Origin of the sequence: Kitasatospora sp. NPDC094016 (genome assembly GCF_040304045.1) — a bacterium.
GTDB lineage: Bacteria > Actinomycetota > Actinomycetes > Streptomycetales > Streptomycetaceae > Kitasatospora.
Genome location: NZ_JBEOUK010000005.1, coordinates 167,796 through 224,785, shown reverse-complemented (window position 1 = coordinate 224,785; position 56,990 = coordinate 167,796). Strand labels below are relative to the sequence as shown.

47 protein-coding genes and 2 tRNA genes (2 of these 49 cut by a window edge) are annotated in these 56,990 nt (G+C 73.4%); 20 read left to right on the top strand and 29 right to left on the bottom strand.

Translation table 11 applies throughout. The features are described from left to right. The 3 genes from metG to rsmI form a co-directional block, all read right to left on the bottom strand. Positions 1-587: the beginning of a methionine--tRNA ligase gene (gene metG, locus ABT015_RS07635; protein WP_350877716.1), read on the bottom strand. Its footprint begins 1,033 nt before the window's first position; only the first 587 of its 1,620 coding nucleotides appear in the window; its start codon is at positions 585-587; its stop codon lies beyond the left edge, outside the window. Positions 588-775: 188 nt separating this feature from the next. Continuing rightward, positions 776-1,201 carry a hypothetical protein gene (locus tag ABT015_RS07630; RefSeq protein WP_350877715.1) on the bottom strand — a complete coding sequence of 142 codons (426 nt, stop codon included), beginning with the start codon at positions 1,199-1,201 and terminating at the stop codon, positions 776-778. A gap of 287 nt (positions 1,202-1,488) precedes the next feature. Further along, positions 1,489-2,364, bottom strand: a complete 876-nt coding sequence (rsmI, locus tag ABT015_RS07625; protein ID WP_350877714.1) for a 16S rRNA (cytidine(1402)-2'-O)-methyltransferase — start codon at positions 2,362-2,364, stop codon at positions 1,489-1,491. Between the two features lie 106 nt (positions 2,365-2,470). Here rsmI and ABT015_RS07620 point away from each other — a divergent pair, with 106 nt between their 5' ends. Together ABT015_RS07620 and ABT015_RS07615 are read left to right on the top strand one after the other, a co-directional pair. Then, positions 2,471-4,363, top strand: a complete 1,893-nt coding sequence (locus tag ABT015_RS07620) for a dolichyl-phosphate-mannose--protein mannosyltransferase (RefSeq protein WP_350877713.1) — start codon at positions 2,471-2,473, stop codon at positions 4,361-4,363. Between the two features lie 174 nt (positions 4,364-4,537). After that, on the top strand, positions 4,538-6,304 hold the full coding sequence (locus ABT015_RS07615) for a penicillin-binding transpeptidase domain-containing protein (protein ID WP_350877712.1): 1,767 nt from the start codon (positions 4,538-4,540) through the stop codon (positions 6,302-6,304). Between the two features lie 25 nt (positions 6,305-6,329). On the opposite strand, the gene ABT015_RS07610 is transcribed toward ABT015_RS07615, so the two are convergent. The 6 genes from ABT015_RS07610 to ABT015_RS07585 form a co-directional block, all read right to left on the bottom strand. Continuing rightward, complete coding sequence (locus ABT015_RS07610) at positions 6,330-7,739, bottom strand: glycosyltransferase 87 family protein (RefSeq protein ID WP_350877711.1); 1,410 nt, start codon at positions 7,737-7,739, stop codon at positions 6,330-6,332. A 124-nt stretch (positions 7,740-7,863) separates the two neighbouring features. Continuing rightward, positions 7,864-9,432 (bottom strand): amino acid permease, encoded by a 1,569-nt coding sequence (locus ABT015_RS07605; RefSeq protein ID WP_402451446.1) that lies wholly within the window; start codon positions 9,430-9,432, stop codon positions 7,864-7,866. Between the two features lie 210 nt (positions 9,433-9,642). After that, positions 9,643-11,163, bottom strand: coding sequence for a penicillin-binding transpeptidase domain-containing protein (locus ABT015_RS07600; RefSeq protein ID WP_350877709.1), 1,521 nt, complete (start codon positions 11,161-11,163; stop codon positions 9,643-9,645). Beyond that, positions 11,163-12,527 carry an FtsW/RodA/SpoVE family cell cycle protein gene (locus tag ABT015_RS07595; RefSeq protein ID WP_350877708.1) on the bottom strand — a complete coding sequence of 455 codons (1,365 nt, stop codon included), beginning with the start codon at positions 12,525-12,527 and terminating at the stop codon, positions 11,163-11,165. The genes ABT015_RS07600 and ABT015_RS07595 overlap by 1 nt, the downstream gene beginning before the upstream one ends. Positions 12,528-12,712: 185 nt before the next feature. Continuing rightward, on the bottom strand, positions 12,713-13,396 hold the full coding sequence (locus tag ABT015_RS07590) for an ABC transporter (protein WP_350877707.1): 684 nt from the start codon (positions 13,394-13,396) through the stop codon (positions 12,713-12,715). After that, entirely contained in the window at positions 13,393-14,238 is an 846-nt protein-coding gene (locus ABT015_RS07585; RefSeq protein WP_350877706.1) for an ABC transporter ATP-binding protein, read from the bottom strand. Before ABT015_RS07585 ends, ABT015_RS07590 begins: the two co-directional genes overlap by 4 nt. A 186-nt stretch (positions 14,239-14,424) precedes the next feature. Between ABT015_RS07585 and ABT015_RS07580 the strand changes: the two genes are divergently transcribed. Both ABT015_RS07580 and ABT015_RS07575 read left to right on the top strand, forming a co-directional pair. Continuing rightward, the gene (locus tag ABT015_RS07580; protein WP_371517392.1) at positions 14,425-15,744 is read left to right on the top strand and encodes a VWA domain-containing protein; all 1,320 of its coding nucleotides are present in this window, start codon (positions 14,425-14,427) and stop codon (positions 15,742-15,744) included. 2 nt (positions 15,745-15,746) lie between these two features. Further along, positions 15,747-16,646 (top strand): peptidase, encoded by a 900-nt coding sequence (locus ABT015_RS07575; RefSeq protein ID WP_350877705.1) that lies wholly within the window; start codon positions 15,747-15,749, stop codon positions 16,644-16,646. A gap of 249 nt (positions 16,647-16,895) precedes the next feature. On the opposite strand, the gene ABT015_RS07570 is transcribed toward ABT015_RS07575, so the two are convergent. The 8 genes from ABT015_RS07570 to ABT015_RS07535 form a co-directional block, all read right to left on the bottom strand. After that, positions 16,896-16,969, bottom strand: a tRNA-Ala gene (locus ABT015_RS07570). 82 nt (positions 16,970-17,051) lie between these two features. Continuing rightward, the gene (sepX, locus tag ABT015_RS07565; protein WP_350877703.1) at positions 17,052-18,176 is read right to left on the bottom strand and encodes a divisome protein SepX/GlpR; all 1,125 of its coding nucleotides are present in this window, start codon (positions 18,174-18,176) and stop codon (positions 17,052-17,054) included. A 149-nt stretch (positions 18,177-18,325) separates the two neighbouring features. Next, entirely contained in the window at positions 18,326-18,910 is a 585-nt protein-coding gene (locus ABT015_RS07560) for a GNAT family N-acetyltransferase (protein WP_380345730.1), read from the bottom strand. A 38-nt stretch (positions 18,911-18,948) separates the two neighbouring features. Continuing rightward, positions 18,949-19,452, bottom strand: a complete 504-nt coding sequence (locus tag ABT015_RS07555) for a MogA/MoaB family molybdenum cofactor biosynthesis protein (RefSeq protein ID WP_350877702.1) — start codon at positions 19,450-19,452, stop codon at positions 18,949-18,951. Between the two features lie 38 nt (positions 19,453-19,490). Then, complete coding sequence (moaC, locus tag ABT015_RS07550; protein ID WP_350877780.1) at positions 19,491-19,931, bottom strand: cyclic pyranopterin monophosphate synthase MoaC; 441 nt, start codon at positions 19,929-19,931, stop codon at positions 19,491-19,493. Between the two features lie 153 nt (positions 19,932-20,084). Beyond that, positions 20,085-21,425 carry a molybdotransferase-like divisome protein Glp gene (gene glp / locus ABT015_RS07545; RefSeq protein WP_350877701.1) on the bottom strand — a complete coding sequence of 447 codons (1,341 nt, stop codon included), beginning with the start codon at positions 21,423-21,425 and terminating at the stop codon, positions 20,085-20,087. 25 nt (positions 21,426-21,450) lie between these two features. Next, a complete protein-coding gene (gene galU, locus ABT015_RS07540; RefSeq protein WP_350877699.1) occupies positions 21,451-22,371 on the bottom strand; it encodes a UTP--glucose-1-phosphate uridylyltransferase GalU in 921 nt (306 codons plus the stop codon). A gap of 50 nt (positions 22,372-22,421) precedes the next feature. Beyond that, positions 22,422-23,333, bottom strand: coding sequence for a GGDEF domain-containing protein (locus ABT015_RS07535; RefSeq protein ID WP_350877698.1), 912 nt, complete (start codon positions 23,331-23,333; stop codon positions 22,422-22,424). Positions 23,334-23,450: 117 nt separating this feature from the next. Here ABT015_RS07535 and ABT015_RS07530 point away from each other — a divergent pair, with 117 nt between their 5' ends. After that, positions 23,451-24,026 (top strand): 5-formyltetrahydrofolate cyclo-ligase, encoded by a 576-nt coding sequence (locus ABT015_RS07530; RefSeq protein ID WP_350877697.1) that lies wholly within the window; start codon positions 23,451-23,453, stop codon positions 24,024-24,026. A gap of 63 nt (positions 24,027-24,089) precedes the next feature. On the opposite strand, the gene ABT015_RS07525 is transcribed toward ABT015_RS07530, so the two are convergent. Then, on the bottom strand, positions 24,090-26,801 hold the full coding sequence (locus ABT015_RS07525) for a penicillin acylase family protein (protein ID WP_350877696.1): 2,712 nt from the start codon (positions 26,799-26,801) through the stop codon (positions 24,090-24,092). Positions 26,802-27,112: 311 nt separating this feature from the next. Between ABT015_RS07525 and ABT015_RS07520 the strand changes: the two genes are divergently transcribed. From ABT015_RS07520 to mscL, 4 genes are all read left to right on the top strand, one after another. Further along, on the top strand, positions 27,113-28,597 hold the full coding sequence (locus tag ABT015_RS07520) for a potassium/proton antiporter (RefSeq protein WP_350877694.1): 1,485 nt from the start codon (positions 27,113-27,115) through the stop codon (positions 28,595-28,597). 318 nt (positions 28,598-28,915) lie between these two features. Beyond that, positions 28,916-30,301 (top strand): MFS transporter, encoded by a 1,386-nt coding sequence (locus tag ABT015_RS07515; RefSeq protein ID WP_350877693.1) that lies wholly within the window; start codon positions 28,916-28,918, stop codon positions 30,299-30,301. 193 nt (positions 30,302-30,494) lie between these two features. Then, on the top strand, positions 30,495-30,827 hold the full coding sequence (locus tag ABT015_RS07510; protein WP_350877692.1) for an FmdB family zinc ribbon protein: 333 nt from the start codon (positions 30,495-30,497) through the stop codon (positions 30,825-30,827). 617 nt (positions 30,828-31,444) lie between these two features. Continuing rightward, positions 31,445-31,864: a large conductance mechanosensitive channel protein MscL gene (gene mscL / locus ABT015_RS07505; RefSeq protein WP_350877691.1), complete on the top strand. Its 420-nt coding sequence runs from the start codon at positions 31,445-31,447 to the stop codon at positions 31,862-31,864. Positions 31,865-31,874: 10 nt separating this feature from the next. On the opposite strand, the gene ABT015_RS07500 is transcribed toward mscL, so the two are convergent. Both ABT015_RS07500 and ABT015_RS07495 read right to left on the bottom strand, forming a co-directional pair. Next, positions 31,875-32,138: a hypothetical protein gene (locus ABT015_RS07500; RefSeq protein ID WP_350877794.1), complete on the bottom strand. Its 264-nt coding sequence runs from the start codon at positions 32,136-32,138 to the stop codon at positions 31,875-31,877. 147 nt (positions 32,139-32,285) lie between these two features. After that, complete coding sequence (locus tag ABT015_RS07495; RefSeq protein WP_350877689.1) at positions 32,286-33,257, bottom strand: sigma-70 family RNA polymerase sigma factor; 972 nt, start codon at positions 33,255-33,257, stop codon at positions 32,286-32,288. A gap of 440 nt (positions 33,258-33,697) precedes the next feature. Here ABT015_RS07495 and ABT015_RS07490 point away from each other — a divergent pair, with 440 nt between their 5' ends. Further along, the gene (locus ABT015_RS07490; protein WP_350877687.1) at positions 33,698-34,510 is read left to right on the top strand and encodes a phosphatase PAP2 family protein; all 813 of its coding nucleotides are present in this window, start codon (positions 33,698-33,700) and stop codon (positions 34,508-34,510) included. A gap of 96 nt (positions 34,511-34,606) precedes the next feature. Further along, entirely contained in the window at positions 34,607-35,479 is an 873-nt protein-coding gene (locus ABT015_RS07485) for a carbon-nitrogen hydrolase family protein (protein WP_350877685.1), read from the top strand. 120 nt (positions 35,480-35,599) lie between these two features. On the opposite strand, the gene ABT015_RS07480 is transcribed toward ABT015_RS07485, so the two are convergent. The 3 genes from ABT015_RS07480 to ABT015_RS07470 form a co-directional block, all read right to left on the bottom strand. Further along, positions 35,600-35,675 (bottom strand) — tRNA-Arg (locus ABT015_RS07480). A 214-nt stretch (positions 35,676-35,889) separates the two neighbouring features. Continuing rightward, positions 35,890-37,182, bottom strand: coding sequence for a transglycosylase family protein (locus tag ABT015_RS07475; RefSeq protein WP_350877683.1), 1,293 nt, complete (start codon positions 37,180-37,182; stop codon positions 35,890-35,892). A gap of 148 nt (positions 37,183-37,330) precedes the next feature. Further along, the gene (locus ABT015_RS07470) at positions 37,331-38,776 is read right to left on the bottom strand and encodes a hypothetical protein (protein WP_350877681.1); all 1,446 of its coding nucleotides are present in this window, start codon (positions 38,774-38,776) and stop codon (positions 37,331-37,333) included. Between the two features lie 781 nt (positions 38,777-39,557). Between ABT015_RS07470 and ABT015_RS07465 the strand changes: the two genes are divergently transcribed. Next, the gene (locus tag ABT015_RS07465) at positions 39,558-41,090 is read left to right on the top strand and encodes a glycosyltransferase family 39 protein (RefSeq protein ID WP_350877679.1); all 1,533 of its coding nucleotides are present in this window, start codon (positions 39,558-39,560) and stop codon (positions 41,088-41,090) included. Between the two features lie 137 nt (positions 41,091-41,227). Here the strand turns inward: ABT015_RS07465 and ABT015_RS07460 are convergent, their stop codons facing one another. Further along, positions 41,228-43,438, bottom strand: coding sequence for a hypothetical protein (locus tag ABT015_RS07460; protein ID WP_350877677.1), 2,211 nt, complete (start codon positions 43,436-43,438; stop codon positions 41,228-41,230). 298 nt (positions 43,439-43,736) lie between these two features. On the opposite strand from ABT015_RS07460, the gene ABT015_RS07455 reads away from it, so the two are divergent. The 3 genes from ABT015_RS07455 to ABT015_RS07445 all read left to right on the top strand — a co-directional run bounded on the left by ABT015_RS07455 (position 43,737) and on the right by ABT015_RS07445 (position 46,169). Then, positions 43,737-44,474 (top strand): GOLPH3/VPS74 family protein, encoded by a 738-nt coding sequence (locus ABT015_RS07455; protein WP_350877675.1) that lies wholly within the window; start codon positions 43,737-43,739, stop codon positions 44,472-44,474. Between the two features lie 625 nt (positions 44,475-45,099). Next, positions 45,100-45,960 carry a helix-turn-helix domain-containing protein gene (locus ABT015_RS07450; protein WP_350877673.1) on the top strand — a complete coding sequence of 287 codons (861 nt, stop codon included), beginning with the start codon at positions 45,100-45,102 and terminating at the stop codon, positions 45,958-45,960. Continuing rightward, complete coding sequence (locus ABT015_RS07445; RefSeq protein WP_350877671.1) at positions 45,960-46,169, top strand: DUF397 domain-containing protein; 210 nt, start codon at positions 45,960-45,962, stop codon at positions 46,167-46,169. Before ABT015_RS07450 ends, ABT015_RS07445 begins: the two co-directional genes overlap by 1 nt. Before the next feature lie 169 nt (positions 46,170-46,338). Here ABT015_RS07445 and ABT015_RS07440 read toward each other — a convergent pair whose 3' ends face one another. Together ABT015_RS07440 and ABT015_RS07435 are read right to left on the bottom strand one after the other, a co-directional pair. Next, positions 46,339-47,454 (bottom strand): ADP-ribosylglycohydrolase family protein, encoded by a 1,116-nt coding sequence (locus ABT015_RS07440; RefSeq protein ID WP_350877669.1) that lies wholly within the window; start codon positions 47,452-47,454, stop codon positions 46,339-46,341. A 220-nt stretch (positions 47,455-47,674) separates the two neighbouring features. Further along, positions 47,675-50,269: a bifunctional FO biosynthesis protein CofGH gene (locus ABT015_RS07435; protein ID WP_350877778.1), complete on the bottom strand. Its 2,595-nt coding sequence runs from the start codon at positions 50,267-50,269 to the stop codon at positions 47,675-47,677. Between the two features lie 197 nt (positions 50,270-50,466). Between ABT015_RS07435 and ABT015_RS07430 the strand changes: the two genes are divergently transcribed. Genes ABT015_RS07430 through ABT015_RS07420 form a run of 3 tightly spaced genes read left to right on the top strand, consistent with a single transcriptional unit; the run spans position 50,467 to position 53,809 of the window. Beyond that, entirely contained in the window at positions 50,467-51,756 is a 1,290-nt protein-coding gene (locus tag ABT015_RS07430) for a LolA family protein (protein ID WP_350877667.1), read from the top strand. A gap of 3 nt (positions 51,757-51,759) precedes the next feature. After that, on the top strand, positions 51,760-52,902 hold the full coding sequence (locus ABT015_RS07425) for an ABC transporter ATP-binding protein (RefSeq protein ID WP_350877665.1): 1,143 nt from the start codon (positions 51,760-51,762) through the stop codon (positions 52,900-52,902). Next, the gene (locus ABT015_RS07420; protein ID WP_350877663.1) at positions 52,889-53,809 is read left to right on the top strand and encodes an ABC transporter permease; all 921 of its coding nucleotides are present in this window, start codon (positions 52,889-52,891) and stop codon (positions 53,807-53,809) included. Before ABT015_RS07425 ends, ABT015_RS07420 begins: the two co-directional genes overlap by 14 nt. A gap of 50 nt (positions 53,810-53,859) precedes the next feature. Here the strand turns inward: ABT015_RS07420 and rarD are convergent, their stop codons facing one another. Both rarD and ABT015_RS07410 read right to left on the bottom strand, forming a co-directional pair. Continuing rightward, on the bottom strand, positions 53,860-54,828 hold the full coding sequence (rarD, locus tag ABT015_RS07415; RefSeq protein ID WP_350877661.1) for an EamA family transporter RarD: 969 nt from the start codon (positions 54,826-54,828) through the stop codon (positions 53,860-53,862). Between the two features lie 136 nt (positions 54,829-54,964). Beyond that, a complete protein-coding gene (locus tag ABT015_RS07410) occupies positions 54,965-55,813 on the bottom strand; it encodes an SDR family oxidoreductase (RefSeq protein WP_350877659.1) in 849 nt (282 codons plus the stop codon). Between the two features lie 205 nt (positions 55,814-56,018). Here ABT015_RS07410 and ABT015_RS07405 point away from each other — a divergent pair, with 205 nt between their 5' ends. After that, positions 56,019-56,360, top strand: a complete 342-nt coding sequence (locus ABT015_RS07405) for a winged helix-turn-helix transcriptional regulator (protein ID WP_350877776.1) — start codon at positions 56,019-56,021, stop codon at positions 56,358-56,360. Positions 56,361-56,435: 75 nt separating this feature from the next. Continuing rightward, positions 56,436-56,705, top strand: coding sequence for a DUF6011 domain-containing protein (locus tag ABT015_RS07400; RefSeq protein WP_350877657.1), 270 nt, complete (start codon positions 56,436-56,438; stop codon positions 56,703-56,705). Positions 56,706-56,824: 119 nt separating this feature from the next. Here the strand turns inward: ABT015_RS07400 and ABT015_RS07395 are convergent, their stop codons facing one another. Further along, a protein-coding gene (locus ABT015_RS07395) for a hypothetical protein (RefSeq protein ID WP_350877655.1) crosses the window boundary here: on the bottom strand, positions 56,825-56,990 show its 3' portion. The gene runs 1,757 nt beyond the window's last position; only the last 166 of its 1,923 coding nucleotides appear in the window; its start codon lies off the right edge, out of view — the gene reads right to left on this strand; it ends in the stop codon at positions 56,825-56,827.

Sequence of the window (56,990 nt, the reverse complement as noted above, 5' to 3'; positions counted from 1 at the left end):
TTGGCGGCGTAGAACTCCAGCAGCTTCGGACCATAGGCGGAGAGGCGGAAGAAGTAGTTCTCCTCCTCCAGCCATTCGACCGGCCGCTTGTGCACGGCGCAGAGCTTCTCGTCCTCGGTGGCGCCGTCGAGCAGTTCGGCCGGGAGCTTGAACTCCTCGCAGCCGACGCAGTACGGGCCGGAGTAGCCGCCCTTGTAGATCTCGTCCTTGTCGTACAGGTCCTGGACGAACTCCTGCACGCGGTCGGTGTGGCGCTGCTGGGTGGTGCGGATGAAGTCGTCGTTGGCGATCTCCAGGTGCTCCCAGAGCGGCTTCCAGGCCTCTTCGACCAGCTTGTCGCACCACTCCTGCGGGCTGACGCCGTTCGCCTCGGCGGTCCGCATGATCTTCTGACCGTGCTCGTCGGTGCCGGTCAGGTACCACACCTTCTCGCCGCGCTGGCGGTGCCAGCGGGTGAGGACGTCGCCCGCCACGGTGGTGTACGCGTGGCCCAGGTGCGGGCGATCGTTGACGTAGTAGATCGGGGTGGAAACGTAGTACGCCGGGGCGGTCGCCCCGGTGGTGCTGTGGTCTGAAGTGGCCGCCATGGTCGGAAAGCTTAGTCGGGCCCGCCCGCAGCCCTCGACCGGATTGCCGCCTGCCGCCCTCGACCGGATTGCCGCCCGCCGCCCCCGACCGGATGGCCGCATGACCGGCGACGGCGGGGGCCGCCCGCCGCACTGCTCGCGGCGGGCGGCCCCCGGTGCGCCCCCGCGTGCGCTCCCGGTGCCGGCGGTCAGCCCAGCAGCCGCGACCAGAACCGGGCCCAGCGTCCGCGCGGCTTCACGGGGTCGGACACCGGGGGCGCCCCGGCCGGCTCGGCGTGCGCCGGGTAGCCGGGGGCGTGGTGCCAGGACTGGTCGGCGGTGGCGACCCGGCCCTCGCGCATGATCCGGACGGTGTGTCCGCCACACCCCGGGCAGGTCGGCTTGAGCAGCGGGGACGGTACCCGGACACCGTTGGCGTGGTATTCGAACACGACGTGCCCGTCCTTGCCGGCGTGGTGCTCGATGTCGTACGCCTGCTCCCATCCGTACCCGCATCGCAGGCAGGCGAAGGAGTAGGCCTCCCGCACGGTCTCGACGGGAGTGTGCGGCCGTCCGGCCAGGCCGGGGGCGCTCAGCGCGTTGCCACCGAGGGGGCTACCGATCATCTCGCTCATAGCCGTCTCCCAGCGCCCGCCGGGCGCTCGCCCGGCTGGGTCTTTCCATTCCAGGAAATGCCCTGACGGCCTCGGCCGATGCCCTGCTTGTGAAGAGTTGGACGCGGGTTGGGAACTCCTATACGAAAGGCCTGGATCGTTCCGGAAACCGCGACCGAACTTTCAGCTCCGTGGGCGTTTACCGGGGCCTTCCCTCAAAGGTACGACTCCCCCGGGGTCACGCAACCCCCGGAATTCACCCCTCTTTCACGGCCCCGTCCCCGCCCCCGCCGGACCCGCTTCCGGCGCTACTTCCCGGCCCCGCCCTTGGCCTCGTTCTTCGCCTCGTTCTTGGCCGCCACCACCGCGTCGAACACCTCCCGCTTCGGCAGCGCGAGCTCCGCCGCGACGGCCGCGATGGCCTCCTTGCGGCGCTCCCCGGCCTCCTCCCGGACGGCCACCAGCCGGGCCAGTTCGGCGGGGGTGAGCTCCTGCGGCGCGGCCGGCGGGGCGCCCGCGACGACGACGGTGATCTCGCCCCTGACGCCTTCGGCGGCCCAGGCCGCCAGGTCGCCGAGGGGCCCGCGCTTCACCTCCTCGTACGTCTTGGTGAGCTCGCGGCAGACGGCGGCGGGCCGCTCGGCGCCGAACGCCTCGGCCATCGCGGCGAGCGCCTCGGCGATCCGGTGCGGCGCCTCGAAGAAGACCATGGTGCGCGGCTCGGCCGCGATCGAGGCGAGCTGCCGGGCCCGGTCGCCGGTCTTGCGCGGCAGGAAGCCCTCGAAGGTGAAGCGGTCGACGGGCAGGCCGGACAGCGCGAGCGCGGTGAGCACGGCGGACGGCCCGGGCACCGCGGTGACCTTGACGTCGGCCTCGACGGCGGCGGCGACCAGCCGGTAGCCGGGGTCGGAGACGGACGGCATGCCGGCGTCGGTGACCAGCAGCACCCGGGCGCCGCCGAGCAGTGCCTCGACCAGTTCGGGGGTGCGGCCGACCTCGTTGCCCTCGAAGTAGGAGACCACCCGCCCGGCCGGGGTCACCCCGAGCGCCTGGGTGAGCCGGCGCAGCCGCCGGGTGTCCTCGGCCGCGATCACGTCCGCCGTGGCCAGTTCGGTGAGCAGCCGGGGCGGGGCGTCCGAGACGTCGCCGATGGGGGTGCCTGCGAGAACGAGTACTCCTGTCACGGGCCCCATCCTTGCAGCTACCGCGGCCCGGGGGCTTTTGGTGACGATTCGGGCAGCTTCCGAGGGAGCGGTCACACGTGCGAGAAGCGCCCCTACGATGTGGCGGATGAACGGCGACACGGCGGCGCGCACGCCCACTGGTACAGACCACACCGCGCAGGATGGCGGCGACGTGGCCGGCCTGGCGTCCTCCGCCGTCCCGGCCCCGCGGCCCGCCGACCAGGCCGGGAGCCCCGCGCGGCCCGACCGACCCGACCAGTTCGACCACCCGGACCACCCGGACCCGGACCAGCCCGACCGACCCGGCAGCGCCGCGCGCAGCTGGCGCGAGCGGCTGGCCGGGTTCGGCTACGCCGCCCGCCCGGTGGCCCCGCTGGCCGAGCGCCTGGTCCCGCCGATGCCGGACGGCCCCGGGGTGACCCCGGCGGTGGTGCCCCCGTCGCCGCTGCTGCTGCGGCTGGGCGTGTCCGTGCCGCCGGCCGTGTGGTCGTGGCTGTGCCGCTGGTCCGGCTGGCTGGGCCCGATCGCGGTGGCGGTGTTCGCCGGGATCCTGCGCTTCACCAACCTCGGCCAGCCGCACGCGATCATCTTCGACGAGACGTACTACGCCAAGGACGCCTACGCGCTCTGGCACGGCGGCTACGAGATCAACTGGCCGGACGGCGCCAACGAGCAGATCATGACGCCCGGCGCGGCCGTCCCGTACCGCGCGGCGGCCTCGTACGTGGTCCATCCGCCGGTGGGCAAGTGGATCATCGGCGCCGGCGAGATGCTGTTCGGCATGAACCCCTTCGGCTGGCGGTTCGCGGTGGCCCTGCTCGGCACGCTGTCGGTGCTGATGGTGGCCAGGATCGCCCGCCGGCTGTTCCGCTCGACCCTGCTGGGCTGCGTGGCCGGCCTGCTGCTCTCGGTGGACGGCCTGCACCTGGTGCTCAGCCGCGCCGCGCTGCTGGACCTGGTGGTGATGTTCTGGATCCTCGCCGCCTTCGGCTTCCTGCTGCTGGACCGCGACCGCACCCGGGCCCGGCTGGCCGACCGGCTCGGCGGGGTGCCGGACGCGGTGCTGGCGCAGCGGGCGAACCTGGGCTGGCGCCCGTACCGCATCGCGGCCGGCGTCTGCGTCGGCCTGACCTGCGCCACCAAGTGGAGCGGCCTGTACGTGGCGGCGGCCTTCGGCGTGATGACGGTGCTGTGGGACGTCGGCGCCCGCCGCCTGGCCGGGGCCCCGCGCCCGTACCTGGCGACGCTCGCCCGGGACGTGGTGCCGGCCTTCGTGTCGGTCGTGGTGGTGTCGCTGGTCGTCTACGTCACGTCCTGGTGGGGCTGGTTCGCCAGCAGCAACGTGCCGGGCAGGGGCGGCTGGGGCCGGGACTGGGCGGCGGGCCGCTCGACCGACTACCCGTGGATACCCGAGGGGCTGCGCGCCCTGTGGCACTACCACTCGACGGTCTACGACTTCCACACCCACCTGAGCGACCCGCACACCTACCAGTCGAACCCGTGGTCCTGGCTGGTGCTGGGCCGGCCGGTCTCGTTCTTCTACGAGTCCCCCAAGCAGGGCCAGAGCGGCTGCACGGCCGCCGAGTGCGCCCGCGAGGTGCTGGGCATCGGCACCCCGCTGCTGTGGTGGGCGGCCGTGGTGGCGCTGGTGTACTGCCTGTGGCGCTGGGTGGCGCGGCGGGACTGGCGGGCGGGCGCGGTGCTGTGCGGCCTGGCCGCCGGCTACCTGCCGTGGTTCGCCTACCAGCAGCGGACGATCTTCCTCTTCTACGCGGTGGTGTTCGTCCCGTTCCTGGTACTCGCGGTGACCATGCTGGTCGGTGCGCTGATCGGGCCTCCGGGGGCCTCCCGGGACCGCCGGATCATCGGTTCGGCGGCGGCCGGGCTGCTGGTGCTGCTGATCGTGTGGAACTTCCTCTTCTTCTTCCCGCTGTTCACCGGGCAGACGATTCCGATGGACGACTGGCGCCAGCGGATGTGGTTCAACAGCTGGATCTGATCGACACCGCTGTTCCCTGAATCGTCCGTATGCGGTGCACGACACGTACCAGATCCGTCACAACTCGCGGGCATTTCGTCGGCGCACCGATCGGCGCTGCCTAGGGTGGAGGGAACAGCGTGTCCGGCCCCGGCCGGTCGCGCCCGTCCGGCAGACCCTTGGGGGAACAGCACCATGCGCAGAGGCGCGAAGATCGGCATCATCACCGGCGTCTCCGTCGCCGTGCTCGCGGGCGGTGGCTACGGGGCGTACAGCCTGATGGGCGGCTCGGACTCCGGATCGTCCTCGGCGAAGAAGCCCCGCACGGTGGTCGCCGAGCCGCCCTCGGCCGAGCAGGCGACCAACGGTGCGAAGGACTTCCTGGCGGCCTGGGCGGCCGGCGACCTGGACAAGGCGGCCGCGCTGACGGACGACCCGGCCGCGGCCACCACCGCGCTGACGGCGTTCCGCGACCAGGTCAAGCCGAGCGCGCTGACCCTGGCCCCGGCCGGCCCGGCCACCCCGCAGGCCTTCGCGTCGGCCACCGGCACGCCCGCGCCGGCCAAGTCCTCCGCCGGAGCCTCGGCCGCGCCGTCGGCGGGCGCGACCCCCGGTGCCACCGACTCGCCGTCGGCCTCCGCCTCGGCCGGCCCCGCCGGTGTGCTGATGGGCTTCAAGGCGCGCGCCGAGTTCGCCGGCACCAACCGGGTCTGGGACTACAACGGCTTCCTGAACGTCGTGAAGATGAGCGACAACACCCCGGCCGTGCACTGGGCGCCGACGGTGATCCACCCTCACCTGTCCGGCAACGAGACGATCGCCACCCAGCAGGTCTTCGCCCCGCCGTCCACCGTGGTGGACCGCAACGGCAAGCCGCTGCAGGGCGCCTCGCTCACCCCGGCGCTGCTGTCCACCCTCCAGGACAACGCCCACAAGCTGCTGCCGCCGGACCCGAACAAGGACCAGGACGCGGGCAGCGCGGTGGTGATCAGCGACCCGGCCGGCAAGGGGGCCTCGGACAAGCTGTTCACCATCGTCGAGCCCAAGCCCGGCAAGCCGTTCAAGGTGACCATCGACAACACCATCCAGGCAGCGGCCGAGAAGGCGATGACGGACCTGGGCGGCAAGTCCGGGTCGATCGCCGCGATCGAGCCGAGCACCGGACAGGTGCTGGCCTTCGCCAACGCGCCGGCCAACGGTCAGAACCGGGCCTTCACCGGTCTGCTCGCGCCCGGCTCGACGATGAAGATCGTCACCTCGGCGGCGCTGCTGGAGGCCGGGGTCAACCCGGACACCGCGGTGGCCTGCCCGGAGAAGAGCAGCAACCCGGTCGCGATCCCGAACGACTTCCCGGGCGCCTTCCCCAACAACACGCTCCAGCAGGACTTCATGATGTCCTGCAACACGGCCTTCATCAACCAGGGCCTGACCAGCCTCAAGCCCGAGACGCTGTCCAGCACGGCCAAGGACGTGTTCGGCATCGGCCTGGAGTGGAAGACCGGCCTGCCGAACACCGACGGCAAGGTGCCGCCGACGCCGGGCAGCAAGGACGAGCAGGCCATGAACTACATCGGCCAGGGCAAGGTCCAGATGAACCCGCTGGCCATCGCCTCGATCACCGCGACCGTCCAGAGCGGCGCGTTCAAGCAGCCGATCCTGGTCGCCGGCCTGCCGCAGCAGGCGGCGGCCCGCCAGATCGCGCCGGACGTCGCGGGCAAGCTGCGCGCGATGATGAACGCCACCGCCACCGGCGGCACGGCCAAGGACGTGATGGCCGGGATCACCGACAACGCGGGCGCCAAGACCGGCTCCGCCGAGGTCGCCGGCGCGACCACCACCAACAGCTGGTTCACCGCCTACCGCGGCAACATCGCGGTCGCCGCCGAGGTGCAGGGCGGCGGCCACGGCGTGGACGCGGCCGGCCCGGCCGTCGCCTCGCTGCTCAAGGCCGGCGGCCGCTAGGTCCTCCCGTCCGTACGGAGCCCGCTCAGCCCCGCGGCAGGGCGGGCTCCGGTCTGCCCGGCAGCCGGTGCGGCGGGATCGGGCGCCGGCTGCTCCAGCGCCGGGCCGCCAGCCGCGGCCAGATCACCAGGACCACCGGCAGGGCGAGGTAGCCGAACCGCCCGGCCGGGGCGAGCATGAACGCGATCGCCAGCCCGGCGGCCAGCAGGTCGGCGGCCGCGATCGCGGACACCGGCGGCCGGGCGAGCAGCCAGATGGCCACCCCGATCCCGCCCATGGTCATCAGCGCCAGCGAGACGGAGTGCCCGGTCGGCCCGAAGCCGGCCAGCACCTTGCCGGGCAGCGGGCTGCCGGCCGGGGTGCGGATGGCGGTGAGCCCGAGCGGGAAGCGCACCACCTGCTCGCGCAGCGCGTCCGCCCGGGTCAGCACGGAGGGCAGGAGCACGGCCAGGCCGGTGCCGAGCGCGATCAGCGTGGTCCGGGCGGCGGGCCGGCGGCCGTACAGCCGCCACAGCAGCAGGGCGGCGACCGGCAGCGCCGGCCAGGCCGTCCACTTGAGGGTGCAGGCGAGGGCGAGCACCAGGCCGGCGCCGACGGTGCGGTCCCGCTCGGCGAGCGCCATGGCGAGGCAGCAGAGGCCGATCAGCGGCAGGTCCACCCCGCCGACGACGAGGGCCAGCGAGATCAGCGGCGAGGCGGTGAGCACGGCGAGCGGCAGCAGCGGCGCGCGCTCGCGGGTGGGCCGCAGCAGCCGCCAGCTGGCCAGCAGGCAGGCCACGAAGGCCAGCGCGAACCAGATCCGGGCGTCCCCGGCGACCTGGGCGAGGTCGGATCCGTCGCCCAGCAGTTGGCGCGGCATCCCGAACAGGGTCATGGCCGGCAGGTACGGGTTGTAGTCGGTGACGATCACCGGGTGCGGCAGGTACGGGCTGCCGGTGGTGAGCAGCAGGTGGGCCGAGCGTTCGACCACCATCACCTCGGACTGGTGGCGGCCCTGCACGGCGAGCAGGGCGAGCGGCGCGAGGACGGCCCCGGCGAGGGCGACCACGGCGGCGGCGCGGGCCGCGTAGCGGCGCGGCAGGGTGAGGCAGAGCAGCCCGGCCAGGACGTAGGCGGGGGCCGCGATGAAACCCCACGTCCGCTGGTTGGGCAGGTCCGAGACGAGCGGGAAGGCGGCCGCCCAGCCGGCCGCGATCAGGCAGCCGAGCAGTTGGACGGTGCGCATCGAGGCGAGTCGGGCGGGATTCAGCCGATCGGGCGTGGGCGGGAACGTGCTCTCGCCACGCTGGCGGGGGAACGGCCGACTGGAGAAGCCGAGGGGCGGTCGTCCTGATCCGGACGGCGCTCCGGCGGGGGTCGGCGGGGCCGGCGTTCTGCTGCGGCCGGTGAAGCGGCCGCGCGGGCGGGAGAAGCCGGGCGTGCGGGTGCTCACCATGGTGGAAGGTTATGGGTGGTGGCCGGGCGCTGTCGCCATGGCGTGGGGCACGTAACAGGAGGTGGCATGAGGGGGGCCGCCGGGTGTCGTGGTCGGTGGCCCCTCATGTCCGGATTCGTCCGGCTCAGCTGTTCCGGTGGCCGGTGGAGCTGTCCGCCGTGGCGGCCTGTGCCTGCTGCTCCAGCTTGGAGTGCTTGATGCTGTAGCCGAAGTAGACGAGCACGGCGACGGCGAGGGCGATCGCGCCGGCCCGGAAGGTGTCGGCGTGCAGGCCGGTGATCAGGTAGGCGCAGAAGGCGACGCTGAGCAGCGGGACGACCGGGTAGCCGGGGACCTTGAAGCCGCGCGGCAGGTCGGGCTGGGTGCGGCGCAGGATGATCACGCCGATCGAGACGACCGAGAAGGCGATCAGCGTCCCGAGGCTGGTGATGTCGGCCAGCTCCTTCAGCGGGACGAAGGCGGCCAGCGCGCCGACGCCGAGGCCCACCACGAGGGTGTTCCAGACCGGGGTGCCGGTGCGCGGGGAGAGTTCGGCGAAGCGCTTGGGCAGCATGCCGTCGCGGCCCATGGAGTACAGGATGCGGGTCTGGCCGTAGATCACCACGAGGGTGATGCTGAAGATCGAGATGATCGCGCCGATCGCGAAGACGATCGAGGGCCAGGTCTGGCCGGTGATGTCCTGGAGGATCTGGGCGAGGCCGGCCTCCTGGCCCTCGAACTTCTGCCACGGCTGGGCACCGATGCCGGCGAGGGCGACCAGGATGTAGAGCAGGGTCACCACGACCAGCGAGATGATGATCGCCAGTGGCAGGGTGCGGCGCGGGTTCTTGACCTCCTCACCGGCGGTGGACACGGCGTCCAGGCCGATGAAGGAGAAGAAGATGCTGGAGGCGGCGACCTGCACGCCGCCGATGCCGAGCGGCATGAACGGGGTCAGGTTGCCGGAGTGGAAGCCGGTGAGCGCGATGCCGACGAACAGCAGCAGGATCAGGATCTTGATCCCGACCATGGCCGCGTTGACCTTCACCGACTCGCTGACGCCGCGGGTGAGCAGCACGCAGACCATCGCGACCAGCAGCAGCGCCGGCAGGTTGAACCAGTGGGTGGCGTCCGGCGCGCCGGACAGCTGGTCCGGGATGGTGAAGCCGAAGGCCAGGTCGAAGAACTTGTTCAGGTACTCGGCCCAGCTCACCGCGATCGCGGAGGCGGAGACGCCGTACTCCATCAGCAGGCAGATGCCGACGCCGAACGCGACGCCCTCGCCGAGGGTGGCGTAGGCGTAGGAGTACGAGGATCCGGAGACCGGGATCGCGGAGGCCATCTCGGCGTAGCAGAGCGCGGTGAGTCCGGCGGTGACCGCGGCGAGCACGAAGGACAGGATGACGGCCGGCCCGGCCGAGGGCACCGCGCTGCTGAGCACGAAGAAGATGCCGGTGCCGATGGTGGCGCCGATGCCGATCGAGGACAGCTGCCAGAGGCCGATCGTGCGGCGCAGGTGGATGCCGGAGCGTCCGCCCTCCTCGGGCGCACCGGCCGGGAGGCCGTCCCGGCCCTCGCTCTCGGCGATGAGGGACGAGACGGGCTTGCGTCGCAGCAGACGCGCACCGAGAGAGTTGCTGGTCACAGCTGCGGTCCTTCTGGGCGGGGGAGGGTGTCCTGGCGGCCGGTCACTCGACGCGCCATGGGGTGTCATCGGGGACCAACCGAACAAAGATGGGACAGTACCCCGCGAAAGCACCAGTGTCGCAAACGAACAGTCCGGATCGGCGCATTGTACGAATTGGCGCATGAGTCTATACAAACCGGACACTTCGCAGACGGCGGATTTACCGTCCAGCAGCTAAAGCGGCAGCTCGGCGGCGGTCGGTCGGCTGACCGACTCGACGGCGGTCGATCGACCGGCTCAGCGGCCCAGCACCGCCCGCATCACCGAGCGGGCGATCGGCGCGGCCAGCCCACCGCCGGTGACGTCCGTGGCGTCACTGTCCGCGATCACCACGGCCACCGCCACCGGCGGCACCGCGTCCGAGCCCGCGGGCTTGGCCCAGGAAATGAACCAGGCGTACGGCGTCCCGCTGTTGTCCACCCCGTGCTGCGCGGTGCCGGTCTTCCCGCCGACCACCGCGCCGCCGATCCGGGCGTTGCCGCCGGTGCCGTTCTCGACCACGTCGGTCATCAGCTTCTGCACCTGCCCGGCCACCGCCGGGGTCATCGCCCGCCGGTACACGGCGGGTTTCATCAGCTGCACGGCGGTGCCGTCGCCCTTCGTCAGCTTGTCCACGAGCTGCGGACGCATCACCGTCCCGTCGTTGGCGATCCCGGCCGCGACCATCGCCATCACCAGCGGGGTCGCCGCGGTGTCGAACTGCCCGATCGAGGAGAGCGCCAGCTGCGACTGGTTCATCGTGGTGTCGAAGTTGGACCGGGCCGGGCGCACCGGCATGTCCAGCCTGGCGTCGTTGAAGCCGAAGTCCTCGGCCATCGCCACCATCGGGCCCAGCCCGGTCCGCACCCCGAGGTAGCCCAGCACGCTGTTGCAGCTGTAGACCATCGCGGTGTCCAGCGACTGGCCGGGCCGGTCGCACGCCGAGGTGTCGTTGACCAGCGGCGTGGTCGTCCCGGGCAGCACGTACGGGTACGGCGCGTCGGTCGGCGCGTCGGGGTCGGTGACCACCCCGGCCGCGAGCGCGGCCGCCGCCGTGACCACCTTGAAGGTCGAGCCCGGCGGGTAGGTCTGGCGCAGCGCCCGGTTGAGCATCGGCTGGTCGGTGTCGGCCTGCAGCCGGTTCCAGGCGGCCTGGTCGGCCGCGGCGGAGCCGGCGAAGCTGCCCGGGTCGTAGGACGGCGTGCTGGCCAGGGCGAGGATCCGGCCGGTGGCCGGCTCGATCGCGGCCACCGCGCCCTTCTGGCTGCCGAGCCCGCGCACCGCGGCCTCCTGGGCGGCCCGGTTCAGGGTGGTGTAGACGTCCCCGCCGGGGTTCTGCCTGCGGGCGACGGCGTCCCAGACCGCCCAGCCGGCCAGTCTGCTGTCCGTCCCGGACAGCAGGTCGTCCTCGACCCCCTCCAGCTGGGTGTTGCCGTACGCCTGCGAGGCGAAGCCGGTGACGGCCGCGTACGTCGGGCCGTCGGTGTAGGTGCGCTTGTAGTCGTACCGGCCGCCGGTGGGTTCGGAGCCGGTCACGGTGTCCGCGCCGACCCGGATGTTGCCGCGCGGCTGCGAGTACCGCTCGATGGTGAGCCGCTGGTTGGCGGCGTTGTGGTTGAGGTCCTTGGCCTGGAACACCTGTACCCGGGTGGCCTGGACGCACAGCGCCGCGACCAGCAGCAGGCAGAAGACGCCCGCGCGGCGCCCGGTGACGGAGATGCCGGGCAGGCCCTGCGGCCCGTTGCCCCGGGCGCGCGGACGGGAGCGGATGCGCGCCATCAGTCCTCCTCCGAAACGGACCCGGACACGGGCAGCACCGGGGCCGGGGCCGGCCGGCGCGCGATGTCGCTCATCCGCACCAGCAACGCCACGATGATCCAGTTGGTGACCACCGAGGAGCCGCCCTGCGCGACGAACGGCAGCGTCATCCCGGTCAGCGGGATGAGGTCGAGCACCCCGCCGGCCACCACGAACACCTGGAGGCCGACGATGGCGGCCAGCCCGATCGCCAGCAGCCGCCCGAACGGGTCGCGCAGCGCGATGCCCGTCCGGAACCCCCGGGAGATCAGCAGCGCGTACAGCAGGAACACCGCGACGAGCCCGGTCAGGCCGAGTTCCTCGCCGATGGTGGCGAGGATGAAGTCCGACTTGGCGGCGAAGCCGATCAGCACCGAGTGCCCGTTGCCGAGCCCGGTGCCCAGCTCCCCTCCCCAGGCGAAGGCGAACAGCGACTGGGCGATCTGGTTGGCGCCCTTGCCCGCCGCGATCGAGCCCAGCGGGTCCAGCCAGTCCGTCACCCGGCTGTGCACGTGCGGCGACAGCCAGCCCACCGTGACCGCCCCGACCGCCGCCAGGGCCAGCCCGATCGCGATCCACCCGGTGCGCGCGGTGGCCACGTACAGCATCACCACGAACAGGCCGAAGAACAGCAGCGAGGTGCCGAGGTCCGTCTCCAGCACCAGGACGCCGACGAAAGCCGCCCAGATCAGCAGCACCGGCCCGAGCACCCGGCCGCGCGGCAGCTGCCAGCGCCAGACCCGGCGGCCGGTGAGTGCCAGCGCGTCCCGGTGCACCGCCAGGTAGGCGGCGAAGAAGACGGCCAGCAGGATCTTGGCGAACTCGCCCGGCTGGAAGGACAGCGGCCCGATGACGATCCAGATCCGCGAGCCGTACACCGGCGGGAAGAAGATCGGCAGCACCAGCAGGACCAGCGCCACCAGCGCCCCGAGGTAGGCGTACCGCTGCAGCCGCCGGTGGTCGCGCACCAGCAGCACGACGGCGATGAACAGTGCCACCCCCAGGCTCGACCAGAGCAGCTGGGTGGAGGCCGCGCCGACGCCCGAGGTGGCGCGGTCGAGCCGGTAGATCACCACCAGGCCGATGCCGTTGAGCAGCACCGCGATCGGCAGCAGCAGCGGGTCCGCGTACCGGGCCCGCCGGCGGACCACGGCGTGCGCCAGCAGGGCGAGCACGCCGAGCGCGGCGCCGTACTCGGCCGCGTCGGCCGGCACCCTGCCGTCCAGGTTGACGCCGACCTCGACGTAGCCGAACACGGCGATCAGCACGGCGGCCAGGACCAGCAGCAGTTCGGTGGTGCGCCTGGTCGGCACCGGCCGGCTCGGCCGGGCTGCGGTTCTCGTCACGGCGGGGGGTGTCGCCACGGACCGTCCTGGGGGTCGCGGGAGCCGGAGCGCTGTTCCGGGGGATGCCAGTCGGGATGGACCGGCGGAACGAAGCCGGTTCACCCAGGTTCGTCACCCTAACGAGCACTATCCATATTTATCGGCTTTTTGCTGCGGTGTGTCCGCTCTTGGCGTGAATCCTCCGCTCACTCGGGCCGCCGTCCGGCCAGCGCCGCCGCCCCGGCCGCCGCCGCGGCCAGCAGGACGGCGGCGAGCGGCAGTTCCGCCCACGGCACGGCGACCCGGCCGGTGCGGGCCGCGGAGACCAGACCGCGGACCGCCGCGTTGGCCGGCGAGAGCGGCGCCACCAGCGCCAGCGCGGCCAGCACCAGTGCCACCGCGATGCCGTACTGCGGCCGCGCCAGCACCGGTCGGTTCGCCAGCGCCCCGGCCACCACCCCCAGCAGCACGCACACCACCGCGGCCGACGCCCCGGCCGCCAGCGCCGGTGCGACCGGCGGCTGCCGCTCCACCCCCGGGTTGGCCACCGTCCCGCTCAGCCACCACAGCGCCGCCACCTCGGCCGCCGCCAGCACCAGCCCGGCCGTCAGCGCCGCCAGCAGCGCGCCCAGGTGCACCCGCAGCGGCCCCGCCGCCGCGACCAGGCAGGCCCGCGAGGCCGGCGGCTCCGCCCCGAGCGCGCTGCGCACGTACCAGGCACTCACCGGCAGCAGCACGGCCGCGCCGTAGCCGAGGTCGCCCAGCAGCGGGTTGCCCGCCGACACGCCCACCACCAGCAGCAGCGCGTACGCCAGGAACGGCGGCAGCCAGGCGTGCGAGCGCACCAGCAGTTCCAGGTGGTACCGGGTCAGCGCCCCGACCTGCCTCACCGCCGCCCCTCCCGCTGCCGCACCGCCAGCACCCGGACGGCCGGGCGGCCGAGCAGCAGCCGGCGCAGCAGCGCCTCCGTGTGCGCGGCCGGCACCGTCAGCCGCACGGCCGTGCCGGCCAGCGGGGTGAGCCGCGGCGCCCCGGGCAGCCGGGGCGGCAGCGGGGTGCCGTCCGGGACGTCCACCTCGACCTCCATCGCCGGGCCGCCGTCCGGCACGGGCCCCGCCTCCTCGACGGGCCGCAGCGCGCCGTCCGCGCCGACCCGGTAGGCGGCGCTGGTCAGCCCGGCCAGCCGGGCCGGGTCGTGGTCGACGAACAGCACCGTCCCGCCGTCCGCCGCCCGCTCGGCGGCCGCCTCGTCCAGCACCGCCCTGGCGTCGGGGTCGAGCCCGGTCCAGGCCTCGTCCAGCAGCAGGACCGGGGCCTGCGCGAGCAGCGCCTGCGCGACCGCGACCTTCTGGCAGGTGCCCTTCGACAGCCGGCTCAGCGGCGTGCCCGCCCGGTCCGCGATGCCGAAGCGGTCCAGCCAGTCCCCGGCCCGCCGCCGCGCCCGCTCCGCCGACAGCCCGTGCACCCGGCCCACCCGCAGCAGGTAGGAGGCGGCGTCGAACGGCAGCGCGGGCGGGAAGCGTTCGGGCACGTAGGCGGCGCCGCCCGGGCGGGCCACCCGCCCGGCGGTCGGCCGCTCGATCCCGGCCGCCAGCCGGAGCAGCGTCGACTTGCCGCTCCCGTTCGCCCCGGCGATCCGCACCAACTCCCCGGGCCCGACGGCGAGATCGACCCCGCGCAGGACCCACCGCCCGCGCCGCCCGTACCGTTTTCCGACCCCCGTCAGCTCCACCGCGCCCCCATTCCCGCCCGGACTCGCACGAAACCCGCACGGAAGGCTATCCGGCCCGGGTAGGGCGGACGTAAGTCCGCGCAGGCCCGACGGCCTTTCCACGCGCCGGAGTTCACGCCGCGACGGGGTGGTGCACGATCCGGTCTCGTTTGGCCATCGCGAACTGATGATCCCTAGGATCACCGGGTGACTACCGGACGACGACCAAAGACCAGGCTCGGCAGCCTGCTGGGCGCCCTGGCGATAACGGGCGCCTCGCTGCTCATCGGCCTGCCCGCCCACGCCGACGAACCATCAGCCGGCGCCGCCGCGCCCAAGGAGGCCCCCAGGGTCGACCTCGTCCTGGACGTCAGCGGCTCCATGAACGAGCGGGACATCCAGGGCAAGAGCCGGATCTCGGTGGCCCAGCAGTCGCTGAACGACGTGATCGACGCGCTGCCCGCGGAGACCGAGTTCGGCATCCGCACCCTGGGCGCGAACTACCCCGGCAACGACAAGACCCAGGGCTGCCAGGACACCAAGCAGCTGTACCCGGTCGGCAAGACCAACAAGGTCGAGGCCAAGACGGCCGTCGCCACCCTGCGGCCCACCGGCTGGACCCCGATCGGCCTGGCCCTGCGCGGCGCGGCCCAGGACCTCGGCAAGGGCGAGACCACCCGCCGGGTGGTGCTGATCACCGACGGCGAGGACACCTGCACCCCGCCGGACCCCTGCGACGTCGCCCGTGAACTCGCCTCCCAGGGCATCCACCTGGTCGTCGACACCCTCGGCCTGGCCCACGACGACAAGACCCGCCAGCAGCTGCTCTGCATCGCCAACGCGACCGGTGGCACCTACACCGACGTCCGCACCCAGGAGCAGCTCACCGACAAGGTGAAGCAGCTGGTCGACCGCTCCAACGACACCTACGCGGTGACCCCGGTGAAGACCTCCGGCGCCGACAAGTGCGAGAGCGCCCCGGTGCTCGCCCCGGGCGTGTACAGCGACCGCGAGAAGTTCTCCGAGCACCGCGTCTACAAGGTCCCGGTCAAGTCCGGCCAGGAGCTGCGCGCCTCGGTCAGCGTCGGCCTGGACCGCGCGGTGGCCCGGGACTACGGCGTCCTGCTGCAGGCCACCAGCGCGACCGGCCAGGAGCTGGTCCGCGGCACCGACGCCGGCAGCAGCCGCACCGACGTGATCTCCACCGGCCTGCGCTGGTCCACCAGCGACTCCAAGGGCTACATCACCACCGGCCCGACCTCCTCGTCGAGCGCCAAGCCGGAGACCACCGTCTGCCTGGTCGTCAGCAACTCGCTGGCCCCGCAGGCCGGCGTCCAGGCCGACCCCGGCCTGCCGCTGGAGCTGACCGTCGACCTGGCCACCGCCTCGTCCGCCCCCGAGGGCGCGGCGATGGGCCTGGGCCGCGGCTGGATCCTGCTGCTCACCCTCACCCTCGCCGGACTGCTGTTCGGCCTGGTGTTCGGCTGGATCGCCCGCTGGCGGATCTCTGTCTGGCGGGAGAACTGACCATGCGACCGACCACGCGATCGACCACGCGCACGACCCTTCGCGGCGCCCTCGCCGCCCTCGCCCTGCTGCCCGCCCTCGCGCTGGCCGCCCCGGCCGCCTCCGCCGCCTCCCCCTCGCCCTCGGCGAGCGCGAGCGGCGCCCCGGCCCCGGCCACCAAGGCCGGCACCTCCTTCCTGACCGCGACCAACCTCTCCCCCGGCCAGGACGCCAACGTCGCCGCCTCCACCGGTGACTACCTGTACTGGGCGTTCGGCGCCTCCGAGGGCCAGACCCCGACGATCGGCCTGACCGTCAACCTGGCCCCCGCGACCGACCGGCACGGCCCGCAGACCTGGTCCGCCGAGGTCTTCGACGGGCTCCGCCGCCGCCAGTCCTGCACCGCCGGCACCCAGAACGCCACCGGCGACCAGAACACCGGCACGCTCACGCTGAGCTGCACCCTGCGCGAGGTCCGCTCCTGGGCCGAGCCGTGGTCCGGCGACCCGCTGCCCGGCACCTACTACGTGCGGCTCTCGGTCAGCGACGTCCCGCAGACCGACCTGGGCCTGGCCACCTCCGTCCAGCTGCACGTCAGCGCCAAGGGCAACGCGGACAACGCCCAGCCGGAGGGCGGCGAGCTCAAGGCCCCGCTGGTCCCGCCGGCCGGTGGCGGCGCCGCCACCGCCAAGGCGGCCGCCCCGGTGGCGGCCGAGGAGCACTGGTACACCGGCTGGTTCTCCGGCTGGAACAGCCGCTGGTACTGGACCATCGGCGGCGGCGCCCTGGCCGCCCTGGCGGGCGTCCTGGGCTACAACCTGACCCGGCACCCCCGCGGCTACCGCCCGCCCCGCTACGGCGCCGTCCCGCCGCAGTCCGGCGCCCCCCAGCCCGGCCCCTACGCCGGCTCCCAGCGCCCCTGACCCACCCCGCCCCACCCCGAGGGCCGGCCGGACTCCCCGGCCGGCCCTCGGCCGTTCCCGCTCCGGTTCCCGCTCCGGTTCCCGCCCTTGTCCCGCCCCCACTCTCACCCGCGACCGACCGTCAGTTCACGGCCCCGCCCCACCGTGACGGTCGTCACACGGCCAACTCCCGCATCCCCGCGCCGAATCGCCCCCCGGACAACGCAGAAGCCCCGCCCGGTCTGACGACCGGGCGGGGCCCTTGTTGGGTGGAGCTGAGGGGATTCGAACCCCTGACCCCCTCGATGCGAACGAGGTGCGCTACCGGACTGCGCCACAGCCCCAACGAGAAGAAACTCTAGCACCTTTCGGAGGGGGCCCGTGACCACCCCCGGGGATGCGGTGCTGGTCCGGGGGCCGGGGAGGTCACTCGTTGGCCGCGCGGGGGCGGGCCTCCGGGGCCGACGGCTCGGCGTACTGGTCGAACAGCGGGGTGTTGCGGGTGGACTCGGCGGGGCGGCCCGCGGTCCAGGTACCGGGAGCCGTCAGGTCGAGGCCCCGCGAGACCCGGGGGGCGACCGGCGCCGTGACGTACGTCGGCAGCGGGACGGGCACCGGCTCCCAGGAGTCCGGGCCGGCCGCGCCGCGCTCGCGCATGCCGTCGACCCACTCCTCGTGCTCGGTCGCCTCGGCCACCGCGGAGGCGGACGGCGCCGAGACGGCGGCCTCGCCGGGGTCGGCGGCCAGCCGCAGGTGCGGACGGCGTCCGGCCCGCCCCTCGGCCGCCGGGGCCTGGGCGCGAGCCGGGGCGTGGGCCCGGGCGTGGGCCTGGGTGTGGACCTGGGTGTGGGCCTGGGTGTCGACGGCCTCGGCGGGGACGCTCCGGGCCGCGGCGCGCTGCTGCTCGCGCTTACGCAGCCGCTCGGCCGCCTGGGCGGCCCGGGCACGGTCGAGCTTCACCTCGTAGCGCTGGCGCTCCAGCTTGCGCAGGTGGCCGATGTACAGGGTGAGGAGGATCGCCGGGACGGCCGGGACCCAGAGGAAGGCCAGTCCGGCCACCGCCGCGACCACGGCGCCGAGCGCGAAGCCCAGGAAGAGGGCGGTGACCATCCGGCGCCGGCGGGCCAGCAGCCGGGCCCGGCGCTGCGCCCCGCCGTGCGGCGCGGAGCCCGGACGCTCTTCCCGGGCACCCCGCTCGGGCGCGGCCTCGGACCCGGCCGTGGACACCGGCTCGGGCGGGGGCTCGACGGAGGCCGATGACTCGGGCTCCACGGCGGGCGGCGCGGAGTCCGCCGCGGGGTCGCCGGAGGCGGCCCCGTCCCGTCCGGGAGGGCCGTCGCTGCTGTGCTCGTCGTCACGCGGTTCGTCGCCCAGGGCCCGGGCTGCCCGCCGCTCCAGCCCCGAACGCCCGGCCAGCAGGCGGATGGCGGTGCTGAAGCGCTCCGTCGGGCGCGCCTCGTTGAGTTCGTCCTGCCTGCGGAGCCACATCGGCACCAGATAGGCGGCCCAGGCCCCTACGATGACGGCGTAGATAAGGCCGCTACTGCTCACGATCCACACCGTACGGGCGCCGGGAAGGCCTGGCAGCAATTTGGCTCGGCGTGTCGTGTGATCAAGCTGATTCTCCGACTATTTTGCCGGTATTTGTGCCAGTCCGACATCGCGGCGATGCCATATCGATATTTTTTTCGAACATATATTCAATTACTTGACTCGTGACCTGAACTGATCGACCGCCAGCGTTCCAGCATCCCCTCCGGCACCTCCTCGGCGGTCAGCGCGTACACCAGGTGGTCCTGCCAGGCGCCGTCGATGTGGAGATAGCGCGGGCGGATTCCCTCCGAGCGGAAGCCGAGCTTTTCCACCACGCGGCGGCTCGGGCCGTTCTCCGGGCGGATGCAGACCTCGATCCGGTGCAGGCCGAGGGTGCGGAAGCAGTGGTTGACGGAAAGCGCCACGGCGGTCGGCATGATGCCCCGGCCGGCCACCGCCTCGTCGATCCAGTACCCGACGTTCGCCGAGCACATCGAGCCCCAGGTGATGCCGCCGACGGTCAGCTGGCCGACCAGCTGGCCCTTGTAGAGCACCACGAAGGGCAGCATCCGCCCGGCCGAGCCCTCACCGCGCAGGAAGCGCACCATCTGCCGGAACGTCGGGCGCGGCCCGGCGGCCTGCCCGGCCGGACCGGGCGGGACGGTCGCCTCCCAGCGACGCAGCCAGTCCCGGTTGCGGAGGCTGACCTCCTGCCACTCGCGCTGGTCGCGGGCCCGGATCGGGCGCAGCACGACCTCCCCCTCGTGGAGTTCTACCGGCCAACCGGCGTTCAGTGCGTTCTCCCGGAAGCTGGTGCGTCCGGCCGGGGGTGGTCCCCGCCGCCGAGCTGGTCGACGGCGTGGGCGAGCAGCGGTTCGAGGACGGCCAGGCCGTCCTTGACGCCGCCGGTCGAGCCCGGCAGGTTGACGATCAGGGTACGTCCGGCGAGCCCGGCCAGCCCTCGGGAGAGCGCCGAGGTCGGCGCCTTCTCCCGGCCGTACGCGCGGATGGACTCGGCGATGCCGGGGACCTGCCGGTCGATCACCCGGGCGGTCATCTCCGGGGTGAGGTCCATCGGCGAGATGCCGGTGCCGCCGGTGGTGAGCACGACGTCGTAGCCGGCCGCGACGGCCTCGCGCAGGACGGCCTCCACCGGCTCGCCGTCCGGGACGACCCGGGGGCCGTCGGCGGTGAAGCCCATCGCGGTCAGGCCGGCCACCAGCAGCGGGCCGCCCCTGTCCTCGTAGACGCCGGCCGAGGCCCGGTTGGACACGGTGACCGCAAGGGCCCTCATCCGCCCGTGTCCCTCGGTGGTGGGCTCGTTCCGCCCGCTCACTCGCCCGCCTCCGGCGCGAACCAGTCGCCGCTCTTGCCGCCGGTCTTGCTGAGCACCCGGACGGACTCGATGGCGGCGCCCTTGTCCACGGCCTTGACCATGTCGATGACGGTGAGGCCGGCCACCGCGACGGCGGTCAGCGCCTCCATCTCGACGCCGGTGCGGTCGGCGGTCCTCACGGTGGCGGTGATCTCGACGGCGTCGTCCGCGACCGTGAGGTCCACCGTGACGCCGGAGACGGCGATGGGGTGGCAGAGCGGGACCAGGTCGGGGGTCTTCTTGGCGCCCATGATCCCGGCGATCCGGGCCACCGCGAGGGCGTCGCCCTTGGGCACGCCCTCGCCGCGCAGCAGCTCGACCACCTTCGGGGAGACCCGGACCCGGCCGGCCGCGACGGCGGTGCGCGCGGTGGTGGCCTTCTCGGAGACGTCGACCATCCGGGCCGCGCCCTGGTCGTCGACGTGGGTGAGGCGGTCGCCGGGGGCAGGTGTCGTCACGGGTGGCTCCAGGGGCGCGCAGGTGGAATACCGCGCTACCGTACAGCTCCCCCGCCCCACCCCGTGGGAGGGGCCTGGTCCGCGGGACATGTCCTAGGAACCGAGCAGGACCACGTCGACCTCGCTGCCGGCGGGCAGGGCGGTGACGGCCTCGGGGACGGTGATCAGGCAGTTCGCCCGGGCCAGGGCGCCGACCAGGTGCGACTCGGCGCCGCCCACCGGCTCGACGGTGCCGTCCGCCGCCGAGTAGCGGCCGCGCAGGAACTGCCGGCGGCCGGCCGGGGAGCGCAGCGCCGCCGGGCAGAGCGCGCGGACCACCGGGCGGTGGACGTCGGCGGCGCCGAGCATGGTGCGGATGACCGGGCGGACGAACAGCTCGAAGGAGATGTAGGCGCTGACCGGGTTGCCGGGCAGGGCGAGCAGCGGCACGCCGGCCGGGCCGCCGATCCGGCCGAAGCCCTGCGGCTTGCCGGGCTGCATCCGCAGCCTGCGGAAGTCGACGCCGCCGTAGGACTCGAAGACCTCCTTGACCACGTCGTACGCGCCGACGCTGACCCCGCCGCTGGTGACGATCAGGTCGGCCCGGCCGAGCTGGTCCTCCAGGACGGCGCGCAGCCGGTCGGCCCGGTCCGGGACGGCGCCGACCCGGTAGGCGATGGCGCCGGCGTCCTGGGCGGCCGCGGTGAGGGTGAAGCTGTTGGAGTCGGAGATCTGCCCGGGGCCGACCGGCTCGCCGGGCTGGACCAGCTCGCTGCCGGTGGACAGCACCACGACCCGGGGGCGCGGGCGGACCTTGACGGTGGCGCGGCCGATCGCGGCGAGCAGGCCGAGCTGGGTGGGGCCGAGCCGGGTGCCGGCCGCCAGGACCTCGGTGCCGGCCGCGACGTCGCTGCCGCGGCGGCGGATGTGGGCGCCCTCGGCGACCGGGCGCAGGACGCGGACCTCCTCGTCCTCGACGGGCGCGGTCATCGCGTCGGCGGGCACTCCGGTGCCGGTGCCACCGTCGGTCCATTCGACCGGGGCGACGGCCTGGGCGCCGGGCGGGACGGGGGCGCCGGTCATGATCCGGGCGGCCTGGCCGGGCCCGACCCGGGGCAGTTCGCCCGCGCCGGCCGCGATGTCGCCGACGACGGCGAGCACCGAGGGGTACGGGTCGGTGGCGCCGGCGGTGTCGGCGGTGCGCACGGCGTAGCCGTCCATCGAGCTGTTGTCGAAGGGCGGCAGGTCGCCGTCGGCGAGGACGTCCTCGTCGAGCCGGCAGCCCTGGGCGTCGAGCAGTTGCAGCTCGATGGCGGGCAGCGGGCCGACCGCGGCCAGGACGTCGGAGAGGTGTTCGTCCACCGTCCAGAGGCGGGGGGCCGCCGGTGCCGGGTCCGTGGTTCCGTCGCAGCAGGCTGCGGCGGATCCGGTGGTGTGTCGGGTGGACCCGGTCATCGGCGGCTCGCTCTCTGTCGTCGTGTCAGTCCTGCAGCTCGGAGGCGACGAACTCGCGCAGCCAGGAGCGGAACTCCGGGCCGAGGTCCTCGCGCTCGGAGGCCAGTCGGACGATAGCGCGCAGGTAGTCCGCGCGGTCGCCGGTGTCGTAGCGGCGGCCCTTGAAGAGCACACCGTGGACCTGGCCGCCGGCCTCCGGCTCGCGGGTGGTCAGCTCGCGCAGGGCGTCGGTGAGCTGGATCTCGCCGCCGCGGCCGGGCGGGGTCTCCCGCAGCACGTCGAAGACCAGCGGGTCGAGGACGTAGCGGCCGATGACGGCGTAGTTCGAGGGGGCCTCGTTCGTCTCGGGCTTCTCGACCAGGTCGGTCACCTGGAAGACGTCCTCGCCGAAGCCGTTCGCCTTGACGGCGGCGCAGCCGTAGAGGTGGATCTGGGAGGGGTCGACCTCCATGAGGGCGACGACCGAGCCGCCGAGCTCCTGCTGGACCTCGATCATGCGGGCGAGCAGCGGGTCGCGCGGGTCGATCAGGTCATCGCCGAGGAGGACGGCGAAGGGCTGGCCGGCCACGTGCTGCTCGGCGACCGAGACGGCGTGGCCGAGGCCCTTCGGGTCGCCCTGGCGGACGTAGTGCATGTTGGCCAGCTCGACGGATTCGCGGACCCGGCGCAGGCGGTCCTGGTCGCCCTTGCGGGCGAGCAGCTCCTCCAGCTCGTAGGCGCGGTCGAAGTGGTCCTCCAGGGCCCGCTTGTTACGGCCGGTGACCATCAGTATGTCGGACAGCCCCGCGGAGGAGGCCTCCTCGACGACGTACTGGATAGCCGGCTTGTCGACGACGGGCAGCATCTCCTTCGGAGTGGCCTTGGTTGCCGGGAGGAAGCGGGTGCCCAGTCCGGCCGCGGGTACCACGGCCTTGGTTACCGGGATTCGGGAGTTGGTCGTCGTCATGCGTTTACCTTACTCAGGCACGTTTTCGCCCGGCCGAGCGCGGTCGACGGCTAGGACAGCACGTCGCGGGGCCCGGCCACGGCGGCAGGCGTATGGGAATCGGCCGGCTGGGCGAGGGGGTCCCCGCCGGCACAGGGCGACAGACTACCCGGCTTTTCCGAACGGTCACGCTCGGCAGTCGCGTTGGGCCGGGCACCGGCGGCGGGCGGGGCGGGCGGCCGCGCCGCCGACCGGTCGCCGGGGCCCGGGCGGACCCGCCAGCAGTCGCCGCCGGCCGCCCGGGCCTCGGCGAGCGCGCGGTCGGCGGCGCGCAGCAGCACGGCGGCGTGGGTGCCGTCCTCGGGCAGCACGGCGACGCCGACGGCGGCGGTGAGGCCGTTGCCGTGGGCCGGGCGGGACTCGCGCGGGCCGGAGGACCAGTCGAGCAGCAGGTGTCGGCGGACCGACCAGACCAGGCGCTCGGCGACCTGCGCGGCGCCCTCGGCGCCGGTGTCCGGCAGCACCACCAGGAACTCCTCTCCGCTGTAGCGGCCGAGGGTGTCGGCACGGCGGATCTCCATCGCCAGCCGCTGGGCGAGGTCGCGCAGCACCGCGCCGGCGCGGCCGCGGCCGTGCTCGGCGACGACCGCGTCGAAGCCGCTGATCTCCAGCAGCAGCACGGCCAGCGGGCGCGGTCCTTCGGGCTGGTCGGTCCGCTCGGCGCGGCGGGCGCGCTCGATCTCGCGGTCCAGGGTGAGCTGCAGGTGGCGGTAGTTCCACACGCCGGTGAGCGGGTCGCAGGAGGCGGTGCGCTCCAGGTCGGCGCAGTGGGTCTCCAGTTCGGCGATCCGCTCGCGCAGCCGGCGCTGCCGGGCAGCGGCTTCGGCGCCGCACCGGCGCAACCGCAGCCCGAGCACGGTGGCGCCGGCCAGCGCGGGGGCGCCGAGTACGGCCAGGGCCTGGACCAGCAGCGGGGTGGACAATCGCGGCGGCCTTTCGCGTGTCAGGCTCTGCGCGTCGACGGCGCCGGTCGGCGGGACCGGTCGGCGGCACGGCTGGACGGCTGGACGGCTGGACGGCACAGAGTTGCGGAGGATCCGATGCACAACGAGAAGAGCGATCTGAGGACACGGCTGTTGACCCGGCGCCGCGCGCTCTCCGCCGAGGGCCGCGCGCAGGCCGCGCACGCGCTGGCCGGGCACGCCGGGGAGCTGGCGGCGCCGGGCGCCACCGTGGCCGCGTACGTGTCGGTGGGCGCCGAGCCCGGGACCAGGCCGCTGCTGGACGCGCTGCGGGCGCGCGGGGTGCGGGTGCTGCTGCCGGTGCTGCTGCCCGACAACGATCTGGACTGGGCCGCCTACCAGGGCCCGCAGGAGCTGGCCCCGGCCGGACGCGGGCTGCTGGAGCCGGTCGGCCCGCGGCTCGGCCCGGAGGCGGTCACGGAGGCCTCCGTGGTGCTGCTGCCGGGCCTGGCGGTGGACCGGCGGGGGCTGCGGCTGGGCCGCGGCGGCGGCAGCTACGACCGGGTGCTGGCCCGGCTGGGGCGGGCGGGCGCGCGGCCGGTGCTGGCGGTGCTGCTCTACGAGCACGAGCTGCTGGACGAGGTGCCGGCCGAGCCGCACGACCGCCCGGTGGACCTGGCGGTCACGCCCGCCGGGCTGCGAAGGCTGGGGTGAGACGGCGGCGGCCCCGCTCCGGGGAGGGAGCGGGGCCGCCGGGGTCGTGCGGGTCGTGCGGGGTCAGCCGTTGGTGAGCACCAGCTTGTGCTTGGTGGCCTTCTCGACCGCGTCCGGCGTGTAGGCCCAGGTCAGCAGCTTGCCCTTGAGCCAGAGGTCGGTCTGGTCGTTGTAGTTGTCGTGGAAGGCGTGGCCGGAGGCGCCGCCGACGTTGATCCACCGCGAGGAGTCGAGGTCGCTCAGGTCGATCACCATGCGCATCGACGGAATCCAGTCCACCTGGTAGCCGGCCGCCGCGTTCCAGCCGGCCGCGTCGACGGCCGCGGAGCCGCCGGAGAGCCGGTACGGGCCGCGGTTGAGCAGCCGGTGGACCACGCCGGAGGCGATCGAGGAGTCGTCGGTGCCGAGGGTCTGCTCGCGCAGGGTCAGCTTGTGCAGGCGGCCCCAGCTCCAGGTGGAGATGTCCTTGCTGAGCAGCGAGGTGAGGTCCTGCCGGGCGTCCTTCATCGCCTCCTTGAGCAGGTTGTCCAGGCCCTTCTGCTCCTTGTGCTGGGAGTCGATGTACGTCCACCAGGAGCTGTCCGGCTTGTCCAGCTGCTGCCGGACCACCTCGGTCCAGCGGTCGCCGCCGTCCGGCTGGGCCTTGCCCGGGTCGCGGGTGCCGCACTCGGTGACGATCTTGCTGGAGCTGTCCGGCCTGGTCGGGTCGTCCTGCTGGCGGACCAGCAGGCAGTTGCCCTTGGCCCGCAGGTCGGCCGGGAACTTCTGGCCGAAGGCCAGGCTGAGCAGCTGGCGCCAGACGCCGTTGTAGTAGGCGGCGGCGGCCGAGTCGGCGTCCTGGTGGTAGTTCCAGTCCTTCAGCAGGTCCTGGGCCTCGCGCACGTACGGGTCGTCGATCTGCTGCTTGAGCAGCAGCGGGACGAGCGTCTTGGCCATGATGCTGGTGTTGTCCAGCTGCATGGTCTGCATGTCGTCCGGCGAGATCTTGCCGTTGTTCTTGAGCAGGCCCTCGATCTGGTCGGTGATCTCCTTGGCCCGGGTGCCGTACTCCCAGTCCTTGGTGAGCGTGTACTTGTAGCTCGGGTCCACCACGGCCTGGTTGGCGGTGACGATGTAGCCCGCGGACGGGTCCAGGCTGTACGGCAGGGCGGTGAAGGGGATCGAGCCCTTCCACTGGTACGTGGAGTCCCAGCCCGGGGCCGGGTAGCTGCCGTCGCCCTTGCCGCGGACCGGGATGTCGCCGGGGGCCTGGTAGCCGATGTGCTTGGCGTCGGCGTAGACCAGGTTCTGCGCGGGGACGGCGAAGTCCTTGGCGGCGGCCCGGAACTCGTCCCAGTTACGGGCCCGGTCCAGCTCGAACACCGCGTCCATGGTCTTGCCGGGGTTCAGCGCCGTCCACTGCAGGGCGACGCCGTAGCCACCGGTGCCGCGGTCGGGGGCGGCGCTGCCGTTGGGGGCGTACTTGCCGACGTTCTGCTGCTCGGTGCTCTGGTCGGAGATGAGCGGGGCGCCGGTCTGGGTGGTGCGGACGGTGATCGTGCGGTCGTCGCCGCCGGCGACCTTGATGGTCTCCTTGCGGAGGTCGAACTTCACGTCCTTGCCGTCGACCTGGTAGGTGTCCGGGCCGGTGACCTTCTCCAGGTAGAGGTCGGTCACGTCGGCGCCGAGGTTGGTGAAGCCCCAGGCGACGTCCTTGTTGTGGCCGATGATCACGCCGGGCATGCCGGCGAAGCTGAAGCCGGAGACGTCGTACTGGCAGGCCGGCGAGCTGGTGCGGCAGTGCAGGCCCATCTGGTACCAGACCGAGGGCAGGCCGGGGCCGAGGTGCGGGTCGTTGGCCAGCAGCGGCTTGCCGGTGGTGGTGTGGGTGCCGGCCACGACCCAGGAGTTGGAGCCGATGCCCTGGCCGGGGCGGCCGAGCAGCTGCGGCATGCCGTCGATCCGGTCGGTGAGGCCCTGGAGCAGCGCCTTGGTGGTGGCCGCGCCCTGGGTGGTGGCGGTGCCGCCGCCGGACGGGGGCGAGCCGTCGGCGGGGCGGTAGTTGTCGCCGGCCACCGTGCCGGTCTTCACGATCGTGCCGTTGCGGGTGTACGGGTAGTCGGGGTACAGCTCGGCGATCTTGTCCGGGCCGAAGTCCTGGGCCAGCAGCGAGCGGTCGATCTCCTCCTGGAGGTTCCCGGAGAGGTTCCAGGCCATCGCCTTGAGCCAGGCCACCGAGTCGACCGGGCTCCACTGCTCGGGCTGGTAGTCGCCGTTGACGGCGCCGAGCAGGGCGTACTCCAGCGAGGCCTTCTCGCCGCCGGGGTGCTCGGCGAGCCAGGCGTTCACGCCGTCCGCGTAGGCCTGGAGGTTCTTCTTGGTGTCGGCCGACAGCTTGGTGTCGAACTCCTTCTGCGCCACCTGCCGCCAGCCCATGGTCCGGATGAAGGCGTCGGTGTCGACCTGGCCGTCGCCGAACATCTCGGACAGCCGGCCGGCGGTGATGTGCCGCCGGACGTCCATCTCCCAGAAGCGGTCCTGCGCCTGGACGTAGCCCTGGGCGCGGAAGAGGTCCTCGTTGGTGTCGGCGTAGAGCTGCGGGATGCCGTTGGCGTCCCGCTTGACGTCGACCGGCGCGCTCATGCCCGCCACCTTGACGGTGCCGTCGACCTCCGGGAAGGACGCGCGGACCGCGGTGACCCCGCGGTAGCCGCCGTAGCCGACGCCGGCCACCAGCAGCACGACCAGCACGATCACGATCAGACGGGCGCGCCGGAACTTCTTCGAGCGGGGCATCTGGGTCCTTGCGGTCCTGACTTCGGGGCGGGCGGGCGTGTCCAGGGCCGGGGGCCGTGACAGGGCACCACATTAGGCCGAGTCGGCCGAGCGGCGTGCACGGGGGACGCTCACCGTGGGATCGGAGGAGGTCAACGAGGAGGCCTGGAAGCGGCGGTTGGGGGCCCGGGGAGGAAAAGAAACTAAAGATATGGCAAAATGTTAGACTGAGTAACGATCCGCAACAGGAGCATTGACGCCTTCTTAACGGGTCGCACCCTCCAGCACCACCAGACACCCCGCCCGCCCCTGCCTGCACGAGGTGCCACTGCGTGAACATCGACCACCTGAACCAGCTCCTCCTCGAGTTCTCCGTGATCCTGCTGGTCGCGGTGGTCGCCGTGCGGATATCCACCCGCTCAGGGCTACCGAGCCTGCTGATCTACCTCGGGATCGGCGTCGCCCTGGGCCAGAACGGCATCGGAGTCTCCTTCAACAACGCCGAGCTGACCCAGGTGCTCGGCTACGCGGCGCTCGTGGTGATCCTCGCCGAGGGCGGCCTCAAGACCAGCTGGCGCGAGGTCAGACCCGTGATGCCGGCCGCCACCGTGCTCGCCACCGTCGGCGTCGGGGTCAGCGTGTTCGTCACCGCGGCCGGCGCGCACTGGCTGGTCGGCCTGGACTGGCGGACCTCGATGCTGCTCGGCGCGATCGTCTCCTCCACCGACGCCGCCGCCGTCTTCTCCGTCCTGCGCATGGTCCCGCTGCCGCACCGGCTCACCGGCCTGCTGGAGGCCGAGTCCGGCTTCAACGACGCGCCCGTGGTCATCCTGGTCGTCGCCTTCGCCACCACCGGCGAGCTGGACTCCTGGTACGTCCTGGTCGGCACGATCATCGCCGAGCTGGCGATCGGCGCGGCGGTCGGCTTCGCGGTCGGCAAGCTCGGCGCGTACGGGATCAAGCACGTCGCGCTGCCCTCCTCCGGCCTGTACCCGATCGCCGTGATGGCGCTGACCGTGCTCGCCTACGCGGGCGGCGCGCTGCTGCACGGCTCCGGCTTCCTCGCCGTCTACATCTGCGCGGTGATCCTCGGCAACGCCAAGCTGCCGCACGGCCCGGCCGTCCGGGGCTTCGCCGACGGCCTGGCCTGGATCGGGCAGATCGGCATGTTCGTGCTGCTCGGCCTGCTCTGCACGCCCGAGACCATGGGCTCCGCCGTGGTCCCCGCGCTGGTGATCGGCGGCGTGCTGGTCTTCCTGGCCCGGCCGCTGTCCGTGGTGCTGACGCTGACCCCGTTCAAGGTGCCGGGCCGGGAGCAGGCGCTGCTCAGCTGGGCCGGACTGCGCGGGGCGGTGCCCATCGTGCTGGCGACCATCCCGCTGGTGTCGGGCGCGCCGAAGGCCCAGGACGTCTTCAACATCGTCTTCATCCTGGTCGTCGTCTTCACCCTGCTCCAGGGACCGACCCTGCCCTGGGTGGCCAAGCAGCTGCGGATCGGCGAGGGCTCGATGGGCCAGGACCTCGACATCGAGTCCGCCCCGCTGGAGAAGCTGCACGGGCACCTGCTGTCGGTCACGCTCTCCCCCGGCTCCCGGATGTCCGGTGTGGAGGTCAGCGAGCTGCGGCTGCCCAAGGGGGCCGCCGTCACCCTGGTGGTGCGGGAGGGCAGCTCCTTCGTGCCGGACAAGGCGACGGTGCTGCGCGGCGGGGACGAGCTGCTGGTGGTCACCACCGACGAGGTCGGCGAGGCGGCCGAGCGGCGGCTGCGGGCCGTGGACAAGGGCGGCAAGCTCGCGGGGTGGCTGAACGGGCGGTGAGCCCGACGGGTGGGCGGCGGGTGGACCGGAAGGCCTCACCCGCTGTTCACCTTCGATGGGCAGGACAATGGTGGACGTGCCTTGTAGTCTGGGGATTCGCGCGACATCTACGCGCGTATATGTATGATGGTCAGATCACACCCAGCATCTGCCTGAAGCAGAGTTGGCGCGACCGTTCGGCGGCCGCGGTCCGGACCTCGGCCACCACGCCGGTCCGGCCCGGTATCTACCCCGGTCGACGCGCGAGAGGACGACTCTCGGCGCCGTCGGGGCCACCCCATGCCCTGCCGCGCTACCAGGCAGCAGGAAGGACCGACCGTGACGGCCCGCCGAACGGTCGACGACCCCGCGGACACCGCGACCCCGCGTGACACCACCAACGCCACCCCTGCCGACGGCACCGCCGATGCCGCCCCCGCCCCCGCGCGGGTCGGGTACGGCGCGCTGCTGCGCACGCCCGGCGCCTGGACGTTCCTGGCACCGGCGTTCCTCGCGCGGCTGCCGTACGCGATGCTCAGCATGGGCATCCTGCTGCTCGTCAAGGACACCCACGGCTCGTACGGCACCGCGAGCACCGTCGCGGCCGTCGCCGCCGTCGCCCAGGCCCTGATCGGCCCGCAGACCGGCCGGCTCGCCGACCGCTACGGCCAGACCGCCGTCCTCGTCCCGACCGTCGTGGTGCACGCCGCCTCGGTCGGCGCGCTGATCGCGCTGGCGCTCGGCCACGCACCGGCCTGGAGCCTGTTCCTGGCCGCCGTCCCGGCCGGCGCGAGCGTTCCGCAGATCGGCGCCATGGTCCGGGCCCGCTGGATCGCCGAGTTCACCGCGGACGGCGCGTCCGCCTCGTCCGCGGCCAAGGTGGGCACCGCGTTCGCCTTCGAGTCCGTGACGGACGAGTTCACCTTCGTGATCGGCCCGATCCTGGCCACCGCCGTCGCCACCACGGTCAGCCCGTCGGCCGGACTGATCGCCGAGGCCACGCTGACCCTCGTCGGCGGCCTGGCCTTCGCCGCCCAGCGGCGCACCGCGCCCGCCCGGGCGCTGCCCCAGCCCGGCGTGCGGCGCGCCTCCGCGCTCGCCTCGCCCGGGGTCCGGCTGCTGGCCGGGGCCTTCCTCGGGGTGGGCGCCGTGTTCGGCGGCATGCAGGTCTCGGTGAACGCCTTCGCCGACTCGGTCGGGCAGCACGGCGCCGCCGGCACCGTCTACGGGATCTTCGCCGGCGGCTCGATGGTGGCCGGCGTGCTGTACGGCGTGATCGCCTGGCGGCGGTCCGTGCAGCAGCGGATGATCATGAGCTACGCCCTGCTGGTGCTGGGCTGCTCGACGCTGTGGGCGATGCCCAACCTGATCGCGCTCGCCGCCGCCGGACTGGTCTGCGGCCTGGCCATCGCGCCGACCCTGATCAGCGGCTACACCCTGGTCGAGACGCTCGTCGCGGACGGCGCCAAGACCGAGGCGTTCACCTGGCTGACCGGCGCCATCGGCCTCGGCCTGGCGGTCGGCCAGATGATCGCCGGGCAGCTGATCGACGGCCACGGGCCGTCCAGCGGGTTCCTGGTGCCGGTGGCCGGCGCCGGCCTGGGCCTGATCGCGCTGGTGTCGCTGCGGCACCTGCTGACCGCACCGGGCGGGCCGGGCCAGGTGGTCGCGGCCGCACCGGAGCGCGGCGCCACGACGCGGCTGGTGGGCGCGACCAAGGGCTGAGCGGGCACGCGGCGGCGCACCGCGCGGAGCCGTGGGCGGCGCGCGAAGGAGGCGGCGCGGAGCCGTGGTGGAGGAGCGGGCGCGGCTCGGCCACGGCTCATCTCACATCGGAGTCGCTGGACTGATTCAGCGGAATGCCGCATCATTGACCATCGTTAGCACTCATCAGGCGAGAGTGCCAGGAGGAAGACAAGTGCCCACGTACCAGTACCAGTGCACCGAGTGCGGCAACGGCCTGGAGGCGGTGCAGAAGTTCACCGACGAGGCGCTGACCACGTGCCCCGACTGCCAGGGACGGCTCCGCAAGGTCTTCTCGGCCGTGGGCGTCGTGTTCAAGGGCTCGGGCTTCTACCGCACCGACAGCCGCTCGTCCTCCAGCAGCACGGTGGGCGCAGGCTCCTCCGGCAGCTCCTCGGCGTCGTCGTCCGGCTCGACCCCGGCGTCGTCCTCGACGTCGTCGACGTCCTCGTCCTCCGGTTCTTCGAGCTCTTCCAGCTCCTCCAGCCCGGCTCCGGCCGCGAGCTGACCTCGGCGCCGGACGCCCAGCGCATCGACAAGGCCCGCCATCCCGCGTTCTTCGCGGGGCGGCGGGCCTTCGTCGTCCCGGTTCGCTCTCACCGCTCGTCGCCCCGGTTCGTCATCCCGGTTCGTCATCCCGGTTCGTCATCCCGGGCGGGCCGGACACACTCGTGCGGGTGTACGAATTCATCCACAGGGCCCGAGTTGTCCACAGGCTGCGGATAAGGGCTTTCCGGGGCGGCGCGCGGCGCACATCGTGGGGGTCGCCGGAGAACGACCGGCCCGCACAGGAGCGGCCCCTCCACGACCTCGGTGGTGACCATGACGACCATGAGCCTCTGCGTACCGCTGCCCGCACCCGCCGTACCGCCCCGGCGGGAGGTGCCGCGCTTCCCGCCGATCCGGCGCGGGGCCAGCGGGTGGCACCGCTGGCGGCACGTCGTACGGCGCCGGGCCGGGGTGCCCGCGCTGGTGCTGCTCGCGGTGGCCGCGGCGCTCGCGGTCGGGCCCGCGCGGGCCGGGCTGCCGTCGCCGCCGGGCGGCCCGGTGGGCCGGACGGGTTGTCAATCCGGACCAGCGGAAGATCACCCGTAACCGGGCAACGACTTCGTCGTTCACGGCGGCATGAAAGGCTTCAAGGAATTCCTGCTGCGTGGAAACGTCGTCGAACTCGCCGTCGCCGTCGTCATCGGCGCGGCCTTCACCAACATCGTCAACGCCTTCGTCAAGGGCGTCATCAATCCGATCGTCGGCGTCTTCGGAACGAAGGACCTGGCGTCCTACAGCTCCTGCCTCAAGGGCCCCTGCGAGCTGAACGCCGCCGGCGAGGTCACGTCCGGGATCCTCATCCTGTGGGGATCGGTGCTCAGCGCCCTGCTGCAGTTCCTGATCACGGCGGCCGTCGTCTACTTCGTCCTGATCGTGCCCATGAACAGGCTGGCCGCCAGGCGGAAGAGCACCGCCGAGACGATGGCGGAGGCCGAGGCCAAGGAGGTCCAACTGCTCACTGAGATCCGCGACGCGCTGGTCACCCCGCAGCGCTGAGCACCGCTCCTCAGTCCCCGTGGTGCGGCGGGCGCTGGCTCAGGTACCAGTCCAGCCCCCGCCCACCGCTCTCCCCCGCCCCGGGGCGCTCACCCCAGCCGGTGTCGGTGTCGTCCGGGGACTGCTGGTCCAGCGGGTCCCGGAAGACCAGCCGGGCCTTCGGCACCGCCGGCCGCTCCCCCCGCCCCTGCGGCTCACCCTGTCCCTGTCCCTGCCCCTGCCCCTGCCCCTGCTCCGGCTCCCGCGCCGGCCCCTGCTCGCTCACCCTGCTCACTTCCGCTTCTCCGCTTCCCGTCGACTGCCGTCCGATCGCCCTGTCCCTCCAGCCTAAGAGCCCCGTGGCACACCCCGGGCCCTGGTGCGGAGTGCTCCGCACCAGGGCCCGGGGCGGGATGGAGCCGCAGGCAGTTGGCTCGGGTTCTCAGGCGGCCTCGAAGCCCGCGTGGTCGGCGATCTTCTTCAGCTCGGCCAGCGCGTGCTTCTCGATCTGGCGGATCCGCTCGCGGGTGAGGCCGTGCTGCTTGCCCACCTCGGTGAGGGTGCGCTCGCGGCCGTCCTCCATCCCGTAGCGGGAGCGGATGATCGAGGCCGTGCGGTCGTCCAGCCGCCCGATCAGGCCGTCCAGCTCCTCGCGGCGGAGCATGACCATCACGGCGTCCTCGGGGGACGTCGCCCCGGTGTCCTCGACCAGGTCGCCGAACTGGGTCTCGCCCTCGTCGTCGACCGCCATGTTGAGGCTGACCGGGTCGCGGGCCCAGTCCAGCACGTCCTTGATCCGGGCCTCGGTGGTGTCCAGCTCGGCCGCGATCTCGGCCGGCTCGGCCTCGCGGCCCAGTTCCTTGGACTTCTCCCGCTGCACCCGCCGGATCCGCCCCAGCTCCTCGACCAGGTGCACGGGCAGCCGGATGGTGCGGGACTGGTCGGCGATCGACCGGGTGATCGCCTGCCGGATCCACCAGGTGGCGTAGGTGGAGAACTTGAAGCCCTTGGCGTAGTCGAACTTCTCGACGGCGCGCACCAGGCCGGCGTTGCCCTCCTGGATGAGGTCCAGCAGGGGAAGGCCGCTGCGCGGGTACCGGCGGGCGACCGCCACCACGAGCCGGAGGTTGGAGCGGATGAAGACGTCCTTGGCGCGCTCGGCGTCCTCGGCTATCGCCTCCAGTTCCTCGCGCTTCACGCCGTCGGGGAACACGCCCTCCTCCAGCAGGTGCTGGGCGTACACGCCGGCCTCGATCCGCAGGGAGAGCTCGACCTCCTCGGCGGCATCGAGCAGGGGTGTCCTGGCGATCTCGTCGAGGTACATACCGACCAGGTCGCGGTCGGCCTCAAGGTTGGTCGGGCGGGCCGCGCGAGTCCGGTCGGCCCTGTCGCGAACGACGGCACGGGTGGCCATGCTTGCTCCCTTTGCTGGAATTGCCGAGGTCTGCCTGCCTGCCCCCCGAGAGGGCAAGAAGTGCGGGCCCCGCGGGGCTCACACGTAACGATCCAACGAACAGAATCCGGACAACATTCCCAAGTCACTCAGATTCTTCCCCGCGATGCAGTATCCTGCCGGTTTTCACCCCGGTTATGGACACCGGGTGACCGGTCGAGCACCTTCGGTACCGTATTCGCGACCGGTTCCGAACACTTCCGTCACGCCCCGCGCACGCGCCGGTCGCCCCGCCGGTCGCTCTACTGGGTGAAACCCGCGAACGGGCACGCGCGTTCCCGTGCGCCCCCGGCTTCCACCGGCGTCCACCCCCCGGCGCACGCAGGTTCTCCCCACAAACGATGCCGAATCGCTATCACCCGCGGCCCTGATCGCCCCGGGACACTGGGAAGGTGTCAGCCATGCACCTGACCAACAGCTCGAACGCCGTCACTGCGCGTCACCGCCGCCTCTTGCGGGATTCGGCGCTCGCGGTGGTCTGTGCCGCGCTGTTCGGCCTCCTGGCCGCCCTGGTGACCCGGCACTGGCATCCACTGGAACAGCTCGACCAGAGCTGGATCGGCGAACTGCACACCTTCGCCCGGCGGCACCGGATCTGGACCGCCTCGGTGCAGACGCTCTCCGACATCGGCGGCACCGTCACGATGCGCACCCTGCTCGGCATCGCGGCCGTCTGGCTGTGGCTGATCGGCGCCCGCGTCCTGGCCGGCTGGGTGGCCGCCCAGACCCTGGTCGGCTGGGGCGGCCAGTGGGCGCTGAAGCTGGCCGTCGGTCGCCAACGGCCCTCCTTCGCCGACCCGGTCTCGCACGCCGGCGGCCCGGCCTTCCCCTCCGGGCACGCCATGGCCTCGGCGATCACCTGCGCGGTGCTGGTCGGCCTGGTCTGGTACCGGGTCCGTCGACGCGGGCGGATCGCGGCCTGCGCGGTGGCGGCGGCGACGGTGCTGACCATCGGCTGGACCAGGATCGCCCTCGGGGTGCACTGGCCGAGCGACGTGGTCGCCGGCTGGCTGGCCGCCGGGTTCGTGCTGGGCGCCGTGACCGCCGTCGTCGAACTCTGGCGACCGGGCGCGCTCGCCCGCGACGTACGGCGGGTCAACTGGCGTACCCGGCCGAGGGTCCAGCGGATCACCGTGCCGTCGGTCCGGTCGTCGCGCGGCACCGACTCGCCGGGCGACGCCGCCACCGACCACCCGGACGAGGCCGTCCACTGAGGCCGTCCACGGAGACCGCCGGCATCCGCGTGCGGCCGTCCGGGGCCGCCAAGGACCGTCCGGGGCCGCCCGAAGCCGTCCGCTAGCGTGACGGCCATGTCTCCCGACCCGGTCCCCGCCGCCGCCGTCCGTCACCCCGAGCGCCCGCTGCGGATCGCCACCGTCCAGGCCCGGGCCGTGGCCGGTGACATCCCCGCCAACGCCGCCCAGGCCGCCGAGTTGATCCGCGAGGCCGCCGCGGCCGGTGCCCGCCTGGTGCTGTTCGCCGAGAAGTTCCTCTCCGGCTACGAACCCGAGCTGATCCGCGCCGACCCGCTCAAGTGCGCCGTCCAGCACGGTGATCCGCGCCTCGCGCCGATCACCGAGGCCTGCCGCGAGACCGGCACCGCCGCGATCGTCGGCGCCGCCGCGCAGGTGGGTGACGAACTGCGGGTCTCCGCCTTCGTCCTCGGCCCGGACGGCGGCCTCGTCACCCGCTACGACAAGCAGCACCTGTTCAGGACCGAACGCGACTACTACCGCCCCGGGGCGGCCGGTTGCACCCTGGAGCTGGACGGCTGGCGGCTCGGCCTCGGCGTCTGCTACGACTCGGGCTTCCCCGAGCACGCCCGCGCCGCCGCGCTCGACGGCTGCCACGCCTACCTGGTCGGCGCGCTGTTCAGCGTCGGCCACGGCCACCACGAGTCCCGCACCTGGTTCCCCGCCCGCGCGCTCGACAACACCCTCTACACGGTGCTCGCCAACCACATCGGCCACACCGGCGGTTGGCACACCTGCGGTGGCAGCGCGGTGTGGGCCCCGGACGGCCGACTGCTCGCCGAGGCGGGCGAGGACCGGCGCGAACTGGTGGTCGTCGACCTCGACCCGGCCGTCCTGCGCGCCGCCCGGGAGAGCGAGACCATGCTCGCCGACCTGGCCGCCGCCGACACCCGCCCGGCTGCCCCGCGCGCGCTCTTCGCCCTGGCCTGAACCGGGCCCGAACCGGGCCCGGACCGGGCCCGATCCCGCCCGATCCCGCCCGGCCACGCCCGGCCCCGGAAACGCCGCAGGCCCCCGCCCTGGTGGGCGGGGGCCTGCGGCCACGCGCGATGGTGCCCCAGGCAGGATTCGAACCTGCGACACCGGCTTTAGGAGAGCCGTGCTCTATCCCCTGAGCTACTGAGGCGAGGATCCGCCGGGGAGCGACTGCGTCCCGTGAGCGGATCCGGGGGCGGCCGGCCCGAGGGCAAGCCGCTACCGGCTCAGTGTAGCGGGTCGGGCGGCGCCCGGGCGGCGACTTCGCGATCTTGCCGACGGCGGGCCCGGGCACGCCGCCCCCAGGCCTCCGACGGGGCGTCGGGGCGGGCGGTGACGGCCGCCCACCGGGGCGGGGGCGGGGCTCAGCTGCGGGAGACGACCATCTGGGCGCTGCCGTCCGGCAGGCCGGCGACGGCGACCTTCTGCCCGCCGAAGGAGGTGCTCCACCAGCCCTGCCAACTGCCTGAGGCGTAGCGGGCGTTGTGGTAGACGACGCCGTCGTTGCCCACGGCGATCAGCTGGGCGTCGCCGTTCGGCATGCCGGTGATCGCGAAGCTCCCGGACTGGAAGCCCGCCGCGCCGCCGTATCCGTCGACCACGTTCCAGTTCTGCCAGGCGCCGCTCGCGTAGCGGGCGCTGTGGTAGATCTTCCCGTCGCTGCCGGTCGCCAGCAGCTGGGTGTCGCCGTTCGGCATGCCGGCGATCGAGACGTCCTTCGCCTGGAAGGTCGCGGCGCCGAGGCCCGCGACGCCGTTCCAGCCCTGCCAGGTGCCGTTCGCGGCAAGGACGTTGTGGTAGACGTTGCCGTCGTTGCCGGTGATCAGCACCTGCATGCTGCCGTCCGGCAGTCCTGCGGCCGCGATCTTCTGCGCGCTCCAGTCTCCGATCGGCAGCCAGCCCTGCCAGGAGCCCGAGGCGTAGCGGGCGTTGTGGTAGATCTTCCCGTCCTTGCCGATCGCCATCACCTGGGTGTCGCCGTTCGGCATGCCGGCGATCGCCTCGGCCCGGGCGGCGAACCGCGCCGATCCGGCGTAGCCGTCCAGCGGCGCCCAGCCCGTCCAGGATCCGTTCGGGTAGCGCGCCGTGTGGTACAGGTTGCCGTCGGCACCGGTGGCCAGCGTCTGGGTCGAGCCGTCCGGGGTCGCCGCGATGGCGTCCTGCGAGCCGTTGAAGAAGGCCGAGCCGGCGTAGCCGTCCAGCGGGCTGAAGGACGTCCAGTTGCCGTCCACCAGGCGCGTGGCGTGGAAGAGGTCGCCGGCCTTGCTCACCGGCGCGGTGGGCGACGGGTACGGGTTGGCGTGGTCGGTGCTCAGGCCGCCGTTGCACTTCACCGCCCAGGCTCCGGCGCCCTGGCCGGCCAGGATCCGCTCCGCGGTCAGGATCTGCTGCTGCTTGGTGGCCTGGTGGGGCATCGGCGCGTACTGGGTGCCGCCGTACGCCTCCCAGGTGCTCTTCGTGATCTGCAGGCCCCCGTAGTACGGCCAGCCGGCCTTGTAGTAGCTCCAGTCGCCGGTGCTCTCGCACTGCGCCACCCGGTCCCAGGTGGCCACCGAGGCCGCCTGGGCGGAGCCGGCGGCCACCGTGGACAGGCCGAGGGCGGCGAGGGCGGTGAACGTGAGGGCGGCGGCGCGGGGTCGGCGGGGCGCGCGGGACATCGTGACCTCTTCTCGGAGGGGCGGGACGGCTCGCGCGGGACGGAGCCGGGGGTGAGCGGCGCGACGGCAGGAGGGCGGCGGCGAGGGGGCCGGCCCACCGCGGCGGGGCAGCGGTGGGCCGGCGGGTGGAACCGGCGGGCGGGGACGGTCAGTTGTAGGTGCCGCCGATGGAGACGGCGTAGTGGTTGCCGCTCACGCCGTTCAGCTGGATCGGGGCCGCCGGGTCCCAGCTGCCGGAGCCGTCGCGGATGGTGTGCATGATCCGGTCGTCGTTGGTGATGAAGACGGCCTGGAACTCGCCGTCGATGTTGGCGGCGCCGACCCGGTTGGCGGTGAACGAGCCGATCACGGGGGCGAGCTCGGCGAACGGCTGCCACGTGCCGTTGCCGTAACGGGCGCCGTGGAACTGCTGGCCGTTGTTGTTCACCACGACGATCTGCGCGTCGGATCCGGTGCCGGCGACCGCCACGTCCTGGGCGGGGCCGACGTTCCCGGCGGCGTCGTAGACGTTGCCCCAGGCCGACCAGGAGCCGCTGACGGCGCGGATGGCGTGGTAGACCGTGCCGCCCGAGACCGTCACGACCTGGAGTTCGCCGTTGACGCTCGCGACCGAGGCGCTGGTCACGGCGCCGCCCGCCGGGGTGATGTCGCCGAAGTGCAGCCAGGTGCCGTTCGCGAGTCGGGCGGTGTGGAAGAGCCTGCCGTCGGCGACGGCGACGACGTGCAGGTCACCGCCGATCGAGACCGCGGAGATCTTGGTGACGTTGCCCAGCCTGTTGGTCTGCGGGCCGATGTCGGCGAAGCGGTCCCAGTTGCCGCTGGAGTGGCGGATGGTGTGGTAGATGTTCCCGTCGCCGCCGACGGCGAGCAGGTGGGTGTCGCCGTTGATGCCGGCGTCCGCGATGGACTGGACGCCGCCGATGTCGCCCGCGGCGCTCTCCACGTTCCCGAAGCCGGTCCAGCTCCCGTTGGAGGAGCGGGTGGTGTGGAAGACGTCGCCGCCGCCGTTCACCACGACCTGGGCACCCCAGCCCACGGGAGCCTGCTTCGGCGGCAGCGGGGTGCTGTCGACGGTCTTGTCGTAGCGGAAGGGCTTGAAGCCGCCGCTGATCAGGGAGCTGCGCGAGTAGTTGATCTTGCGGGCGGTCAGGCCCGGCCGCGGCTCCTCGTAGACCACGGCGGTGTTGTGGCTGCCGTCGGTCCAGCCGGCGAACAGCACGACGTGCGTGCTGATGTTGTCGATCATGTCGCCGGGCTGCAGGTCGTCGAGGCTGCCGAGCTGGGTGGAGATGTCGTCGAGGGTGGAGGTGACCCGGCTGGAGCCGAGGTGCCAGGCCATCGAGACCAGGCCGGAGCAGTCCTGCCGGTAGGAGCCGTTGCTGTCGCTGTGCCACAGGCTCTGGCTGTACGGCACCGCCTGGTCGACCCAGTTCTGGGCCCGAGCGATGATCTCGGAGCGGCTGATCGGGCCGTTGACGGACGAGGTTCCGACGGCCTGCGCCGGTGCGGTCAGCGAGACGGTGGAGACGACGGCGCCGAGCGCGAGGGCCCCGGCGAGGGCGACGTTGGCGAGCTTCGAACGGTTGGCGGACATGGCGGACCTCCGGACGTGGTGGACGGGATTGACGGGTGGGCCCGGCTTCGAGGTGCTCGGGGCCCGACGGTGACGGGCGGCTCACGCGGCGCGCGGATTCCGGTCGGCTGCCCTGCGGGAGCAGCCGGCCTGACGGCGGTTCGACGCGCTGGTTCGACGCGCTGGTTCGACGCGCTGGTGCGGGGCGCTGGTGCGGGGCGCCGCAGGGCGCGGCGCTCGGCGAGGCCTGCCCCGGTAGTGGGCCCGGCGGGACGGCCGCCCCGCAGGAGCAGCCGGTCGATGGGGCCCGGCGGAGCCGGGGCGAGGTGGTGGGGCCGTCAGCCCCGGACAGGGCCTACGGGGCGGCCGCGGCGGGCGAGGGTGGCGGCGGCGAGGGTGGCGGCCGCGGTGGCCTCGGTCATGACGGTGCGGAGCATGACGGTGTCCTCTCCTGCTGCGACGTGAGGGTGGGATCCGGTGGTCGCGCCCCGCGGTGACGCGCTCTCCGGTGCCGCCCCGAGCGGTGCTCCCTGGCGGCGGTCACCAGCTTCGTCGCAGCTCAGCCGCGGTGGAAGGGAGTTCGGCTGGACGGAACTGGCCCTGGACCGTTCCGGCCAGGAGCGGTCGGCGTCCGCGCCGGGGCCGCGCCGGGACCAGGTCGTGGCCGGGTCGTGACCGGGCATGGCCACGTCGGGACCGGGTCGGGGTGCGGGTGCCGACGAGGGGTCAGCGCGGGTCAAGTAGCCTGCCGGAAAAGTGTTCGACCGCCTTGCCGCGCCGTGCGAAGGAGACGAAGGACCCGATGAGACCTGCTGGGCACCCGGTGGTGCGACTGCTGGGGCAGGTGTGGGTGTGGCCCGCGGTGGTGATGCTGGCGGTGGGCGGGTACCGACTGGGGACACCGGAGCTGTGGCGGGACGAGATGGCGACCTGGACGGTGGCCACCCGTTCGTTGGGCGACCTGCTCCGGCTGCTCCAGCACGTGGACGCCAGCAACGGGGCGTACTACCTGCTGATGCACGGCTGGACGGCGGTGTTCGGCGACTCCGTGGTGGCGCTGCGAATACCCTCCGTGCTGGCGATGGCGGGAGCGGCCGCGTTCGTGGCGCTGACCGCCGAGCGGCTGTTCGGCAACCGGGTGGCGGCGGTCGGCGCGGGGCTGCTGTTCGCGGTGCCGCCGGAGGTGTCGCGGTACGCGCAGGAGGCGCGCGCGTACGCGCTGGTGACCTTCGCGATCGCGGCGGCCACCTGGTTCCTGGTGCGGGCGCTGGAGCGGCCGACGTGGCGGCGGTGGGCGCCGTACTGCGCGGCGATGGCGGTGGCCGGCGCCGGGCACCTGATCTCGTTCAGCACGGTGGCCGGGCAGGTGGCGCTGGTGCTGCTGCACCTGTGGCGCACGCGCGGGGCGGCGGAGCGGCGGCTGCTGTGGCAGTACCCGGTGGCGGTGGGGGTGGCGGCGGTGCCGGTGCTGCCGGTGGTGCTGCTCGGCAGTCAGCAGTCGGACCGGCAGCTGGGCTGGATCGAGAAGCCGAACCTCGGGGGCCTGGTGCACTTCGGCCAGCACCTGTTCGGCTCGCACACGGTGTTCTACGCCTTCGTTCTGCTGGCGCTGCCGGCGCTGCTGCTGCCGGGCCGGCGGGTGCAGGCCTGGCAGGCGCTGCTGCTCGCGGGGCTGCCGGTGCTGGGCGTGTGGGTGGTGTCGCAGGGCGGCACCTCGTACTTCATCGAGCGGTACCTGCTGTTCACGGTGCCCGCGTGGGCGGTGCTGGCCGGGGGCGGGGTCGGCGCGGTGTACGGCGTCGCGGCGGCTTGGGCGAAACGTTTCCGTGCCCCGGGGCCGGCCAGGGCGGCGGTGGGACTGCTGGCGCTGGGACTGCTCGCCGTCCCGGCCGCGGCGGCGCTGCCGAAGCAGCCCGCGGTGCGCTACGTGGGCTCGCACAACGGGTCGGAGGAGCCGTTCCGGGCCGCGGCCGGGGTGATCGCCGCGGGCTACCGGTCCGGGGACGGGATGGCGGCCCCGCTGGGCAACCAGGCCTGGGCGATGGTGTGGCCGGGCGTCAGCTACTACCTGCCGTCGGACGTCCACCCGTACCCGGTGTTCGTCGCGCAGAGCGCCGACGACGCGGAGGAGCTGTCGCCGACGCCGTGCCCGCAGCCGGAGGCCTGTCTGGGGCAGGCGGCACGCATCTGGCTGCTGGTCCTCGGGGACACCGAGGACCCGCTGACCACCATGCCGGAGGACCAGGCGCAGGCTCTCCGCACCCAGTACGGCGCGCCCGACCAGGTCACGCCGCTCGGCGGGTTCACGGTCGCGCTGCTCGACCGCGACAACTGACGAGCGCGGCGGCCGGCTCACGACGACTGGCAAGCGCGGCGGCCGGCTCACGACAACTGACGAGCGAGACCCGGAACACGCGGAAACACGACGGAGGGGGAGCCGGGCGGACCGGCTCCCCCTCCGTCGTCGCGGTGTCAGAGCGTGCGGGTCAGCCGGGACTGGATGGACGGCGGGTTCAGGTCGGACTGGAGGGCCACCGGGACCTCCGTCTTGTCGTCGCCCGCGCCCACCCGCAGCAGGCCGACCTCCTCGCCGGCCTTCATGTGGTGGCCGAGCTTGGCCGCGTCCAGGGTGACCGTGCCGGTGATGCCCGGGAAGCCGGCCACCACGAGGTCCTGGGTCGCGACGACCTGGACCTTGCCGCCGAGGCCGTCGTCCACGGTGCCGACGACGTCGCCCTTCTTCACCACGGTCTGGCCGGTCAGGCCGCCCTGCGCGGCCTGGATCTGCTTGCCGCTGACCTTGAGCACGGTCGGCAGGATGCCGTCGCCGGGGTTGGGCGAGGTGGCCTGCTGGCCCAGGGTGACCCCGATGATCAGCCGCTTCACACCGCCGATCTCCTTGTAGGCGGCCCACATCAGACAGCCACCGGCCGGGGTGCTGGAGCCGGTCTTGACCCCGATGACCCCGGTCTTCGGGTTGATCAGGTTGTTGGTGTTGGGGATCTTCGCGTTGTTGAAGTTGGTCTCCGGGGTGGAGACGATCTGCCGGAAGATCTCGTCCTGCATGACCTGCTCGGCCAGCTTCAGCTGGTCCTTGGCGGTGGACTTGGTGTCCGCGAGGAAGCCCGCCGGGTCGGCGTAGGTGGTGTTGGTCATGCCGAACTTGGCCGACGTCTCGTTCATCAGCTTGACGAACGCGTCCTCGGAGCCGGAGTGGAAGCGGGCGAGCAGCCGGGCCACGTTGTTGGCCGAGGGCAGCATCAGCAGTTCCAGCGCCTGGTACTCGGTGAGCACCTGGCCCTCGGTGAGGGTCACCCGGGACTCGTCGACGTTGCCGGACTCCTGCGCGGCCTGCTTGTCCACGGTGATCTTCGGGCCGCTCTCCCCCTTCTTCAGCGGGAACTTCTGCAGGATCAGGTAGGCGTTCATCACCTTGGTGACGCTGGCGATCGCGGACGGCGTCTCCTGCCCGGAGCTGCCGAGGCTGCCGACGCCGACCACCTCGGCGGCGGACTGGCCCTTGGCCGGCCAGGCGAGGTCGAGCGGGTCGCCGGCGAAGCTGAAGCTGCCCGCGGCGGACATCCGCACCTTGGCGTCCGGCAGCGGGCGCAGCAACTGGGCCACCACCGCCGCACCGAGCACCACGGCGAGGAAGGCCGTCCAGATGGTGATCCGCTTGAGCGCACGGCGCAGCGGCGAGACCGGGCGCGCGTTGAGGGTCGCCAGGACCTCCATCGCCTCGGCGGTGTTCTCCGGTGCGGGCGGCGGCTCCGGGAGGGGCAGCGGCTCGGGCTTCGGCAGCGGCGGGACGGGCGGCACCGGCCGCGGGTCGGGGGTGGGCAGCGGCTTGGGGGCCGGGGCGGGGCCGGGCACGGGGGCCGGCTTCGGCAGCGGCTCCGGGCCGGGCTGCGGCTCGGGTTCGGGGAGGGGCTTGGGCGCCGGGTGCGGCTCGGGCACCGGCTCCGGGACGGGGGACGGCTCGGGCTGCGGGGTCGGCGCCGGGGGCTCGGGCACGGTGCCGGACGCGGCGGCCGCGGGGGCCACGGCGGCGGCGGAGGCGCGCGGAGGCGCGGGCTTCTCCGGCTCCGCGGGCTTGGCCGGCTCGGCTGCCTCCTCATCCGGTTCGTCGCTCTCGGGCCCGGCGGGCACGGCGGGCACGGTGGATGCGGCGGCCTCAGGCGTGTCGCCCTCGGACGCGGCCTTCTCGCCGGCCTTCTCCGCGGCCTTCTCCGCACTCCCCGCCACGGCTCCCGCACCCGCCGCGGCCGTCCGCATGGCGAGACGCGGGTCGGTTCCGGTCGCCCGCCCGGCCGCCTTCTCCTCGCCGTCGGCGGCCGTCACGGCCTCGGCCTCCCCGGCCTTGACGTCGGAACTTCCGTCACCGGCGGGCTTGGTCAGCTCCTCGGGCAGCCGCAGCGCGGTGGTCGCACTGTCCACCGGCAGCCGCAGCATCGTGGTCTTGCTGTCCACATCCCGGACACGGAGCTGTACGGTCGAGCCGCGCTTGGCCCCCGCCGCCGGCGCGTCGCCGGGGCCGGTCCCGGCCTCCCGGGTGCCGCTCGCGTTGCCGTCCGGAGCGCCGTCCGGGTTTGGGCCCGCACCGCCGGCCGTCCCGGTCCGCTCGCGTTCGCGCTCCTGCGCCCGCTCGCCGTCCCTCAGCACCCTGTCGGGGGACTCGCCCACGTATCCCAGCCTCCTCAACGCCCGGCGGGGCACCGGCAGACCCGATTTCGGGAAGCCGACGCCCCGCCCCGTGTACCTGTACAGTCTCCGCCACCGCCGGCCGATCCGGCCGCGCACACCCCGCCCGACCGGCGCTTATTGCCGTCGCACGGGCGTACTGCGGTCTGTTCACCGGTCAGACGCCGGGCCCGCCGCCCCTGGTTCCCCGCCTCCACGGCAAGGTCACGATTCGGAGGCGTACTCGACAAGCCCGTGTGAGAGGCGTCACCCTGTCTCTCATCCACGCGGGGAGGCTTGGATGGGCAAGAGCCGCAGAACTGTTCCCGAGGAACTCTTGCTGCTCGCTTTGGACCCGACCACGGGTACCACGGCGCAGCCGCAGACCCTCGACCTCGGACTCGCCGGGGCCCAGCTCGTCGAGCTGTCCCTGGCCGGACGGATCGTACCGGAGGGAGACCGGATCGCAGTCGTGCTCGCGCGGCCGACCGGCGACCCGACCCTGGACCACGCACTGGAACTGCTGCGCCGACGCGGCAGTCCGGTCCGCGCGGCGCACTGGATCGGCGGGCCCCGGCTGGGGCTGCGGCAGACCTACCTGGCGCACCTGGAGCGCTGCGGCATGGTCACGGCCGTGCCGGGCCAGGTGTGCGGGGTGCTGCCGACGACCCGCTATCAGGCGTCGGACGACTGCACCAACGCCGCGATCAAACAGCGGCTGGACACCGCCATCCGCACCGGCGTGCCGCCGGACCCGCGGACGGCGGCGCTGGCGGCCCTGGCCCATTCCGTGGGCCTGGGCAAGCACCTGTATCCGGGCAACGAGGGCCGGTCCTCGCGGTCGCGACTGCGCGACCTGATCCGGTACGACCCGCTGGGCGGGATGGTCGCGCACGCCGTGATGGACGTGCAGAACGGCCTGCCGGCGCAGCAGAACCGTTCTGCCCAGGGTTCCGGGACCGGCACCGGGCGTTCCGGCGCCCGCGCGGCGGGCCGGGGCTCCGGGCGGGTCGCCGCCTCACGGGTCGGCGTCCGCTGACCAGGACCGCCGCCCGGGCTCGCGGGACGCCGCACCGATCGCCGTACGGCCTGCGCGGCCCGTGCAGCCGCCCGCACGGCCCGTACAGCCCGTACAGCCCGTGACAACGAGCAGGACGGGCACCACGGGCCCGGCGGGCCCGGCGGCACCCCCGACAGCGCGCGCCGACCCGTTCACGCCGCCCGACGGCGCTGAGCAACGGCGCTGAAGGACCCGACGCACCACCCGAGCAGCACCCGCACCACCAGGAGCACGGAGGGGCGGTCGCCCCGCGACGGAAGTCGCCCGGCGACCGCCCCTCTGCCGTCCCCGAAGGCCCTTCGGGGCCCGTCCGGGGAGCCCGGCGGTCCTGCCCTCGCACGTGCCACTGGCACCTGCGCCGCCGGGGAGCACATCCTTAGCCCGTACCGGTTCGAGCCGCTGAGCCGCATTACCACTCGAAGGCCCTCGCCGTCTCGCAGAAGTGCTTTTCCGACGATCTGTTCTACTGCGCTGCTGTGATTCCCTGACGCCGAACTGGCCCAAGGTGACATGCTGCTCCAAGTCAGGGGGGTTGGTCCCAATGTCCGAAGTGTTCCGAGGGCTGCCGATCCAACGATCACCAGAGGTCCGGCCGGAGGTCGATGTGTCGACGAGCATCAATCCCACCGTGCGCCGTCGGCGCCTGGGCTCGGAGCTGCGCAAACTCCGCGAGGGCCTCGGGATGACGGCGGAGGAGGTGGCGGGCCGGCTGATGGTCTCCCAGTCGAAGATCAGCCGACTGGAGAACGGCCGCCGCAGCATCAGCCAGCGCGACGTGCGCGACCTCTGCGACGTCTACCTCGTGAACGACGAGCAGATGCGCGCCAGCCTCATGGAGATGGCCAAGGAGTCCCGCCAGCGCGGCTGGTGGCACGACTTCAACGACATGCCGACCCCGTACAGCGTCTACATCGGGCTGGAGGCCGAGGCCTCCTCGATCCGCGCGTACGAATCCTCCTTCGTCCCGGGCCTGTTGCAGACCGAGCAGTACGCGCAGGCCGTCGTGGAGGGCACCCAGCCGGACACCGACGCGCTCGCCGTGCAGCGCAGGGTGCAGGTCCGGATGAAGCGCCAGGACCGCATCCAGGGCGAGAACCAGCTCGGCAGCCTGTGGACCGTCATAGACGAGGCGGTGCTGCGCCGCGAGGTCGGCAGCCGCGAGGTGATGGCCGAGCAGCTCAAGCACATGATGGAGCTGAGCCAGCACCCGAACATCACCATCCAGGTGATCCCGTTCTCGGCCGGGGCCCACCCCGGTATGACCGGGACATTCTCCCTGCTGGAGTTCCCCGAGTCAGCCGATTCCACGGTTGTCTACTTCGAAGGGGTGACGAGCGATCTCTACCTGGAGAAGGACGCGGACGTCCGCCGCTATACCGGTCTGTACGACTACCTGCGGGCGGCGGCACTCGGCGTGGCGGAGAGCCGGGCACTGATAGCTGAGATTGAAGAGGGATACCACTGATGAGCACCACCTCCGAGCATGGAACCCGCTGGCGGAAGAGCAGCCACAGCGGCGGCAACGGCGCCTGTGTGGAGATCGCCACGCCGGCCACGGGGGCGGTGGCGGTACGGGACTCCAAGGACCCTCAGGGGCCGCAGCTGCGCTTCTCCGCCGAGGCCTGGACCGCGTTCGCGAGCGCCGCGGCCACCGGGGTGTTCGGCCGCCACTGACCCCGCGGCGGCGGCCACCGAACCGGCCCCGCGCCCCCGGTGCGAATCCGAGCTCGGCCCGGTTGCCCGTGGCAGTGGCCGTCGCCCTCGCCGGCGGCCGACGCTACGGGCAACCGTCGTTCCCGCCCGAACTGCTTTCCTCCCGAACCTCCCGTCCGGTCCGCCCCGTTCAGCGCACCACCGGGTACCGCTCGGACCAGGTCAGACCCTCCGGGGTGCGCGGATCGTGCAGTTCGGTGCCGTGCATCAGCTCCAGCACGAAGTCGTCGGCGAGTTCGAGGATGGCGCCTCGCCCCTCCAGCCCGGCCACCAGCCCCGACGGCAGCGCGGTGTCACCGTGCAGCACCCCGAGCAGGCTCCCGCAGACCGCGCCGGTGGAGTCGCTGTCCCCGGAGTGGTTGACGGCGAGCAGCAGGCCCGAGCGCACGTCGTGCGCGACCAGCGCGCAGTAGACCCCGATCGCCAGCGCCTCCTCGGCGACCCAGCCCTCCCCCAGCGCCTCCACCCGGTCCGCGGACGGCTCGCCGGCCCGGACGGCGTCCAGCGCGGCCCGCAGCGCGGCGGTGGTCTCCTCGTGCGCCTGCCGCTCGGAGAGCAGCGCCAGGGCGAGGTGGACGCCCTCCTCCAGGGTGCCGCCGCGGGCCACGCTCTGGACGATCACCGCGAGCGCGCCCGCCGCGAGGTAGCCGGTGGGGTGGCCGTGGGTGAGCACCGCGCACTCCACCGCGAGTTGGAAGACCAGGCCCGGCTCCCAGCTGGTGAGCAGGCCGAACGGCGCCGCCCGCACCACCGTGCCGCAGGCCTTGGAGTGCGGGTTCTTGGGCCGCTCCACGGTGCCGAGGAACTCGGCGTCGGCCCCGGTCAGGCCGGACAGGCAGCCCTGGCCGGGGGCGCGCTGGGCGTACAGCCACTCCTCGCGGCCGAGCCAGCCGAGGTCGGGGCGGCGCTCGTCGGGGCCCCAGTCGCGCTGGGTGGCGGCCCAGCGCAGGTAGGCCAGGTGCAGGTCGGTGGGCGGGTGCCAGCTGCCGGTGTCGCGCCGGATGTGGGCGCGGATCAGGCCGTCGACGGTGAACAGGGTGAGCTGGGTGTCGTCGGTGACGGCGCCGGTGCGCCCGTACGCGGGGACGTAGCCGGTGACGCCCTGCGGGCCGTGCTGGGCCCGGATCTTCTCCAGCGGCTCGAACTCGACGCCGGCGCCGAGCGCGTCGCCGATGGCACCGCCGAGCAGACAGCCCCGCACCCGGCTGCGGAAGTCCTGCTGCTGGGCGCGTGACCACAGTGGCATCACGACGGGGCGCCTTTCCTCGGGGCAGGGGGCTGCGCGACGCACGGCCGCGGCGCGCGCCCTGGCACTGTATTCGAAGACCCGAGCGAATCAAGGGCGTCCCTCGTGCTCCGGTTCCCCCGGCCCCGGCCGCCGTGCGGGCGGCAGCGGGGCCGGGGAACCGGCAGGCCGGGGCCGGGGGAACCAGCAGGCCGGGGGAACCGGGAGGCCGGTGGCTGGATCAGTCCAGGACCGGCAGCAGCTCCGGCAGGTGCCCGTCCGAGGCCAGCGCCGCGGCCCGGCGCTCGGCCGGCACCTCGCCGTACGTGGTGGTGCGCTGGCGGTGCGGGCGGCCCGCCGCCTCGGCGATCGCCTGGAGGTCGCGCACCGACTTGTAACTCCCGTACGCCGAGCCGGCCATCCGCGAGATGGTCTCCTCCATCAGCGTGCCGCCCAGGTCGTTGGCGCCCGAGCGGAGCATCTCGGCAGCGCCCTCCGCGCCCAGCTTGACCCAGCTGGTCTGGATGTTGGGGATGTGCGGGTGCAGCAGCAGCCGGGCCATCGCGACCACCGCGCGGTTGTCCCGGGCGGTCGGGCCGGGCCGGGCGATGCCGGCCAGGTAGACCGGCGCGTTGGTGTGGATGAACGGCAGGGTCACGAACTCGGTGAAGCCGCCGCCCGGTCCGTTGGCCGCCAGGGAGCGCTGCTGGATCTCGGCGAGCAGCCGCAGGTGCCCGAGCCAGTGCTTCGGGGTGTCCACGTGCCCGTACATCATGGTGGACGAGGAGCGGATGCCCAGTTCGTGCGCGGTGGTGACCACCTCGACCCAGGTGGCGGCCGGCAGCTTGCCCTTGGTGAGCACCCAGCGGACCTCGTCGTCCAGGATCTCGGCCGCCGTGCCCGGGATGCTGTCGAGGCCGTTCTCCTTGGCCCGCTGGAGCCAGTCGCGGATGGACAGCCCGGTGCGGGTCGCGCCGTTGACCACCTCCATCGGCGAGAAGGCGTGCACGTGGATGCCGGGCACCCGCTCCTTCACCGCGCGGGCGATGTCGAAGTAGGCGGTGCCGGGCAGGTCCGGGTGGATGCCGCCCTGCATGCAGACCTCGGTGGCGCCCACCTCCCAGGCCTGCGCGGCCCGGTCGGCGACCTGCTCCAGCGACAGGGTGTAGGCGTCGGCGTCGGTGCGGCGCTGGGCGAACGCGCAGAAGCGGCAGCCGGTGTAGCAGACGTTGGTGAAGTTGATGTTCCGGGTGACGCAGTAGGTGACGTCCTCCCCGACGGTGTCCCGGCGGACGTCGTCGGCGATCCGGCAGAGCGCGTCCAGGGCCGGGCCGTCCGCGTGGAACAGCGCCAGCGCCTGGTCGTCGGTGAGCCGCGTCGGGTCGTCGGCGGCCACCGCCAGCGCCTCGCGCAGGTCGCCGACCAGCCGCTCGGGCGCGCCCTCGGCGAGCACCTGCTCGCGCAGCACCTCCCAGTCGCCGTAGACGTCCTCGAAGTCGGCCCGGCGGTCGCCGGTGCGGCCCTCGGTGTCGATGGTGGCGTGCAGGTCGGTCCGCCCGTACGAGGCGGGCAGGTCCTCGGGCTCCTGCCAGGGCAGGCCGCGGACCACCGCGTCCGGGTTCGCCAGCCCGGTCTCCGGGTCGGCGAGGGCGCGCACGTGCGGCAGCACCCGCGGGTCCAGCCAGGGCTCGCCGCGCCGCACGTACTCGGGGTAGACGGCGAGGCGCTCGCGCAGTTCGAAGCCGGCGGCCGCGGAGCGCTCGGCGAGCCGCTCGATCTGGGGCCACGGGCGTTCGGGGTTGACGTGGTCGGGGGTGAGCGGGGAGACGCCGCCCCAGTCGTCGACGCCGGCCGCGATCAGCCGCCCGTACTCGCCGTCCACCAGGTTCGGCGGCGCCTGCAGGCAGGCCGACGGGCCCATCACGTGCCGGGCCACCGCCACGGTGGCGACCAGCTCGTCCAGTTCGGCGTCGGGCATGCCGCGCATCGCCGTGTCCGGCTTGGCGCGGAAGTTCTGCAGGATCAGCTCCTGGACGCCGTGGTAGGCCCGGGAGACCTTGCGCAGCGCGAACAGCGACTCCGCGCGCTCCTGGTACGTCTCGCCGATGCCGATCAGCAGGCCGCTGGTGAACGGGACGGAGCTGCGCCCGGCGTCCTCCAGCACCCGCAGCCGGACGGCCGGCTCCTTGTCCGGCGAGCCGTGGTGCGGGCCGCCGGGCTCGCTCCACAACCGGGTGGCGGTGGTCTCCAGCATCATGCCCATGGAGGCGGAGACGGGCTTGAGCCGCTGGAAGTCCGTCCAGCCGAGCACCCCGGGGTTGAGGTGCGGGAGCAGGCCGGTCTCCTCCAGGATGCGGATCGACATCGCCCGCACGTAGGCGATGGTGTCGTCGTACCCGTGCGCGTCGAGCCACTCGCGGGCCTCGGGCCAGCGGTCCTCGGGCTTGTCGCCGAGGGTGATCAGGGCTTCCTTGCAGCCGAGTTCGGCCCCGCGCCGGGCGACGTCCAGCACCTCGTCGGGGGACATGAACATCCCGTGGCCGGCCCGTCGCAGTTTGCCGGGGACGGTGACGAAGGTGCAGTAGTGGCACTTGTCGCGGCAGAGCCGGGTGAGCGGGATGAAGACGCTCTTGGAGTAGGTGATGACACCGGGCCGCCCGGCCGCCGCCAGCCCCGCGTCGCGGACCCGGGCGGCGCTCGCACACAGGTCGTTCAGGTCCTCGCCTCTGGCCTGGAGCAGCACCGCGGTCTCGGTGACGTCCAGGGCGACGCCGTCCCGGGCGCGGCGCAGGGCGCGCCGCATCGCGTTAGCGGTAGGGGGGTTGCTTGCGTCCATGGCGGTTCCGTCCATGGCGCGACCCTACGCCAGGTCTCGTACGTTCGGAGTAGCCAACCCTGAGGGCGTCTCAGGGTCGATGTACCCGCGAGGTTTACCCCGAACTGGCCCCGCAGGGCGATGACGGGGCCGGGGTGCGGGCCTCTAATGGAGGGGCACAGCCAATCGCTCGTGTTCGTAGAGGAGTTGAGGACGCCATGACCAATGACACGGTGGCGGGGGACAACGTGGACGGCGGCGTGCCGTACCGCTCACGGCGGCGCATGCTGGTGCGGGCCGGGGTTCCGCTGACGGTGGCCGCGGTGATCGCCGCCGGGATCGGGCTGGTGCCCGCACTGGCGGCCGACGCCCCGCCCGAACTTCCCTCGCTGACACCGGAGCAGCTGGTCGCCAAGGTGCTCGGCTCCGACGCGCAGGCCCTCTCCGGCACGGTGTCCGTCTCCACCGACCTCGGCCTGCCCAGCCAGCTGCTGGGCGTCGCGGCCGGCGGGCTCGGCGCGGCGGCCGGGCGCGGCGGCGGCCAGGGCTCTTCGGCGGCCGACCCGCAGGCCAAGCTGCTCGGCCTGCTCGGCGGTGACCAGACGCTGCGGATAGCGGTGGACGGCCCGGACCGCCAGCGGGTCGACCTGCTGGAGGACATGGCCGGCTACACCGTCGTCCACAACGGCGACCAGGCCTGGGCCTGGGACAGTTCGACCAACACCGCCGTGCGGCTGACCGGCCAGGCGGCCGCCCAGCACCCCGGCACGGCCGGCAAGCACGCCGGGGCGCCGCTGACCGGGGTGCCGACGACCCCGCAGGAGGCCGCCCGGCAGTTCCTGACCGCGAGCGCGGGCACCACGTCGGTCACCGTGGCCGGCACCGCCAACGTGGCCGGGCAGAAGGCGTACCAGCTGAGCGTCAAGCCCGCGCAGTCCGGTTCGACCGTCGCCGAGGTCCGGATCGCGGTCGCCGCCGACAACGGGGTGCCGCTCTCGGTGGTGGTCAAGGGCGTCGACGGCTCCACCGTGCTGGACGTCCACTTCACCGACGTGTCCTTCGCCAAGCCGGCCGCCAAGACCTTCGACTTCACCGTGCCCAAGGGCGCCAAGGTGACGGAGCACAAGGCGGACGAGGGCGCCGAGGGTGGGGTGCCGCAGGGCTTCGCGCCCAAGGGCTCCGCTCCCGGGGGCAAGGCCGGTCAGGGCGCCTCGGGCCAGGACCACGACGGCGTGAACGTGATCGGCGAGGGCTGGACGACCGTGGTCTCGGCGCAGCTGCCCGGCGGCACCGTCGACGCGCCGCAGGACGGCGGCAAGGGCGGCAAGCACGGCGGCCGGGGCGCGGCCCTGAACCCGCAGGCGCTGGTGAAGTCGCTCGGCAAGCCGGTCGGCGGCGGCACGCTGATCAGCACCAAGGTGGTGAACGTCCTGGTCACCGACGACGGCCGGGTGTTCGCCGGCGCGGTGACCCTGCCGGTGCTCCAGCACGCCGCCGGGGTGAACTGACGGATGACCAAGGCTCCCGTAACGGGGGACGTTACGGAGTCGGCCGGGGGTCCGGGCGCCGAGCAGCGCCCGGGCCCCGCGCCTTCCACCTCCTCCTCCCCCGGTTCCCCTGACTCCTCCGGCTCCCCCTCCTCCCCCGGTTCCTCCGGCTCCTCCGGCTCCTCCGGCTCCTCCGGCTCCTCCCGGCCCGACGACGTGATCAGGACCCGCGGTCTGACCAAGCGCTTCCGGGGCGGCCAGCTCGCCGTGGACGGCCTGGACCTGAGCGTGCCGCGCGGCTCCGTCTTCGGCTTCCTCGGCCCGAACGGCTCCGGCAAGACCACCACCATCCGGATGCTGATGGGCCTGATCGCCCCCACCTCCGGCGTGGCCACCGTCCTCGGCGAGCCGATGCCGCAGTCCGTCGCCTCCGTGCTGCCCCGGGTGGGCGCGCTGATCGAGGGCCCGGCGCTGTACGGCTTCCTCTCCGGGCGGGACAACCTGGTCCGGTTCGACGCCGCCGACCCGACCGCCGACCCGCGCACCCGGCGCCTGCGCGTCGAGACGGCGTTGGAACGGGTCGGGCTGAGCGCCGCGGCGGCCAAGAAGGCCCGCGCGTACTCGCTGGGCATGAAGCAGCGGCTCGGCCTGGCGTCGGCGCTGCTCCAGCCGCGCGAGCTGCTGGTGCTGGACGAGCCCACCAACGGGCTGGACCCGCAGGGCATGCGCGAGATCCGGGCGCTGGTGCGGGAGGTCGCGGCGGAGGGGGCCACGGTGTTCCTCTCCTCGCACCTGCTGGACGAGATCGAGCAGGTCTGCACCCACGCGGCGGTGATGTCCCGGGGCCGGCTGGTGGTGCAGGGCACCGTCGCCGAACTGGCCGCCCGCGCGCAGGGCCGGCTGGTGGTCCGCACGCCGGACGTGGCGCACGCCGTGGAGGTGCTGGCGGCCCACCGGGTCGGCTCCCTGGTGCCCGGCGACGGGCGGGTGGACGGCGAGCTCGGCACGCTCGGCGCGCTCGGCTCCCCGGTCGAGGAGGCGCTGCCGAAGCTGTGCGCGGCGCTGGTCGAGGCCGGGGTGCGGGTGCACGGGTTCGGTCTGGAGCGGGGCACGTTGGAGGACGCCTTCGTGGCGCTGACCGGGGAGGGCTTCGATGTCGCAGGCTGAGCTGTCGCGGGCTGAGCTGTCACAGGCCGGGGCGGTGCCGGTCGGGGCGGTGCCGGTCCGGGCCGGGCGGAGGCCGCAGACGGCGGCCGGGTTCCTGGCACTGTTCCGCAACGAACTGCACCTGACCTTCCGCCGGATGCGCACCAAGGTGCTGCTGGGGATCCTGGCGGTGCTGCCGATCCTGATCGGCGTGGTCGTCAAGCTCAACACGGGCAGCCCGCACGAGGGCGGCGGCGGGGTGAACTTCATCGCGCAGACGACCCAGAACGGCCTGTTCCTGGTCTTCACCGCCCTCGCGGTCGCGCTGCCGGTGTTCCTGCCGATGACGGTCGGCGTGGTCGCCGGGGACTCGGTCGCCGGCGAGGCGGCCACCGGGACGCTGCGCTACCTGCTGGTCGCGCCGGCCGGGCGCACCCGGCTGCTGGCCGCCAAGTTCACCGCCGGGCTGGTGTTCTGCCTGGCCGCGACCGTGGCGGTCGCGGCGGCGGCGCTGGCCACCGGCGCCGCGCTGTTCCCGCTCGGCGAGGTGACGCTGATCTCCGGCGACACCATCGGCTTCGGCGACGCGCTGCTGCGGGCGGTGCTCGTGGCCGGGGTGGTGGCGGCCTCGCTGGCCGGGCTGGTGGCGATCGGGCTGTTCGTCTCCACGCTCACCGGCAGCGGCATCGCGGCGATGGCGGCGACCGTCGGGCTGGTGGTCACCGTGCAGATCCTGGACGCCTTCCCGCAGCTGGACGCCGTGAGGCCGTTCCTGTTCACCCATTACTGGCTCAGCTTCGCGGACCTCCTGCGCCAGCCGATGTACTGGGACGGCGTGTGGAAGGACCTCGGCCTCCAGGCCGCCTACGTCGCCGTGTTCGGCGCGGCGGCCTGGTCCCGCTTCACCAGCCGGGACATCAGCGTCTGACCGGCGCCTCGGCGGGGTCGGATCGGAAGCGGCGGATCAGCAGGGGCGGATCAGTGCCTGACGGCCGCCTTCGCGGGGGCGGGCTGCGGCACGGCCGCGGCCCGCCCCGCGCGGTCGGCCCGCACCTGGCGCAGCGCGTCCCAGGTGAGCACCGCGAGCGCCAGCCAGACCAGGCCGAAGCCGGCCCAGCGGGCGGGCGGCATCGACTCGTGGAACACCGCCACGCCGATCAGGAACTGGAACACCGGCGCCAGGTACTGCAGCAGCCCGAGCACGGTCAGCGGCACCCGCACGGCCGCCGTGCCGAAGAGCAGCAGCGGGACCGCCGTGATCACCCCGCTGAGCAGCAGCAGCCCGGAGTGCCCCCAGCCGTACGAGCCGGCCACCGTGTGGCCGAAGGTGCCGCGGCCGCTGACCTCCAGGTAGACCAGGTAGCCGAGCGCGAACGGGAACATGAAGGCGCTCTCCGCCGCCAGGCTCTCCAGCCCGCTCAGCCCGACCTTCTTCTTCAGCAGCCCGTACGTGGCGAAGGAGAGCGCCAGGGTGAGCGCGATCCACGGCAGCCGCCCGTACGCGATGCTGAGCACCGCGACGGCGGCCGCGCCGACACCGACCGCCGCCCACTGCGCCGTCCGCAGCCGCTCCTTGAGCACCAGGACGCCGAAGCCGATGGTGACCAGCGGGTTGATGAAGTAGCCGAGGCTGGTCTCGACGACGTGCCCGGCGTTGACGCCCCAGATGTAGACGCCCCAGTTGATCGAGATCACCGTGGCCGCGCCGGCCAGCATGGCGAGCCGGCGGGGCTGGCGCAGCAGCGGGCGTATCCAGCTCCAGTGCCGCTGGGCGATCAGCAGCAGCACCACGGCGACCAGGGACCAGACCATCCGGTTGGCCAGGATGTCGTCGGCGGCGCCGGGCTCCAGCAGTGGCCAGAACAGGGGGAAGAGCCCCCAGATGCCGTAGGCCGCGACGCCGTACCAGAGGCCTCGGCCGCTGTCCTGCTGGGTTGTCTCTGGCATGGCCGCCTGCCCTCCGCGCGCGTGTGTCGAGGTGACGGTAGCTGGCGGAGGGGCAGGCTGTCATCTCCGTTTCCGCATTTTGGTCATGACATCGCTGACCTCGGGAAACGCGGGGCTCAAGGCGAGCTCAAGCGCCTCAGCCCTGGAGCGCGGCGCGCACCGACTCGGCCAGCGGGACGGTCGGGCGGCCGATCAGCCGGGCCAGGTCGCCCGGGGTGCCGGCCAGCTCGCCACGGGCGATGCCCGCGTCCACGTCCACCAGCACCTCGGCGAAGCCCTCCGGCAGGCCCGCGCCGATCAGCGCCGCGAGGTGCTCCGCCGGCGCCACGTCCTGGTGCGCGACCGGCTGCCCGGAGACCAGCGCCAGCTCGGCCGCCAGCTCCGCCAGGCTCCACGCGGCGTCGCCGCTCAGCTCGTACACCCGGCCCTCGTGGCCCTCGCCGAGGAGGACGGCGACCGCCGCGTCCGCGTAGTCCTTGCGCGGGGCGGTGGCCACCCGGCCGTCCCCGGCGCTGCCGAGCACCACGCCGCGCGCCACCGTGCCGGCCGCGTCACCCAGGTAGTTCTCGGTGTACCAGCCGTTGCGCAGCAGGACGGACGGCAGCCCGGATTCGCGGATCAGCTCCTCCGTCGCCTTGTGCTCGTCGGCCAGCCGGAAGGTCGCCGCGCCCGGTGCGCTGGTGTAGGCGAACAGCGCGACGCCGGCCGCACGGGCCGCGTCGACCACCGCGCGGTGCTGCGGGATCCGGCGGCCGACCTCGCTGCCCGAGATCAGCAGCACCCGGTCGCCGGCCGCGAAGGCGCCGGCCAGGGTCGCCGGGTCGTCGTAGTCGACCACGCGGACGGCCACCCCGCGCGCGGCCAGGTCGGCCGCCTTCTCGGCGGAGCGGACGGCGACCGCCACCTCGCTCGCGGGGACGGCGGCCAGCAGGCCTTCGACGACGAGACGGCCGAGCTGGCCGGTGGCACCGGTGACGACGTACATGGGGATGCTCCTCGGGTGGGTTTCTGCCTCGATGGGGTTTCTGCCTCGAAACTCACCCTAGGGACTGCACTAACCTTTCGAAAGTACGCACTTCAAAGTACGGTACTGATATGAAGGTAATGGCAGGACAGTCATGAAGACCCTGGAGGAAGGCCGCCCGGCCGTCCCGGTGCGCGAGCTGCCGCCGGCCGACGTGTTCGACCGCATGTGCCCGTCCCGGGGCGTGCTGGAGCACGTCACCAGCCGCTGGGGCGTCCTCGTGCTCGGCGCGCTGCGCGAGCGCGGCTACCGCTTCAGCGAACTGCGCCGCCGGGTCTCCGGCGTCAGCGAGAAGATGCTCGCGCAGACCCTGCAGACGCTGGAGCGCGACGGCTTCGTACACCGCGAGGCCCACCCGGTGATCCCGCCCCGGGTCGACTACAGCCTCACCCCGCTCGGCCGGGAGGCCGCCGAACTGGTCGCCGCCCTCGCGCACTGGTCCGAGCAGCGCGTCCCCGCCGTCGAGGCCGCCCGCGCGGAGTACGACGCCCGGCCCAGCGTTCGCTGAATGTCGACCGGGCCTGCCGCGGGCCGCGCCGGCCGGGGGGATCTCTTCACGGCCCCGCCCGGCTACCGTCTCCCCATGACCAGCGTCCCGACCAGCAACGGCCCGACCGGCGGAGGCCCTAGTGGCGGCGCCTCGACCGGCGCAGGCCCGAGTGGCGGCCCGGACCCGATCCCGGGCACCGACACTCCCGAGGCCATCCGGCCCCGCGTCACCTGCCGCCGCTGCCACCGCCCGCTGCACGACCCGGAGTCGCGGATCCTGCGGCTCGGCCCGGAGTGCCGCGATCCGGCGGAGCGGGTCGCGCGCTTCGACGTCGACCAGGATCCGCTGCCGGGCATCGGGTGACGGGCATCGGGTGACGGGCATCGGGTGACGGGCATCGGGTGACGGGCATCGGGTGACGGGCATCGGGTGACGGGCGTCGGGTGACGGGCGTCGCTCGTCGGCCTCCGTCGTAGCGCCCGTCAGGCGCGCCGGAAGAGGCGGCGCAGGAGGCCGGGGCGGGGTTCCGGTTGCTCCTGGTCCTGGGGCAGCACCTCGGCCTGCCGGGCTTCCCCGGCCTTCCCGGCCTCCTGGGCCTCCTGGGCCTCGGCCCGCTCGATCAGCCGCCGGGCCAGGTCGAGGTCGGCC

Excerpts from the sequence above, each read along its gene's own strand:
- ABT015_RS07435 (WP_350877778.1), bottom strand. The coding sequence starts at position 50,269 with ATGGACGCAAGCAACCCCCCTACCGCTAACGCGATGCGGCGCGCCCTG.
- ABT015_RS07475 (WP_350877683.1), bottom strand. The coding sequence starts at position 37,182 with ATGTCCCGCGCGCCCCGCCGACCCCGCGCCGCCGCCCTCACGTTCACC.
- ABT015_RS07465 (WP_350877679.1), top strand. The coding sequence starts at position 39,558 with ATGAGACCTGCTGGGCACCCGGTGGTGCGACTGCTGGGGCAGGTGTGG.
- glp (WP_350877701.1), bottom strand. The coding sequence starts at position 21,425 with ATGACCGGGTCCACCCGACACACCACCGGATCCGCCGCAGCCTGCTGC.
- ABT015_RS07430 (WP_350877667.1), top strand. The coding sequence starts at position 50,467 with ATGACCAATGACACGGTGGCGGGGGACAACGTGGACGGCGGCGTGCCG.
- ABT015_RS07425 (WP_350877665.1), top strand. The coding sequence starts at position 51,760 with ATGACCAAGGCTCCCGTAACGGGGGACGTTACGGAGTCGGCCGGGGGT.
- ABT015_RS07400 (WP_350877657.1), top strand. The coding sequence starts at position 56,436 with ATGACCAGCGTCCCGACCAGCAACGGCCCGACCGGCGGAGGCCCTAGT.
- ABT015_RS07495 (WP_350877689.1), bottom strand. The coding sequence starts at position 33,257 with ATGGCCACCCGTGCCGTCGTTCGCGACAGGGCCGACCGGACTCGCGCG.
- ABT015_RS07575 (WP_350877705.1), top strand. The coding sequence starts at position 15,747 with ATGCGACCGACCACGCGATCGACCACGCGCACGACCCTTCGCGGCGCC.
- ABT015_RS07600 (WP_350877709.1), bottom strand. The coding sequence starts at position 11,163 with ATGGCGCGCATCCGCTCCCGTCCGCGCGCCCGGGGCAACGGGCCGCAG.
- ABT015_RS07620 (WP_350877713.1), top strand. The coding sequence starts at position 2,471 with ATGAACGGCGACACGGCGGCGCGCACGCCCACTGGTACAGACCACACC.
- ABT015_RS07525 (WP_350877696.1), bottom strand. The coding sequence starts at position 26,801 with ATGCCCCGCTCGAAGAAGTTCCGGCGCGCCCGTCTGATCGTGATCGTG.
- rarD (WP_350877661.1), bottom strand. The coding sequence starts at position 54,828 with ATGCCAGAGACAACCCAGCAGGACAGCGGCCGAGGCCTCTGGTACGGC.
- ABT015_RS07470 (WP_350877681.1), bottom strand. The coding sequence starts at position 38,776 with ATGTCCGCCAACCGTTCGAAGCTCGCCAACGTCGCCCTCGCCGGGGCC.
- ABT015_RS07615 (WP_350877712.1), top strand. The coding sequence starts at position 4,538 with ATGCGCAGAGGCGCGAAGATCGGCATCATCACCGGCGTCTCCGTCGCC.
- ABT015_RS07555 (WP_350877702.1), bottom strand. The coding sequence starts at position 19,452 with ATGAGGGCCCTTGCGGTCACCGTGTCCAACCGGGCCTCGGCCGGCGTC.
- ABT015_RS07440 (WP_350877669.1), bottom strand. The coding sequence starts at position 47,454 with ATGCCACTGTGGTCACGCGCCCAGCAGCAGGACTTCCGCAGCCGGGTG.
- ABT015_RS07490 (WP_350877687.1), top strand. The coding sequence starts at position 33,698 with ATGCACCTGACCAACAGCTCGAACGCCGTCACTGCGCGTCACCGCCGC.
- ABT015_RS07410 (WP_350877659.1), bottom strand. The coding sequence starts at position 55,813 with ATGTACGTCGTCACCGGTGCCACCGGCCAGCTCGGCCGTCTCGTCGTC.
- ABT015_RS07485 (WP_350877685.1), top strand. The coding sequence starts at position 34,607 with ATGTCTCCCGACCCGGTCCCCGCCGCCGCCGTCCGTCACCCCGAGCGC.
- ABT015_RS07405 (WP_350877776.1), top strand. The coding sequence starts at position 56,019 with ATGTGCCCGTCCCGGGGCGTGCTGGAGCACGTCACCAGCCGCTGGGGC.
- moaC (WP_350877780.1), bottom strand. The coding sequence starts at position 19,931 with ATGGTCGACGTCTCCGAGAAGGCCACCACCGCGCGCACCGCCGTCGCG.
- ABT015_RS07610 (WP_350877711.1), bottom strand. The coding sequence starts at position 7,739 with ATGGTGAGCACCCGCACGCCCGGCTTCTCCCGCCCGCGCGGCCGCTTC.
- ABT015_RS07530 (WP_350877697.1), top strand. The coding sequence starts at position 23,451 with ATGCACAACGAGAAGAGCGATCTGAGGACACGGCTGTTGACCCGGCGC.
- ABT015_RS07445 (WP_350877671.1), top strand. The coding sequence starts at position 45,960 with ATGAGCACCACCTCCGAGCATGGAACCCGCTGGCGGAAGAGCAGCCAC.
- ABT015_RS07420 (WP_350877663.1), top strand. The coding sequence starts at position 52,889 with ATGTCGCAGGCTGAGCTGTCGCGGGCTGAGCTGTCACAGGCCGGGGCG.
- ABT015_RS07605 (WP_402451446.1), bottom strand. The coding sequence starts at position 9,432 with ATGACACCCCATGGCGCGTCGAGTGACCGGCCGCCAGGACACCCTCCC.
- mscL (WP_350877691.1), top strand. The coding sequence starts at position 31,445 with ATGAAAGGCTTCAAGGAATTCCTGCTGCGTGGAAACGTCGTCGAACTC.
- ABT015_RS07630 (WP_350877715.1), bottom strand. The coding sequence starts at position 1,201 with ATGAGCGAGATGATCGGTAGCCCCCTCGGTGGCAACGCGCTGAGCGCC.
- galU (WP_350877699.1), bottom strand. The coding sequence starts at position 22,371 with ATGACGACGACCAACTCCCGAATCCCGGTAACCAAGGCCGTGGTACCC.
- ABT015_RS07455 (WP_350877675.1), top strand. The coding sequence starts at position 43,737 with ATGGGCAAGAGCCGCAGAACTGTTCCCGAGGAACTCTTGCTGCTCGCT.